The sequence below is a fragment of the Micromonospora sp. NPDC047793 genome, from assembly GCF_040642635.1.
In the GTDB taxonomy this organism is placed as follows: Bacteria; Actinomycetota; Actinomycetes; order Mycobacteriales; family Micromonosporaceae; genus Micromonospora.
Genome location: NZ_JBEYSG010000011.1, coordinates 152,815 through 197,939, shown reverse-complemented (window position 1 = coordinate 197,939; position 45,125 = coordinate 152,815). Strand labels below are relative to the sequence as shown.

Below are 45,125 nucleotides of genomic sequence, written 5' to 3'. Positions count from 1 at the left end.
TGGGGGCGGGGGTGGGGGTGGGGGTGGGGGTGGGGCAGGGGGGTCAGGCTGGGGGGCGCCACTGGGCGGCTACTGCGGCGGCGCTGCCGAGCAGGCGGGGGGTGATGGTGCCGAGGGCGGCGTCGCGGGCGCGCAACGCCAGTCGGCCCCGGCTCTGGAGCACCGCCGACATGCGGCGGGTCTGCCGGACCACCGTCGCCGCGCGGGGGCGGCGTGTCCGGTCGTACGCGAGCACCGCGTCCGGCAGCGTGGACTCGCGCAGCAGGGCGGCCAGCGTGACGGCGTCCTCGAAGGCCAGGCAGGTGCCCTGCCCGAGGTGCGGCGGCATGGCGTGGGCGGCGTCGCCGAGCAGCACCACCCCGCCCGGCCCGACCGGGAAGCCGTACGACTTGGGCAGCGGACGCAGCTCGCGGATCTCCTGCTGCACCAGGTCGGCCGGGTCGGTGGCGGCCAGCAGTTCGTCGACCGGTGCGGGCCAGCCCGCGTACCAGCGTCGCAGCAGCGCCAACTGGGTCTCGGGCGGTTCTGGGCGCGGCGCCCCGGCGGCGGTCGCCATCCAGTAGATGCCGCCCCGGCTGGACCCGCCGGAGGAGCCGCGCTCGCCGAGGGAGGCGGCGGCGAAGCGGTAGCCGGCACCGAGGATCTCCCCGCCGACGGGTGCACCGCCGGTCAGGTCCGGTGCGCGGTACCACGGGATCACCGCGCGCCAGGCGGCACAGCCGGAGCTGACCACGTTCGCCTCCGGGGCGAGCTGACGGCGGATCACGCTGTCGGCGCCGTCGGCCGCGACCACCAGGTCGGCCTCGAACGTCTGCCGGCCGTCACCGACCGCCGGCCGGGCCCCCGGAGTGGCGCGTACGGTGCGTACCGTCACGCCGGTACGCAGCTCGACGCGCTCGCCCAGGCCCGCGATCAGCGCGTCGTGCAGGTCCTCCCGGTGCACCACGACGGGCATGCGCTCGACCGGGGTCTGCCGGGGCTGCACCAGCCAGTGTCCGTCCGGTCGGCGCACCCCGCCGTCCGGCAGCGGGGTGGCGATGGCGTCCAGGCCGGCACCGAGGTCCAGGGCACGCAGCGCGCGTACGCCGTTGGGCCAGAGCACCACGGCGGTCGGCTCGGGACGGATGCGGTCGGCCCGTTCCAGCAGGGTGACCTGCCATCCCGAGCGGGCGAGCGCACCGGAGACCGCCAGGCCGCCGAGCCCGCCGCCGACCACGACCGCGCTGCGCACGGGCTCAGCTGTCGCGATCGGCGGGACGTGCCGCCGCGCCCTCGGCGACGGTCGGGGTGTCCTCGTCCTCGTCGGTCGGGGTGCCGGGGTCGGCGGCGTCGGTCGGGGTGCCGGGATCAGGGTCGGTCGGGGTGCCGGGGTCGGATTCGGCGGGGTCGGTCACCTCGCCGGGGGCCTCGCCGGTCTGTCGCCAGTGCGCGAACTGTTCCTCGCTGACCACCCGGTAGCCCTCCGGCACCGCCGGCTCGCTGCTGCCGCCACGCGTCGCCGAGAGGTCGACCTGGGAGACGTCCGAACCGGCCGGTGCCGCGGTGGCGGTCGGCAGGCCGATCGGGATCAGGTACTCACGGGGCCCGCGCACCCGGAGGAAGTAGATCAACGCGCCGACGAAGACCAGCGCCGCCGTCCAGACGTTGAGGCGTACGCCGAGGATGCTGGTGGCGTCGTCGGTCCGCATCATCTCGATCCAGAACCGGCCTGCGGTGTAGCCCATCACGTAGAGGGCGAACGCACGACCCCGGCCGAGGCGCAGCTTACGGTCGAGGAAGAACACCAGTGCGGCGACGCCCACGTTCCAGAGCGCCTCGTAGGCGAAGGTCGGGTGATAGAGCCCCTCCTCCAGGATCGGCCGGCCCGCCTCGTCGCGCAGCGCCTGACCACCGTCCATCCGGTGGATCTCCAGCCCCCAGGGCAGGTCCGTCCGGCCGCCGTAGAGCTCGTTGTTGAACCAGTTGCCCAGTCGGCCGATCGCCTGCGCCAGCGGCAGGCCCGGCGCCAGCGCGTCGGCGACCACCGCGAACGGGATGCCGAGCTGCCGGGCGGCGATGTAGGCGCCGACCGCGCCACCGGCCACCGCACCCCAGATGCCCAGGCCGCCCTCGTGGATGAAGAAGACCTTGATCGGGTCACCGCCGGTGCCGAAGTACGCCGCCGGGGAGGTGATCACGTGGTAGATCCGGGCGCCGATGATGCCGGCCGGCACCGCCCAGAGGGCGATGTCGAGCACCGCGCCGGGGGCGACGCCACGCTGGCGCAACCGTCGCTCGGTGACCCAGCAGGCCACCACGATGCCGGCGATGATGCACAGCGCGTACGCCCGCAGCGGGATCGGGCCGAGATGCCATACGGCGGTGCTCGGGCTGGGCAGGGCGGCCAGGGACGTCGGCGAGGCGAGACTCACGGGTGCACACGCTACCGCTGCGGACCCCCGGAACGTCACCCCGGTCCGCCTCGTGTGCCCGGCATCCGTGGCCCGCTGGGGCTTTTGTCCTCAGGAACGTCGCACGTGTGCCCCGGGCGCGTCGCGCATACCCGGGGCACCGGCAGATCGCGTACCGGTCGACTCAGCGGGCCGGGTTGCGGACGCCCTCGGCCAGTTCCGCGCTCAGCGTCCGCAGTGCGGTCAGCCCGGCCTCCTGGTCGGGGGCGTCGAGCAGGCAGCGGATCAGCGCGCTGCCGACGATCACCGCGTCGGCGTACCCGGCGACCGTGGCGGCCTGCTCCCCGGTGCCCACGCCGAGCCCGACGCCGACCGGGATCTCGCTGATCTCCCGGACCCGCGACACCAGCACCGGCGCCGCCTCCGAGGTCTGCGCCCTGGCCCCGGTGACCCCCATGATCGCGGTGGCGTAGACGAAACCACGGCAGTGCGCGACGGTCATCGCCAGCCGGGCGTCGGTGGACGACGGGGCGACCAGGAACGTGCGGTCCAACCCGTGCGCGTCCGACGCGGCCAGCCACTCCTGGGCCTCGTCGGGGATCAGGTCGGGAGTGACCAGCCCGGTGCCGCCGGCCGCCGCGTAGTCCCGGGCGAAGGCGTCCACGCCGTACCGCTCGATCGGGTTCCAGTAGGTCATCGTCACCACCGGCGCGCCGGTGGCCGCGACCTCCTCCACGATGCGCAACGTGTCCCGGGTCCGCACGCCGCCGGCCAGGGCGATGTCGCTGGCCCGCTGGATCACCGGGCCGTCCATCACCGGATCGGAGTACGGGATCTCGACCTCGATCACGTCGACGCCCGCCGAGACCATCGCCGTCATCGCGGCGATGCTGCCCTCGACCGTCGGGAACCCGGCCGGCATGCAGCCGACCAGCAGCGCGCGGCCGTCGGCCCGAGCCTTCTCGAACGCCCCACCGATCCGGCTCATGCCGCCGCTCCGCTTCGCTCCGAGCCGTCACGAGCTACCCGGACGAGATGATTCGCTCGCTGACGCTCGCTCATGCCGCCGCTCCGCTTCGCTCCACGCCGCCATGAGACACCAGGGCGCTGCACCGACGATTCGCTCGCTGACGCTCGCTCATGCCGTCGCTCCGCTTCGCTCCGAGCCGAGGATGCCGAAGTACTCGCCGGCGGTGTGCACGTCCTTGTCGCCCCGGCCGGAAAGGTTGACCACGATCGTGGGCTCTCGACCCAGCTCGGCGCTGAGCTTCGGCGCGACGGCCAGGGTGCCGGCGAGCGCGTGCGCGCTCTCGATCGCCGGGATGATCCCCTCGGTGCGGCAGAGCAGCTCGAACGCCGCCATCGCCTCGTCGTCGGTGACCGGCAGGTAGCTGGCCCGGCCGGTGTCGTGCAGCCAGGCGTGCTCCGGACCGACGCCCGGGTAGTCCAGACCGGCCGAGATCGAGTGCGACTCGACGGTCTGGCCGTCCTCGTCCTGCAGCACGAAGGTCCGCGTACCGTGCAGCACGCCGGTGGAACCGCCGGTGATGCTGGCCGCGTGCCGCCCGGTGGTCACCCCGTCGCCGCCGGCCTCGAAGCCGTAGAGCCGCACCTGCGGGTCGCCGACGAAGGCGTGGAAGATGCCCAGCGCGTTGGAGCCGCCGCCGACGCAGGCGGTGACCGCGTCCGGGAGTCCACCGGTGAGCTCCTGGCACTGGGCCCGCGCCTCGTCGCCGATGCCCCGCACGAAGTCGCGCACCAGGGCCGGGAACGGGTGCGGGCCGGCAGCGGTCCCGATCAGGTAGTGCGTGTCGTCGACGTTGGCGACCCAGTCCCGCATCGCCTCGTTCATCGCGTCCTTGAGCGTGCGCGAGCCGTTCGTCACCGGCACCACCTCGGCGCCAAGCATCCGCATCCGGGCCACGTTGAGCGCCTGCCGCTCGGTGTCGACCTGGCCCATGTAGACCACGCAGTCGAGGTCGAACAGGGCGGCTGCGGTGGCGGTGGCGACGCCGTGCTGACCGGCTCCGGTCTCGGCGATCACCCGCTTCTTGCCCATCCGCCGGGTCAGCAGCGCCTGACCGAGCACGTTGCGGACCTTGTGCGCGCCGGTGTGGTTGAGGTCTTCCCGCTTGAGCAGCACCCGGGCACCGACCCGGGCGGAGAACCGACGGGCCTCGTAGAGCAGCGACGGGGTGCCGGCGTAGTCGCGCAGCAGACCGGCGAACTCCGCTCGGAACGACTCGTCGGCCATCGCCGCGCGGTGTGCCGCGTCCAGTTCGTCCAGGGCGGCGACCAGCGCCTCCGGCACGAACCGACCACCGAACCGACCGAAATGTCCGGCCGAGTCCGGGAAAGACGCCTGCTCGCTCACGCTGACACTCCGCTCCGCTGCGTGCCCCCGCGAGGCACCACCGCACCGATGATTCGCTCGACAGGCTCGCTCATGCCGGCACTCCGCTCCGCTGCGCGCCGCCACCAGTCACCGCGTGGATGATTCGCTCGACAGGCTCGCTCATGTCAGATCCCCTCGCCACGACGGCGTCAGCGCGCCGGGCGGGGCGTGGCAGGATGGTTGCCGGCGTTGACCAGTTCGGCCACCGCCTCCCGCGGACTCTTCTGGGTGACCAGGCCCTCGCCGACCAGCACCGCGTCGGCCCCGGCCGAGGCGTACCGGATCAGGTCGTGCGGACCGCGTACGCCCGACTCGGCGATCTTGACGACGTTGCTCGGCAGACCGGGTGCGATCCGCTCGAACACCGACCGGTCGACCTGCAGCGTACGCAGATCGCGGGCGTTGACCCCGATCACCTGCGCACCGGCCTCCAGAGCCCGGTCGGCCTCTTCCTCGTCGTGCACCTCGACCAGCGCGGTCATGCCCAGCGACTCGATCCGCTCCAGCAGGCCGACCAGGACGTTCTGCTCCAGCGCGGCGACGATCAGCAGCACCAGGTCGGCGCCGTGCGCGCGGGCCTCGTGCACCTGATAGCTGGAGACCACGAAGTCCTTGCGCAGCACCGGGATGCTGACCGCCGCCCGGACCGCGGCGAGGTCCTCCAGCGAACCACCGAACCAGCGACCCTCGGTCAGCACGCTGATCGCCCGTGCGCCACCGGCCGCGTAGCCACCGGCGAGCTCCGCCGGATCGGCGATGTCGGCGATCTTGCCCTTGGACGGTGAGGAACGCTTCACCTCGGCGATCACCGCGACGCCGGGCTGGCGCAACGCGGCGTACGCGTCCAGCGGTGGCGGGGCGGCAGCGGCGAGTTCGCGGATCCGCTCCATCGGGACCTGCTCCTGCCGCCGGGCCACGTCCTCGCGGACGCCGGCCAGGATCTCGTCGAGCACGCTGACGGACGCTGCCGGGCCGGCCTCGTTCCCTTCCGCGTGCGGATGCTCAGCAGTCACCAACGGACTCCCCTCTCCGGGTGTCATGGGCCGATGCTAGGTGCCACCACCTGGCACCGACCGGTGGGGGTATGGCGCGCCTCACGAAATGGGCTGCGGCATAATGACCGACCTGCGCGAACAGGGCGTGACTCTCCGTCACCCCCTTATCGACGCCCACCCATATCGACGGCAGTCTTGACCTTACCGGTCACCCCCCGTCGAGGCCGGTCGATGCTGTGAGCAAGCTCAAGGCCGAACGGCCCTTTGCCTGCTCAGGGCCCCTGCCGCAGTGTTGATGTCGTAGTCATCACCGCGAAACGTGAAACGTGCAGCATCAGACTCGGGCACACTCGATGACGCGCCTGCCCCATCGCCACGACGATCTCTCCCCGGGGTGATCATGAATTCCTCCGCGCCGCAGCAGACCATCGGACTCACCACCATCTCGCGTACCGTCGCTTCGCTCGCCGTCGGTGTCGTCCACACGCTGGAACGCGCCGTCGTCGGGCCGACCCGGATCCGGACCGCGCGCGGCAACGCCTGGGAGGCCATCTGCGCCGACCGGGCCCGGGCCGACCAGCGGGCCGCGCTGGACCAGCTGGTCGCCGAACTCGCCGCCAGCCGCGCCCGGGACCGGCAGCCGGTCGGCTGACCGGCCGGGCCGCTCAGCGCTCGGTCGGGTCCTCGCCCCGGTCGAGCGCGTCCCACGCCTCGACGGTGCCGGCCCCGTGGATCGGTCCCGCCGCCGGTGCCGACTGCCGGGACCGGCGCTCGTAACGGGCACCCATCGCCGGCCAGTCCCGCCCACGCAACGCCGTCAGCAGCCCACCGGCTGCCGCCAGCACGCCGCCGAGCAGGGTGAGCGCCGGCCACTGCCGGGCCACCTCGTCGCCGATCTCGGCGACCAGCCCGTACCCGCCGCCGGCGGCCATCATCAGACCGAGCAGCGCCAGCAACCCGCCGAGCACCTGCCGCAGCCGGCCACGGGTGGCCAGCACCGCGCCGCCGCCGGCCAGGCCCACCAGGGCGAGCGCCGGCAGCCAGGGCAGCAGTTGCGTGCCGGTCCGCCCCTCCTCCAGCAACGGCGTCGGTACGCCCACCACGTCGGTGTCCAGCGCCCAGGTGCGGGTCACGGCCCAGAGCGCCAACCCCGCACCGGCCAGGCAGAGCAGCACGGCGTACGCCAACCCGCGCCGGCCCGACGCGGACCGAACCTGCCCACTCATCGGGCGGGCCTTTCGCTCGCGACTGCGGGACTCCGCTGCGCTACATTCCTCGCGCTCACCGAGCCCGCCCTTCGCTCGCGACTGCGGGACTCCGCTGCGCTACATTCCTCGCGCTCACCGAGCGGGCCTCAGTGTCTCGGCGGCGGCGATGGCGGCGAGCACCGCGGCGGCCTTGTTCCGGGTCTCCTGGTCCTCGGCGGCCGGATCGGAGTCGGCCACCACCCCGGCACCGGCCTGCACGTACGCCCGCCCGGCCCGCATGAGCGCGGTGCGGATGGCGATGGCCATGTCGAGGTCGCCACCGAAGCCGAAGTAGCCGACGGTGCCGCCGTACAGGCCCCGGCGTACCGGCTCCAGCTCCTCGATGATCTCCATGGCCCGCACCTTCGGCGCTCCGGAGAGGGTGCCCGCCGGGAACGTCGCGGCCAGCGCGTCGAAGGCGGTGCGGTCGGCGCGCAGCGTCCCGATCACGGTGGAGACGATGTGCATGACGTGGCTGTACCGCTCGATGGTGGCGAACTCCGGCACCTCGACGGTGCCCGGTCGGCAGACCCGGCCCAGGTCGTTGCGGCCCAGGTCGACGAGCATCACGTGCTCGGCGCGTTCCTTCGGGTCGGCGAGCAGTTCGGCGGCGAGCCGGGCGTCGGCCTCCGGGGTCGCCCCGCGCGGACGGGTGCCCGCGATCGGGTGCAGCAACGCGCGCCGCGCGCCGTCGACCTCGCCGGTCACCTTGAGGTGTGCCTCCGGCGACGAGCCGACGATGTCGAAGTCGTCGAAGCGCAGCAGATACATGTACGGGCTCGGGTTGGTGGTGCGCAGCACCCGGTAGACGTCCAGCGGGTCGGCGTCGGTGTCGCGTTCGAACCGCTGGGCGAGCACGATCTGGAAGCACTCGCCGGCCCGGATCGCCTCCTTGGCCGCCTCGACCGCCTTGGGGTAGCCGCCCTCGGGGGTACGGCTGCGGACCTCACCGGCGCGGGGACGGCGGACCGTGGAGACCATCGGCGGGATCGGTCGGGACAGTGCGGTGGTCATCGCGTCCAGCCGGCCCACCGCGTGGTGGTAGGCGGCGGCCACCTGCGTCTCGCGGCCCGGGTCGTCGAGCGGGGGCAGGACCGCGTTGGCGACCAGGATGGCCGAGCCGTCGAAGTGGTCCAGCACCACCAGGTCGGTGGCGAGCATCATGCCCAGCTCGGGTACGCGCAGGTCGTCCTCGGTGAGCGAGGGCAGCCGTTCGAAGCGGCGGATCAGGTCGTAGCCGAGGTAACCGACCATGCCCCCGGTCAGCGGGGGCATCGTCCCGTCCGACTCGCCGGGCGGGCCGGCCATCGCCGCCACCGTGGCCCGCAGCACCTCGACCGGGTCGCCCGTGGTGGGCAGCCCGGCGGGCGGCTCACCGAGCCAGGCCGCCGAGCCGTCCTGTTCGACCAGGGTGGCGCTGCTGCGGACGCCGACGAAGGAGTATCGGGACCAGGCCAGTCCCGACGAGCCGACGCCCTGCTCGGCGGACTCCAGCAGGAACGTGCCGGGCCCACCGGCGAGCTTGCGGTAGACCCCGACCGGTGTCTCCGCGTCGGCGAGCAGCCGCCGGGTGACCGGCACCACCCGCCAGCGGGCGGCCAGGTCGGTGAAGGTGGCCAGATCGGGGCTGACCGTGCCGTCGGTCATGCCGACGCTCCGGTATGCCCGGATCGCGCGTACCGCCCGCTCACGAGGTCACCTCGCCGGAGGCGACCGGGAGTTCGGTGAAGAAGCAGGTGCGCTGGCCGGTGTGGCAGGCCGCGCCGACCTGGTCGACGCTGACCAGCACCGCGTCACCGTCGCAGTCCAGGGCCACGGACCGGACGTACTGGTGGTGGCCGGAGGTGGCGCCCTTGACCCAGTACTCGCGGCGGCTGCGCGACCAGTAGGTGGCCCGGCCGGTGGTCAGGGTGCGGTGCAGGGCCTCGTCGTCCATCCAAGCCACCATCAGCACCTCACCGCTGTCGTGCTGGCGGACCACGGCGGCCACCAGGCCGTCGGGGGTGCGGCGTAGCTGTGCGGCGATCTCCGGATCGAGTCGCGACGGCCGGTCCGGGCCGCCCGGCGGCTCCGGCGGGGAGAGGTGGGCGCCGCTCGTCGGCGCGTCAGGTACGGGCACAGTGACCCATTGTCCCGCACGCGGCGCCGGAACCTGAGAGGGCTCCCGGCTGGCGGACGGCGCGGGACCGACGGGCTGGCGCAACTGGGTGACGTACCGGTCCAGGCGCCCGTCGAGCAGGGCGTCGGCGAAGTCGGCGCCGGCCACCTCGGCCACCTCGGCGGCGTACGGGCGGATCAGCGGCAGGGTGCCGGCGACCAGCCGGACCGCCGCCGCCCAGAGTTGCCCGGTCGATCCGGGCAGCAGGCCGAGGCAGCGCAGCATGTCCTGGCGGTAGCCGGGCGGCGCCACCGGCAGGTCGAGCGCGGCGGCGAAGGCCGAGCGACGGGACACCACCCGCACCGAGGGGTTCGCCAGCCGCAGCACCGAGGGGCAGAGCCGGGCCAGGTCGGCGGCGGCCAGCCGGACGCCGAGCGGGTCGTCGGCGTCGCGCGCGGCGGCCACCTTGCCGAGCGTGGCGATCAGGTCCTCCAGCCGAGGTTCGTCGGCCGGCTGGCAGAGCACGGTCAGGTTGATCCGGTCCCGCCAGTGCGGGTCGGCCCAGAGCAGCCGCGCCGGGGCCGTCACCGGCAGCCCGAACGCCCAGTCGGCCGGCTCGCCCAGGCGCGTCACCCAGGACCGGATGTCGCGGGCGGCGACCGAGACGTGGGTCAGGCGCCCGGAGTGCTCTGCGAGGTAGGCCCGGCGCTCGGCGTACGGGGCTCCACCGACCAGGACGTCGACGTCGACGTCGCTGTGCGGGGTGGCGGCTCGACGGGCGTGGCTTCCGCGCAGCAGGATGCCGACCACGGGCCGGTCGGCGGTCGCCCGCAGCCGCGCGGCCCAGTCGTCGAAGAACCCACTGTCCGGTGACGGAGCGTGATCCACTGCGCCATCGTGCCGCAGGTCCGATCCGGGCGCAATGCCCCACAACGGACATGGTGTCCGATACGGAGGCTAAAGCCCGTGCTATGGCGAAATCGGGGCCTGGCCCGTCCGAAAGAATTCAACTACCGTTGATTTCAACAGCCGATGAATTTTGGAGGTGGGCGATGGTGGACGCGATCGCCGTCCGGGGCCTGGTCGTGGACCGGGGCGGACGGCGGGTACTGCACGGGATCGACGCCGGGGTGCCGCGTGGCGCGGTCACCGGGCTGCTCGGCCCCAGCGGCAGCGGCAAGACCACACTGATGCGCGCCGTCGTCGGGGTGCAGGTGGTCACCGCCGGCACGGTGACCGTGCTGGGCCACCCGGCCGGTGCGCCGGAGCTGCGCCACCGGGTCGGCTACCTCACCCAGGCGCCGAGCGTCTACGCGGACCTGACGGTGCGGGAGAACGCCCGCTACTTCGCCGCCCTGCACGGCCGGGGCCGGGCCGAGGCGGACCGGGCGGTGGCCGACGTCGGGCTGGCGCCGGCGGCGGGACAGATCGTCGGCACCCTCTCCGGCGGGCAACGCAGCCGTGCGTCGCTGGCCTGCGCGCTGGTCGGCGAGCCGGAGCTGATCGTGCTCGACGAACCCACCGTCGGGCAGGACCCGGTCCTGCGGGCCGAGCTCTGGGCGAGGTTCCACGCACTCGCGGCGGCCGGCACCACCCTGCTGGTCTCCAGTCACGTGATGGACGAGGCGGCCCGATGCGACCGGCTGCTGCTGATCCGCGCGGGACGGCTGATCGCCGACGACACCCCGGCCGCGATCCGGGCCGCCGCCGGGGTCGACGACCTCGACGAGGCGTTCCTGCGGCTGATCCGGGCCGGCGAGGCCGGCACCGGCACCACGACCGCCGAGGAGGCGTGATGAACCCGCGCATCCTGGCCGCCACGGTCGGCCGCATCCTGCGGCAACTGCGCCACGACCGACGGACGGTGGCGCTGCTGGTGCTCGTGCCCACCGCGCTTCTCACCCTGGTCTATTACATGTACGCCGACCAGCCCACGCCGCCCGGCCAGCCGTCCACGTTCGACCGGATCGCGCTGGTGATGCTCGGCTTCTTCCCGTTCATCATCATGTTCCTGGTGACCAGCATCGCCATGCTGCGCGAACGGACCAGTGGCACGCTGGAACGGCTGCTCACCACCCCGCTGGCCCGCACCGATTTGCTCTTCGGGTACGGCATCGCGTTCGGGCTGGCTGGCGCGGTGCAGGCCACCATCGCCTCGGCCGTGGCGTACGGGGTCTTCGGCCTCGAGACCGCCGGCAGCAGTGCGCTGGTGATCCTGATCGCGGCGCTGAACGCCGTGCTCGCCGTCGCGCTCGGGCTGCTGTGCAGCGCCTTCGCCCGCACCGAGTTCCAGGCCGTACAGTTCATGCCGGTCGTGGTCGCCCCTCAACTGCTGCTCTGCGGGCTCTTCGTGCCTCGCGACGAGATGGCCGGCTGGTTGCAGGCGATCAGCGACGTGCTCCCCCTGTCGTACGCCGTCGAGGCCCTTCAGGAGGTCGGCGCGAACGCCGAGCCGACCGCGACGATGTGGCGGGACGTGGCGGTGGTCGCCGGTGCGGCGGTGTTGGCGCTGGTGCTCGCCTCGGCCACGCTGCGACGGCGCAGCGGCTGACGGACCACCGAGCGGGAAGAGAGGGCGATGGCACGGCGCAGCGGACGGCGACCCGGCAACCCGGCGACCCGGGACGCCATCCTGGCGGCGGCCCGCACCGCCTTCGCGGAACGGGGTTTCGACGCCGCCACCATCCGGGCCGTCGCCGCCGCCGCCGAGGTCGATCCGGCGCTGGTGCACCACTACTTCGGCAGCAAGGAGCAACTGTTCCTGGCCGCCGTGCAGGCGCCGGTCGACCCTCGGGAACTGTTGCCGGCGGTGCTCGACGGCGACCGCGACGGGATCGGGGAACGACTGGTCCGGACGTTCGTCGCGATGTGGGACTCCCCGGCCGGCGCCGCCGGGGTGGCCCTGCTGCGCTCCGCGGTCGGCAACGAGTGGACCGCCCGGCTGGTCCGGGAGTTCCTGACCACCCAGGTGCTGCGCCGGATCCTCGACCACCTCGACGTCGACCCGGCCCACCGGCCGTTGCGCGGCGGGCTGGTGGCGAGCCAGTTGATCGGGCTCGCGCTCATGCGGCACGTGGTCCGGCTGGAGCCGGTCGCCTCCGCCGAGCCGGAGACCCTGGTCGCCACCGTCGGGCCGACCGTGCAGCGTTACCTCACCGGCGAACTCGTCGGCTGAGCCCGGCTCAGCCGCCGGCCGCCGGGTGCAGCATCTCGTCGAACAGCCGGGGCAGTTCGTCGTGCCCGGCCACCGGGCGCGTGAAGGCGAGCCGGGTCCGGTGCCGGGCGCCGGTGTGCCCGAACGAGACCAGCATGCCGTACCTGTCGATCCGCTCCACCCGGGGCGCCCCGTCGACACCGGCCAGCCCCAGCCGGCGGCACAGGTAGGCGGTCAGCCGGTCGGCGTACCGGTCGGCGAGGTCGGCCAGCAGCACCGCCTCGACCGGGTGCAGCGGGTCCGGCTCCGCCTCCGCGTACGCCATCGGGTCGATCCGGCGACGCGTGCCGGCGCGGTCCCACTGGGCCTGCTCCACCTCGAACCGGCACAACCGGAACCGGGTGCCGACGTCGAGCAGGTCCCCGGTGGCGTCCACCTCGGCGAAGTCCAGCGCGGCGGCACGTTCCTCGGCGCCGGCCAACTGGCGCACCCAGCCGGAGACCAGCGCGCGGCCCAGCGACGGCGCGCCCGCGGCGGGCGGCAGGTCCAGCACGTCCAGCGCCACGGCCAGCGGGCGGTCCGGACCGGTGGTCCGCACGGCGGCGGTGAGGTCGCTGACCACCGGCACCAGCAGCAGCACCCGGCCGTCGCGGTCGGTGACGTGACGGACGTGGTGCAGACCGGGCCGGCAGGCCACGTGGACGAGACCGGCCAACCGGCCCGCGACGAGGGTACGGACGATCTCGGCAGGGCTCGGCCGCATGGCACGACCTCCTTCTAAGGTTAGGCTTACCTAACCCGAAGACTAGGGCATCGTCCGGGCCACGTCCACCGGATCCGCCCACCGCCGTCATCGCGTCCGCCCGACCGATCGACCGCCGTCGCGCCGCCCCCACCGGCCACTACCGCGTCTGCTCCAGCCACGAGGCGTAGAGCAGGCCGTAGACCGAGTCCGGGTCCCGGATCAGCTCCTCGTGCGGCCCGCGCTGCACGATCCGACCCCGGTCCACCACGATCACCTCGTCGGCGCCCTGCGCGGTGGAGAGCCGGTGCGCGATCGCCAACGTGGTCCGCCCCCGGGTCACCGCGTCCAGGGTCCGTTGCAGGCGCACCTCGGTGGCCGGGTCGACCGCGCTGGTCGCCTCGTCCAGCACCAGCAGATCCGGATCGGCCACGTACGCCCGGGCCAGCGCCACCAACTGCCGCTCCCCCACGCTCAACGCCTCACCGCGCTCCCCCACCCGGGTCGCCAGCCCGGCCGGCAACCCGTCCAGCCAGTCGGCCAGCCCCAGATCACTGAAGGCCGTGGTGAGCTGCTCGTCGGTCAACGCGGGACGGCCGAACCGCACGTTGTCCGCCACCGACGCGTCGAACAGGAAGCCGTCCTGCGGCACCATCACCACCCGGGACCGCAACGAGTCGAAACGCACGTCGGTCAACGCCACCCCGGACAGCAGCACCGCGCCCGCCGTCGGGTCCATCAACCGGGTGAGCAGCTTGGCGAAGGTGGTCTTGCCACTGCCCGTCTCGCCCACCACCGCGACCCGGCTCTTCGCCGGGATCTCCACGCTCACGTCGTGCAACACCGTCGGCCCGTCCGGATAGGCGTACCGCACCTGCGCGAAGCGGATGTCCAGCGGCCCGGCGGGCAGCTCCCGCCCCTGCGGACCCGGGTCGGCCACGTCCGGCGAGACGTCCAGCACGTCCAGCACCCGCCGCCACCCGGCGATCGCGTTCTGCGCCTCGTTGAGCACCTCCGTGGCGATCTGCACCGGCTGGATGAAGAGCGTCACCAGGAACAGGAACGCGGTGATCGCACCGATGCTCAACGTCTGGTCGGCGCCGAGGACCACGCCGAGCACCACCACCCCGGCCAGCGCCACCCCGGCCGCCAGTTCCCCCACCGAACTGCCGAGGATGCTGATCCGGATCGCCTTGCGCTGCGCCTGCTGCTGGCTGTCGATCGCCTCGTCCAGCCGCCGCGCCGTCCGACCGGCGATGCCGTACGCCCGGATCACCGGCGCGCCGACCACGCTCTCACCGACCGCCGCCAGCAACGTGCCGGTCCGCTGCCGCACCACCCCGTACGCGGCGGCGAGCCGACGCTGGAGCAGCCGGATCACCAGCACCGCCGGCACGAACGCCGCGTAGACCACCAGGGTCAGTTGCCACGAGTACGCCAGCATCACCACCGTCGTCACCGCCAACTGACCCAGGTTCACCAGCAGGATCACGCCGCCCCACTGGAGGAACTGGGTGATCTGGTCGACGTCGCTGGTGACCCGGGAGACCAGCGATCCCCGCCGCTCGGACTGCTGGTGCAGCATCGACAGGTCGTGCACGTGCCGGAACGCCCGCACCCGGACCCCGGCCAACGCCGTCTCACTGACCGTGAACAGCCGCCGCATCATCAGGTAACCGCAGGCGGTGGTCACCACCAGCACGGCGGCCGTGACCGCCACGACGACGAACAACGCGTTCAGGTCGAGTCCGTCGGCGATGCCCCGGTCGATGCCCTGCTGCACCGCCACCGGCACGGCCACCCGGCCGACCATGTAGACCAGCGCCAGACCGAGGGTCCTGGCCAGACCGACCCGCAACTCCGGCGACAGCGCCAACCCCCGGCGCAGCGTCCGCCAGGTCGACTCCGCCGGCTCCGGCACCTCCGTCGTCACACTCGCGCTCACCGGTGCCATCCTTCGTTCACGACTGCGGGACTCCGCTGCGCTGCGTTCCTCGCGCTCATCCGGGCCCACTCTTCGTTCGCGACTGCGGGACTCCGCTGCGCTGCGTTCCTCGCGCTCACCGGTCCACCTCCAGGCCGGAGGTCATCGGGGTGACCTCGTCGTACGTCGGTTGCCGTTCGTGGTCGACCTCGGCCTGCTCGTACGCGGTGACCAGGTTGGCGTAGCCGGGCACGGTGGCCAGCAGCGTGGCGTGGGTGCCCCGCGCGACGACCCGGCCCTGCTCCAGATAGATGACCTCGTCGGCGAGGGCGATGGTGGCCCGGCGGTACGCCACCACCAGGATCGACGCGCCGGGACCGCCCGCCGCGGAGGAGCGCAGCCCGGCCAGGATGGCGGCCTCCACACGCGGGTCGACGGCGCTGGTGGCGTCGTCGAGCACCAGCAGGCGGGGACGCCCGGCCAGGGCACGGGCCAGGGTGAGCCGCTGCCGCTGCCCGCCGGAGAGCGAGGTGCCCCGCTCGCCGACCCTGGTGTCGAGCCCGTCGGGCAGCGCGGCGACGAACCCGTCGGCCTCGGCCAGCCGCAACGCGGCCCAGACGTCCTCGTCGTCGACGCCCGCCCGGTCCAGCGAGACGTTGGCCCGGACGGTGTCGTCGAAGACGAACGGCACCTGCGCCACCAGTGCCACGGTGCCGGCCAGCGAATCGGCGGCCAGCTCGCGTACGTCCACGTCGTCGAGGCGTACGGACCCGGCGCGGGGGTCGACCAACCGCACCGCCAGCGACGCCACCGTGGACTTGCCGGAGCCGGTCGGCCCGACCAGGGCCACGGTCTTGCCGGCCGGCACGGTGAAGGTGACCTCGCCGAGCACCTCGGTGCCGGGCAGGTGCGCCTCGGCGGGTTCGTAGGCGAAGGTGACGTCGGCGAAGGAGAGCGTGGCGGGCGCCTCCGCGCGCGGGTCCAGCCGGGTGTTGCCGTACGGCATCTCGCCGGTGGCGTCGAGCACCCGGCGGACCCGGTCCCACCCGGCCACGCTGCGCGGCAGTTCGGCGAGCACCCAGCCGATGGCCCGCACCGGGAAGGCCAGCACGGTGAAGAGGAAGGCGACGCTGACCAGCTCGGCGACCGAGATGGCACCCTGCTGCAACCGGTACGCGCCGACCACCAGCACGGCGAGTGTGCCGAGGCTGGGCAACGTCTCCAGCATCGGGTCGAAGACGCCGCGCAGCCGACCGACCGAGATCAGCGCGTCGCGGAGTTGGCCGGCGCGGGCCGCGAACCGGTCGGTCTCCTGGGCCTCCCGACCCATCGTCTTGACCACCAGCGCGCCGTCGAAGCTCTCGTGCGCGATCTCGCTGACCTCGGCACGCAGCCGCTGCGCACGGGCCTGACGCGGTGCCATCCGGCGGGAGTAGGCAACGTTGAGCGCGAACAGCGCCGGGAACACGGCCAGCCCGACCAGGGCCAGCGCCCAGTCGGTGAAGAACAGCGACGCCACGGCGCCGACCAGCATCACCAGCGTGCCGACCGCGAACGGCAGCGGCGCGATCGGGTGCCAGGCGGCCTCGACGTCGGAGTTCGCGTTGGACAGCAGGGTGCCGGTGGCGTTGCGGTGGTGCCAGGCCAGCGGCAGTTCCAGATATCGGCGGGTGACCCGGCGGCGGTAGTCGGCCTGGAGGCGGTACTGCATGTATCCCGCGCCGAGCCGCCGGCCGAAGATGCCGACCACCCGCAGCACGCTGATCCCGAGCAGCGCGGCGGCGGCCAGGGCCAGCCCGCCGACGCCGACCGCACCGCGCTCGATGGCCGGCACCACCACGTCGCCGACCACCGCGCCGATCACGAACGCGCTGCCCACCACCATCACGCCGAACAGCACACTGCCGCTGACCGCCACCGCGAAGATCCTCGGCTGTTCCCGGATGGCCCGCCCCAGGACGGCCAGCCCGCGACCGAGCACCTCCCGACTAGTCCCGCTCGCCACGTATCTCCCCCGCCGTAAGCCGCCACAATCCTCCCTCATCCTTACCGCAGCACGCCGATCCCGCCGACCCGCTGCGATATGTCTGACGTCACCTCGCGAGCCGGCACGAACCGGGCGGACCGGCCGCGCTCGGCCTACGATCACCACATGCCGCGCTACGCCCGGTCGGAGCGCGAGGCGCTCACCGACCTGATGTCGACCCTGGGTCCGGACGCCCCGACGCTCAACGAGGGCTGGACCACCCGTGATCTGGCCGCGCACCTGGTGGTGCGGGAACGGCGGCCGGACGCCGCCGCCGGCATCCTGATCGGGCCGCTGCGCGACTACTCCGAGCGCGTCCGGCGCGAGATCGCCGCACTCGACTGGGCCGACCTGCTGGACCAGGTACGCCGGCCACCGGTGTGGAGCCCGGTGAGCAACCCGCTCACCGACGAGCTGGCCAACACGATGGAGTTCTTCATCCACCACGAGGACGTCCGCCGGGCCCAGCCCGAGTGGCAGCCCCGCGCGTTGCCGACCGGCCTGGAGCAGTCGTTGTGGCGGCGCGCCTCCACCCTGGCCCGGATGGCCCTGCGCCGGTTCCCGGCCCGGGTGGCCGTGCGGGCACCCGGGCACGGTGAGGTGACCGCCGGTCAGGGCGGCGAGGAACTGGGGCTGATCGGCGCGCCGGGCGAACTGGTGCTGTTCCTGAGCGGCCGGCAGCAGGCGGCGCGGGTGGAGGTCGAGGGCGGTGCCGAGTCGGCGCAACGGCTCCGCAGCGCCAACCTGGGCTTCTAACCGTCTGTGCGGAACCGGTCACGGCGATATCCGAAACGTTATTTGTCCGATCGTTCGGCCCTTCGCACTGCTCCCGTACGCTGGCCGCGCCGCCTCGTGGGGAAGCGGCGCGACAGGGAGCCCAATGCGAAGCTTTGCGGTCTCGGCCCTGCGGGAGCCCCCGTTCTCCGGCGCCCGGCATCACCACACCGAGCAGGTCGCCCAAGAGAGCACCGACTGGGCGCACCACCTGGGCCTGATCAGTAACGGGCAACGACTACGCCGGGCGGACGCGGCCGGGCTGGCCGGACGAGCCTGCCCGGAGGCGTCGCTGGACGGCCTGCGGCTGCTGGCGGACCTGATCTCCTGGCTGTTCGTGATGGACGACGCCTGCGACGAGGACGGCCTGGGCAGCGACCCGACCCGACTCGCACCGACCGTGGCCGCGCTGCTCGACGTCCTGGACCGCCAGGGCACGTCGACGGAGGCGACGTCCGGCACGGCCGGCCCCCTCGGGCTCGCGCTGGCCGACCTGTGTCGGCGCGTCCGGGCCCACCGGCGCCCGGCGGTGCTGCTGCACTTCACCGCGGCCATGCGGGGCTACCTGCTCGCCCTGTTGTGGGAGGCGGCCAACCGCGAACACGGCCGGGTGCCGCCGGTCGACGAGTACGTCCAGATGCGCCGGCACACCGGTGGCGTCTATCCCAGCATCACGCTGACCGATCTGGCCCTGGACGGTTTCCCGCCGGCCGACCAGCGGGCCGATCCCGACTGGGCCGAGTTGGACCTGCTCGCCGCCGACCTGGTCTGCTGGTGCAACGACGTCTTCTCCTACGGCAAGGAGAACCGGGACGGCCCGGACGCGCACAACCTGGTCACGGTGCTGACCGGGGAGACCGGCGACGAGTCGGCGGCACTGCGGGCCGCCGCGGAGCGTTTCAACGCCGGGCTGAGCGCGTACCTGACCGCCGAGAACGGTTTGCTGACCAGCCACGGCGACGCGGTCCGGCCGGCACTCGCGGCGCGCCGCAACTGGATCCGGGCCACCTACGACTGGTCCCGGGCCGCCGAGCGGTACGCATAGCACGACGCCGTCCGCGCCCGATGCGGGGGCGGCGATGATCGTCAGGGCTAGCCGATGCCCCGGCGCAGGCAATACCCTTCGGTAACGAACACCGACGTGACGACCGTCACGCCTCCACCCCCGAAGGCGGCTACAGCGATGGCTCTCGATGTACCGTACCGTTCCATTCCTGACATGTTCCTCAAGCGCGTGGCGGCTACCCCCGACCGCCACGCTTTCGCCCACCCCGGTCCGGACAACACGCCGGTCTGGCTGACCTGGACGCAGGTCTCCGCGCGGGCGAAGGCGGTCGCCGCCGGCCTGCACGGCCTGGGCGTCGGCCAGGAGGACCCGGTGGCGATCCTGGCGAACACCCGGCTCGACTGGGTGATCGCCGACTTCGGCATCATGTGCGCCAGCGGCGCGACGACCACGGTCTATCCGACGACCGAGCCGCAGGACGCCACCTACATCCTCGCCGACTCCGCCTCCAAGGTGCTCTTCGCCGAGGACCCGTCCCAGGCGGCCAAGATCGCCGGCGCGGACCTGCCCGCGCTGACCCACGTGGTCCTCTTCGACGGCGAGCCCGACCCGGCGGCGGCGGTGCCCCAACTGACCCTCGCCCAGTTGGAGGAGCAGGGCGCCCAGCGGCTCGCCGAGGACCCCGAGCTGGTCGACCGCATCGTGGCCGGCATCGGGCCCGAGCACCTGGCCACGCTGATCTACACCTCCGGCACCACCGGCCGCCCCAAGGGCGTCGAGCTGCTGCACGGCGGATGGTGCTGGGAGGGCGTGGCGCAGGAGGCGGTCGGCCTGCTGCGCGAGGACGACCTCCAGTACCTCTGGCTGCCGCTGTCGCACTCGTTCGGCAAGACGCTGCTCTGCGGCTCCACCCACGTCGGCATGCCGACGTACGTGGACGGGCGGGTCGACAAGCTCGTCGAACTGCTCTCGGTGGTCCGCCCGACGCTGATGTGCGGCGCGCCCCGGGTCTTCGAGAAGGTCTACAACAAGTCGGTGACCACCGCGCAGAGCGCCGGCGGCGCGAAGGCGAAGATCTTCGCCTGGGCGGTCGGCGTCGGCAAGGAGAAGGTCGCCCTCGACCAGGCCGGCAAGCCGGTGCCGGGTGGGTTGAAGCTCAAGTACGCGGTGGCCGAGAAGCTGGTCTTCAGCAAGCTCCAGGCTCGCCTCGGCGGGCGGATCCGGGTGCTGGTCTCCGGCGCCGCCCCGCTCAGCCCGGAGATCGCCACGTTCTTCGCCGCGGCGAACCTGCCGATCAGCGAGGGGTACGGGCTGACCGAGAGCAGCGCCGGCAACTTCGTCAACCCGCCCGGCGCGTTCCGGATCGGCACGGTCGGCAAGGCCATGGGCGACCTGGAGTGCCGCATCGACAGCGACGGCGAGATCCTGATTAAGGGTCGGCCGGTCATGCGCGGCTACCACAACCTGCCGGAGGAGACCGCCGCCGTCTTCACCGAGGACGGCTTCTTCCGGACCGGTGACATCGGCAGCCTCGACGCCGACGGCTACCTGCGCATCACCGACCGGAAGAAGGACCTGGTCAAGACGTCCGGCGGCAAGTACATCGCGCCGTCGCACATCGAGGGCATGTTCAAGGCCACCTGCCCGTACACCTCGCAGGCGGTGGTCATCGCGCAGGCCCGCAACTTCTGCACGCTGCTGGTCACGCTGGACCCGGACGCCATCGCCGGCTGGGCCGCGGGCACCCCGCTCCAGGGCCGCCCGTACGCCGAGATCGTCTCCTCGCCCGAGGCGAAGGCCATGGTCGAGCAGTACGTGGCCGAGCTCAACACCAAGCTCAACCGCTGGGAGACGATCAAGAAGGTCACCATCCTGCCGCGCGATCTGACCATCGAGGACGGCGAGATCACCCCGTCACTCAAGATCAAGCGGCGGGGCGTGGAGAGCAACTTCTCCACCGAGATCGACAAGATGTACGCGGGCACGGTCGCCGAGATCTGACGGTCGTCGACACCGGCGTACACGACATCGGCCCCGCGCCCGTTCCCGGACGCGGGGCCGAGGCGTACCCGCTCACAGGTGGCGTCCCCGCCAGGTGGTCTGCTCGGCCTCGGCGGCGAGTTGCTCGGCCATCGCCACCTCCCGGACCTGGCGGCGCAGCGGCGCGTCGGTCAGCGTCTGCACCACCGTCATCGCCAGCACGACCACGGTGAGCAACGTCAGAGTGACCAGTTCCGGCACCTGGGCGGCGACCGGCAGCAGCAGCACCAGCAGGCACACGCCGCCGACGGTCGGCCACCGCAGCGTGCGCAGGACCCGCCAGCCCAGCGCCACCAGCGTCACCAGATAGAGCGCCACGCCACCGTGCAGCACCAGCAACTCACCAGCGGGCAACAGGCTCCCGGCCGAGGTGGCCGGCTCGGCGGCACCGGTGAGCACCCGCTTGAGCCCGAGCGCGAACAGGATCGGGCCGGCGACCAGCGGCAGGTGCAGGTAGGTGTAGGCGTCGCGGGCCAACGCCGAGCGGGCCCGTGGATCCCGGGTGCGGTGCAGCACCTGTTCCAGTGCCAGCGCCAACGTGTCGAAGTACGACCACCAGAGCGCGGCGACCACCGCCACCGCGAGCATCCCCGAGAGGATCACCAGCCAGGTCAGTGGCGTATCGACGACGAAGTGGGCGCCGAGCCCCAACGCGATGATCGTCTCGCCGAGCGCCACCAGCACGATCAGGGCGTGCCGCTCGGCCCAGTGCCCGGCCGAGAGCAGCGTCCAGTTGCTGCTGCCCAGCGCCACCGCCGCCCCGTACTCGACGACGATCGCCGCGATCCAGAACAGCAGCCGCAGCCCGATCTCGCCCGCCTCGTCGGCCAGTCGCTGGGGCAGCAGCGCGGCGGCCAGCACCAGCGTGCCGACCACTGCCGCCCGTCCCATCGCGGCCAGGAAGCGGCGACGCAGCTCGGGGTCGCCCCGGGCCAGCCAGCCCAGGACACCCACCTGGACGACCCGGACCAGGAAGTAGCAGATCGCGAAGACCAACGGCCCGGACAGCCCGCCGGCCGTGCTGCTGAACGCCTGCGGCATGGCGAGCGCGAAGACCAGGGCCCCGCCCATGGTGGCGAACGCCACGAAGGGCAGCACCCCCTGGTCGGTACGGACCAGGTTGCCGATCACCGCGAAGCCGGTCCAGGCCCACCAGAGCAGCACCAGCACGACCACGCACTGGAGCAGGCCGCGCGGCGTGAAGTTGTCGGCGGTGAGCGTGGTGACCTGGATGAAGGCGAAGACGAAGACCAGGTCGTAGAAGAGTTCCAGGCGGGTGGCGCGCGACCCGGGTGCACCCGGTCGCACCCCACGCGACCACCGCACCCCCCGGAGTCCGTCCACCCCGGCAAGTCTGCCCGCCGTCGACCGGCGGGCGAGGTGGATCAGCCGGATCGGCTCCGGCGCGACCCCGGTCAGGCGATGACGCTCGGCTCCCGCCACCGGGGCAGCCCGGTCCGGTCCAGGTCGTAGCGGACCGCGGCGATCCGACCCACCGCCTCGACCAGGTCGCCGGCGGGCAGGGTGAAGGGCAGCCGCAGGAAGCGTTCCAACGTGCCGTCCAGGCCGAACCGGGGTCCGGGCGCCAGGCGTACGCCGACCTCCTCGGTCGCCCGCGCCAGCGCGCTGGAGATCGGGCCGTCCAGCTCGGCCCAGAGCGTCACGCCGCCGCGCGGCACGGTGACCCGCCACTCCGGCAGCCGGTCGGCCAGCGCACCGAGCAACGCGTCCCGTTGCACCGCCAGTTGCGTACGCCGGGCGGCGACGATGCCCGGCGCGGCGGCCAGCAGGTGCACGGCGACGAGTTGGTCGAGCACCGGGCTGGACATGTCGACGCCGACCCGGGCTGCGGCCAGCCGCTGCACCTGCGGCGCGGAGGCCCGGATCCAGCCGATCCGCAGACCGCCCCAGAAGGGCTTGCTCATGCCGCCAATGCTGACCACCCGGGAGTGCCGGTCGAAGCTCGCGGTCGGCGGCGGCAGCACGGTGCCGTCCAGCGGCAGGTCCACGAAGGACTCGTCGATCACCAGGTCGGTGCCGACGGCGTGGGCGGTGGAGACCAGACGCTCGCGCAGGTCCGCCTCCATCAGATGCCCGGTCGGGTTCTGGAAGTCCGGGATCAGGTAGGCCACCCGGGGGCGTACCTGCCGCAGCGAGCCGAGCATCAGGTCGGCGTCCCAGCCGGTGGCGTCGGCGGCCAGTCCGTGGGTGGTGATCCGGGCCCGTCGGGCGGCCAGTGCGGCCAGCGCGTTGGGGTAGCTCGGTGACTCGACCAGCACCCCGCTGCCCGGCGCCAGGGCCAGCCGGAGCACCAGGTCCAGGGCGTGCTGGGTGCCGTTGGTGACCATGATCTGGTCGGGTGAGGTGGGCAGCCCCCGGTCGGTGTAACCCTGGGCCACCGCCTCCCGCAGCTCGATGATGCCGGTCGGGTGGTAGCCGGCCCCGCCGAGGTAGCGGGGCAGGTCCTCGGTCGCGGCCTGGGCTGCCGGCAGCAGCTCCGGCGGGGCGGCCAGCGCCGCCACCCCCAGGTCGATCATGTCCCGGTCGTCGAGCGGGGTCCAGAGACCGTTCGGCGCCACCCGGTGTGTGCCAGGCAGCCGGGTCCAGCTTCCCGCACCCCGGCGGCTGGACAGGTGCCCGCTGTCACGCAGTTCGCGGTACGCGGCGGTGACGGTGGTCCGGCTGATCCGCAGCGCCTCGGCCAGGTCCCGTTCCGCCGGCAGGCGTACGCCCAGTGGCAGCCGCCCGTCAGCGAGCAGGCCACGTACCGCGCCGGCCAGCGCGGCGTAGTCGGGACTGCGCCGCCGACCGGGCAGCGCATGCCACTGGCCGAGCAGTCGGGCCAATTGCGCTCCACGCACCTGACTCGCCATGGCCACTCCCCGAAAATTGGCTCTATGCGCGCCCAGATTGGCCCCTAGAGTGGCACGCGTGACCCTGATTGGCAACCTCCGCCACCGGCCGGTCCGGCGACTGACCCAACTGCACGTCGGCCTCGTCCTCTACGGCTTCAGCATGGCGCTGATGATCCGTTCCGAGCTGGGCCTGAACCCCTGGGACGTGTTCCACCAGGGCCTCTCCCGGCTGACCGGGCTGACCATGGGCACCACGGTCATCCTGGTGGGCGCCCTGGTGCTGCTGACCTGGATCCCGCTGCGGCAGCGCCCCGGCATCGGCACCGTGGCCAACGTGGTGGTGATCGGCCTGGCCGTCGACGCGACGCTGGCCCTGCTGCCCACCGGTGGGCCGCTGCCGGTGCGCGTCGCGCTGCTGGTGGCCGGCATCGTCGGCAACGGCATCGCCACCGCCCTCTACCTCGGTGCCCGGCTCGGCCCCGGCCCCCGCGACGGGCTGATGACGGGTCTCGCCGCCCGCCGGCCCGGCTGGTCGCTACGCCTGGTCCGCACCGCCATCGAGATCGCCGTACTCGCCGTGGGCTGGCTGCTCGGCGGGACGGTCGGTCTCGGCACCGTCGCGTACGCGCTGACCATCGGGCCCCTCGCGCAGTTCTTCCTGCCGGTCTTCGACACCCCCGAGCCGGGCCCCGCCCCGGTCGGGACCGCGCCCGCCACCTGACGACGTCGCCGCGCCACCCCGCGTACCGGCCGCTCCGGCGACCCGCCCGCGACATCAACCCTCGGCAATCGACAGGTGACTCAGAGTCGCAGTGGGTCGGGTGGTGTTTCCTTCCCGCCGCGCTGACGGCAGAATCTCCACATGGGGGAGAACGCCTGGCGACGGACCGACGCGTGGATCTTCGTCTCGTTGGTGATCGCCAGCGGCGCGGGGAGGCACCGGCGTTCCCCGACAACCCGCAGGCCCGAGGGCGTACGCCTGGCCGACGTGATCTCCACCGCCGACCACCTCGACCGGACGCTCCCCGAGCGACACGACATCGAGGGAGCGATCCGCCGGCTGCTCGGCGCCGGCCTGGTGGAGGTCGCCGACGGCTGGTTCCGGATCACCGCCGACGGGGAGCGGCTCTGGCGTACCCGGCCCAGCGCCGGGCTGGCCACCACCGTCGACACCGTCCAGGGCGTGCTCAGTCGACGGCACCCGCCCGGCACCGCGGACTGGCACCTCGACGAGGCCGAGCACACCGCCGCCGTCCAGGAATATCTGGTCCGCTCCGTCCCGATGCCCCGCCGCTCGCCCGAGGGCCACTCCGGCCGGGGCTGAGTACCCAGGTCAGCGGACGGGGTGACCCGCCCCGCGCAGCGCGTCCTTGACCTCGGTGACGGTCAGTTCCCCGAAGTGGAAGACGCTCGCCGCGAGGACCGCGTCGGCACCCGCGCCGATCGCCGGGGGGAAGTGCGCCACCTCGCCCGCGCCACCGCTGGCCACCACCGGCACGTCGACCACCCGGCGTACCGCGGCGATGAGTTCGAGGTCGAAGCCGGCCTTGGTGCCGTCGGCGTCCATCGAGTTCAGCAGGATCTCCCCGGCGCCGAGTTCGGCGCCGCGCGCGGCCCACGCCACCGCGTCCAGCCCGGTCCCCCGCCGGCCGCCGTGCGTGGTCACCTCGAAACCGCTGTCGGTGGTGCCCGCCGGTGCCCGCCGCACGTCGAGCGAGAGCACCAGCACCTGGCGGCCGAACCGGTCCGCGATCTCGGCGATCAGCTCCGGCCGGGCGATGGCCGCGGTGTTCACCCCGACCTTGTCGGCACCGGCACGCAGCAGCGTGTCCACGTCCGCCACGGCACGCACGCCCCCGCCGACGGTCAGCGGGATGAAGACCGACTCGGCGGTACGCCGGACCACGTCGAGCATCGTGCCCCGGTCGCTGGACGAGGCGGTCACGTCCAGGAAGGTCAACTCGTCCGCGCCCGCCCGGTCGTACGCCGCCGCCAACTCGACCGGGTCACCGGCGTCCCGCAGGTCGAGGAAGTTGACCCCCTTGACCACCCGACCGGCGTCCACGTCGAGACAGGGGATCACGCGCACCGCCACCGTCATGCCGGAAAGCCTATCGCCCGGTGCCGGTGCGCTGACCGGCCGTACCCGGGCCCCCGGCCGGCTCACGTGTTAGCAGGGGACCCTTCCTCTACCGCAGGCGGTAACAAGGTGCCCTTCCTTACCGCTCGGCGAGGGTCTCCAGGGCCTGGGCGACGGTGAACGCGCCGGCGTAGAGCGCCTTGCCGGCGATCACACCCTCCACCCCGATCGGCTCCAGCGTCGCCAGCGCCCGCAGGTCGTCCAGGGTCGAGACACCCCCGGAGGCGATCACCGGGGCGTCGGTGCGGCCGCACACCGCCCGCAGCAGGTCCAGGTTCGGGCCACGCATGGTGCCGTCCTTGGTGATGTCGGTGACCACGTACCGCGACGCGCCGGCCTTGTCCAGCCGCTCCAGCACCTCGTACAGGTCACCGCCGTCGCGGGTCCAGCCGCGCGCCGCCAGGGTCCGGCCCCGCACGTCCAGACCGATCGCGACGCGGTCGCCGTACTCGCCGCAGATCCGGTCGCACCACTCCGGGTCCTCCAACGCCGCGGTGCCGATGTTCACCCGCTCGGCGCCGGTGGCCAGCGCGGCCCGCAGCGAGGCGTCGTCGCGGATGCCGCCGGAGAGTTCGACGCGTACGTCGAGCCGGCGCACCACCTCGGCGAGCAGCGCCGCGTTCGAGCCCCGGCCGAACGCGGCGTCGAGGTCGACCAGGTGGATCCACTCGGCGCCGTCCTGCTGCCAGGCCAACGCGGCCTCCAGCGGATCGCCGTAGGTGGTCTCGCTACCCGCGGCGCCCTGCACGAGTCGGACGGCCTGGCCGTCGGCGACGTCCACGGCAGGCAACAGGGTGAGGCTCACGAATCTTGGTCCTTCCAGATCAGGAACGGCGGTTCAGGGCGATCACCACGATCACCGGCAGAACGAGCAACAACAACACGATCAACAACAGCCGCAGCCCCAGGTCGGGCACGAGCAGCCAGATCAGGACGACCGCCGCCAGGGTCAGCGCCACGATCGCGGCACGCTCACCCCGGGAGTACCGGAGCAACCGGCCGGTGCGCCCCCGGCGGACGGTGGGCACGAACCGGCGGACCAGCGCGCGACGCCGGGCCCGGCGGGCCATCGCCCGTTCCCGGACCACCTGACGTCGGGCGGCCTCCGCCTCGCGGACCGCGCGACGACGGGCCCGTTCCTTGCTCACCGGCGCCCCCGCGTACGCCCGGTCGTCGCCGACCGCCGGGCGCTGCCCCGGTCAGCCACCGACGGGCACCGTGGCCAGCCAGTTGCGCAGCAGGGCCGCACCGGTGTCGGCGGACTTCTCCGGGTGGAACTGGGCGGCCGAGAGCGCACCCCGTTCCACCGCCGCGACGAAGTCACGGTCGTGGTGGGCGGTGGTCACCCGGACGCCGGCCTCGGTCAGCGCGGCCACGTCACCGGCCGCGTACGAGTGGACGAAGTAGAAACGGCTGTCGGCCGGCAGGCCGGCGAAGAGCACCGAACCGACCGGCGCCTGCACGGTGTTCCAGCCCATGTGGGGCAACCGGGCGGCGGGAAGCCGGCTGACGCCACCCGGCAGCAGACCCAGCCCCTTGGTGACCACCCCGTGCTCGTCGCCGGACTCGAAGAGGATCTGCATACCCACGCAGATGCCCAGCACCGGCCGACCGGCGGCGACCCGCTCGGCGATCACCGGGCCCGCGCCGACCTCGTCGATGCCGGCCATGCACGCGGCGAAGGCACCCACCCCGGGCACCACCAGACCGTCGGCGTCGGCGGCGGCGGCCAGGTCTCCGGTGACCACCACGTCGGCACCGGCGGCAGCCAGCGCGCGTTCCGCCGAGCGCAGGTTGCCCGACCCGTAGTCGAGCACCACGACCCGGCGACGCGCGTCCTCGGCACCGGCAGGGCGACTGCTCACGTCGGCCACTATCCCTCCCCCGGCAGCAGCCACAGCACACCGGCGATGCTGGCCAGCAGCGCCAGCAGACCGCAGACCACCACCGCGCCGCGCGGCGCGCCCTGCCGGTGCAGGGAGAGCGTTCCGCCCACCAGCACCCCGGCGAAGATCAGCAGCAGCGTCGGCAGCACCGCGCCCATCAGCGGCACCCCCGCCCGGTGACGTCCCGGCCGGTCACAGCGCGCCCTTGGTGCTCGGGATCGCCCCGGCCGCGCGCGGGTCCAGCGCGGTCGCCTCACGCAGCGCCCGGGAGACCGCCTTGAACTGCGCCTCCACCACGTGGTGGGCGTCCGGGTGCCCGCCGGGGCGAGCCGCCCGCAGGACGTCCACGTGCAGCGTGATCCGGGCCGCCTGACCGAACGACTCCCAGATGTGCCGGGTCATGCTGGTCGGGTAGACCGGGCCGATGTACGGCGCCAGCGCCGGCTCGTCGTGCACCACGTACGGCCGACCGGACAGGTCGACGGCGGCCCGGACCAGCACCTCGTCCATCGGCACGACGGCCGAGCCGTAGCGCCGGATGCCGGCCTTGTCGCCCAGCGCCTGGTCGAACGCGGCGCCCAGCGCCAACGCGGTGTCCTCCATCGTGTGGTGCGCGTCGATCTCCAGGTCACCCACGGTCCGCACGGTCAGGTCGAAACCTCCGTGCCGGGCGATCTGGTGCAGCATGTGGTCGTAGAAACCGACCCCGGTGCTGATCTCGACCGCTCCGGTGCCGTCGAGGTCGATCTCCACCAGGACCTTGGTCTCCTTGGTGATCCGCTCCACCCGGGCGGTCCGGCTCATGATGGGGTGCCTTTCGGTCGCGGCGGGGCCTGGCCCTCGCGCTGGGTCTCGTCCACGGCGGCAAGGAAGGCGTCGGTCTCGGCCGGGGTGCCGGCGGTGACCCGCAGCCAGCCCGGCAGGCCGACGTCGCGTACCAGCACCCCCTGCGCCAGCATCGCGCGCCACGCCACGCCCTGGTCGCCGCCCACCTCGTAGAGCACGAAGTTGGCGTCGCTGTCGGCCACCCGCAGACCACGGTCGCGCAGCGCGGCGACGATCCGGTCCCGCTGGCGCATGATCTCCGTGACGGTGCCGAGCAGCGTCTCGCGGTGCGCCAGCGCCGCCCGCGCGGCGGCCTGGGTGAGCGCCGAGAGGTGGTACGGCAGGCGCACGAGCTGCACCGCCGCCACCACGGCCGGGTCGGCTGCCAGGTAGCCCAGCCGCCCGCCGGCGAACCCGAACGCCTTGCTCATCGTCCGGGTCACCACCAGCCGAGGGTGCCCGGGCAGCACCGCCAGGGCGCTGACCGTCCCCGGCCGGGCGAACTCCGCGTACGCCTCGTCGACCACCACCATGCCCGGTGCCGCGTCCAGCACGGCGGTGACCACCGCCGGGTCGAGCGCGGTGCCGGTGGGGTTGTTCGGCGAGCAGAGGAAGACCACGTCGGGCCGGTGCTCACGGATCTGGGCCACCGCCTCGTCGGCGGTCAACCCGAAGTCGACGCCGCGCCGGGCCGGCACCCACCGGGTGCCGGTGCCCAACGCCAGCAGCGGATGCATCGAGTACGCCGGCGTGAAGCCGAGCGCGGTCCGCCCCGGTCCACCGAACGCCTGGAGGAGTTGCTGCTGGATCTCGTTGGAGCCGTTGGCCGCCCACACCCCGTCGCCGGTGAGCCCGTGGCCGACGTACTCGGCCAGGTCGGCGCGGAGCGCCACCGCGTCGCGGTCCGGGTACCGGTTGAGGTCCCGCAGCTCGGCGGCGACGGCCTTGCCGATCGCCTCCACCACCGGCTCCGGCACCGGGTAGGAGTTCTCGTTGGTGTTCAGCCGCACCGGCACGTCGAGCTGCGGCGCGCCGTACGGCGACAGCCCGCGCAGGTCGTCCCGGATCGGCAGGTCGGACAGCTCGGTCATGAGGGTTCCTGACGGAATCGGGCGGAGACCGCCTCGCCGTGCGCGGGCAGGTCCTCCGCGGTGGCCAGCGCCACCACGTGCGGTGCCACCTCCCGCAGCGCCTCCTCGGTGTACTCCACCAGGTGGATGCCGCGCAGGAAGGACTGCACCGAGAGCCCGGACGAGTGCCGGGCGCAGCCGCCGGTGGGGAGTACGTGGTTGGAACCGGCGCAGTAGTCACCCAGCGACACCGGCGAGTACGCGCCCACGAAGATCGCCCCGGCGTTGCGTACCCGCATCGCCCACTCGCGGGCGTCGACGGTCTGGATCTCCAGGTGCTCCGCCGCGTACGCGTCGACCACCCGCAGCCCGGCGGCCAGGTCGTCGACGAGCACGACGCCGCTCTGCTCCCCGCCCAGCGCGGTGCCGACCCGGTCGGCGTGCTTGGTCGCCGGCACCTGCCGGGCAAGTTCGCGGTCCACCGCGTCGGCCAGCGCCACCGAGGGGGTGACCAGCACGCTCGCCGCCAGCGGGTCGTGCTCGGCCTGGCTGATCAGGTCGGCGGCGACGTGCGCCGGGTCGGCGGTGTCGTCGGCGAGGATGGCGATCTCGGTCGGGCCGGCCTCGGCGTCGATGCCCACCACGCCGCGCAGCAGCCGCTTGGCGGCGGTGACGAAGATGTTGCCGGGCCCGGTGATCATGTCGACCGGAGCGCAGTGCGCACTGCCGGCGGCGTCCACCGCGCAGCCGTACGCCAGCATGGCCACCGCCTGCGCCCCACCGACGGCGTAGACCTCGTCGACGCCGAGCAGCGCACAGGCGGCCAGCACCCGGGCGTCCGGCAGCCCGCCGTTCTCCTTCTGCGGCGGCGAGACCACCACCAGCGACCGGACTCCGGCCGCCTGCGCGGGCACCACGTTCATCACCACGGTCGACGGGTACATCGCCAGACCGCCGGGAACGTAGAGACCGACCCGGTCGACCGGCACCCAGCGCTCGGTGACCGTGCCGCCCGGCACCACGTGGGTGGTGTGATCGGTGCGCCGCTGGTCGTCGTGAACCGTGCGGGTCCGGCGGATGGACTCCAGCAGCGCGGCGCGGACCTGCGGGTCGAGGGTCTGCTCCGCCGCGGCGATCGCCTCGACCGGCACCCGGAGCACCTCCGGGGAGATCCCGTCGAACCGCTCACTGGCCTCGCGGACCGCCTGGTAGCCATGCTCACGGACCGCCGTCACGATCGGGCGGATGCGCTCGACGGCCACCGACACGTCGAGTTGGGCACGGGGCAGCAGGTGGCGCGGGTCGGGCTCGCCACCGCGCAGGTCGATCCGGTTCAACACCCCTGCGAGTCTAGGCGGCCCGCCACCGGGCCGACCGACGCCGCCCGCTGTCCGGGACGGTGAGCCGGGACACGCCGGTGGCGGCGAGTCGGGCTAGGCTCGATCACGTGACCGCACGGCTGCCGCTGTTCCCGCTCACCACGGTGCTCTTCCCCGGGCTGGTGCTGCCGCTGCACATCTTCGAGGAGCGCTACCGCGCGCTGGTCCGCCACCTGGTCGACCTGCCGCCGGATACGCCCCGGGAGTTCGGTGTGGTGGCGATCCGCAGCGGCTGGGAGGTCGCTCCCGGACCCGACCGGATCACCCCGGGCACCGGCGAGGTGACCCTGCACGAGGTGGGGTGCACCGCCGACCTGCGGGAGGTCGCCGAGTTGACCGACGGCGGATTCGACATCGTCACGGTGGGCCGGCGACGGTTCCGGGTCATCGAGATCGACTCCACCTCCGCGCCGTACCTGACCGCCGAGGTGCAGTGGCTACCCGAGCCGAGCGGCCCGGACGAGGCAGCCGCGCAGCTCGCGGCCCGGGTCACCGCCGTGTTCCGGCAGTACCTCGGCCTGATGCGGGCCGAGCCCGAGCAGCTCAGCGAGCAACTGCCCGAGGATCCGACGGTGCTCTCCCACCTGGTGGCCGCGACCGCCGCGCTGACCGTGGCCGACCGGCAGCGGCTGCTGGCGATCGACGACACCGCCGCCCGGCTCCGCGCCGAACTGCGGCTACTCAACCGCGAGGCGGCTCTGCTGCGCCAGGTGCGGGCGGTGCCGGTGCCGCTGGCGGAGCTGGCCACGGCGCCGCCGGCTCCGAACTGACCGGCGGCGGCGCGGCACCCTCCGGGTAGCCGACCGGCGACGCCACGGTCCCGCCCGGGTGGTCGAGCGGCGGCCGTGCGGTGCCGTCCGGGTAGCCGGTCGGCGGGACGAACCAGGCCGGGTCGGGCTCCGGCTCGGGGCGCAGCGACGGCCACCGGGACCAGCCGGCCAGCAGGGTGTACGCCACCGCGGCCCCGAACGCCGGCAGCAGCAGATTGCCGTGCGGCACCGGCAGCACCCCGAGCACCATCTCGATGCCGCCGGCCCGCAGGTCGGCGGGTTTGGCCAGCCGGGTGCCGTCCGGCGCGCTGTCCAGCAGTCGCTCGTAGCCGCTCAGCCCGATGCGCCGCCCCACCTGCCAGGCGACCAGGGCGGCGGCGAGGCCACCGGCCACCACGACGACCAGGCCGACGGGTCCCCGGTAGCGCCGCAGCACCAGCCAGACGACGAGCGCGGCGAGCACCCCGAAACCGAGACCGAGCAGGCTGAACCAGCCGTCGGCGGCGATCGGCTGCTCCGGCTGCGCCTGGCCGTAGACGGCCTGGGTGGGGCCGCTCTTGATCACCGGGGTGGCCGGTGCGAGCACCGCCCAGAGCAGCCCCAGCGGGGCGCCCAGCAGACCCATCACGAGCACCGTCAGGGCACCGACCCGCAGCGTACGGGCAGGATGGCGCGGCGGTCCGGTCGGCGGCTGCGGGACGACCGGCGGTGCCGGTGCGGGCGGTTCGGCGGCGGGGGTCTCCGGGCTCACCCGATGATCCTCGCAGTTGCCGCCGGACGCCGCGCACAGTGTCGCCACTCCGCCACCACCGTCGGTGGTGAGCTGCCCGGACGCGTCAACGGCCGAAGGGCTCCAGCATCGCCGCCGCCGCCCGCAGCCACGCCTGCCGGGTCTCGCCCTGGAGTTGGTGGTACTCGATCGAGGAGCCGGTCTCCAGCGCCGGGTCGTACGGCACCACGGTCACCGCCCGGGTCCGGGTCGCAAAGTGCCGCTCCAGGTCGCCCTGCAACGGCAGCCGGCCCGGCGTCGGGCAGGAGATCAGCGTGACCGCGTTGTCGGCCAGCTCCCCCATCCCCTCCTCGTGCAGCAGGTCGAGCATCCAGTCGGCGCTGAACGCGGCGTCCTCGCGCGGCACGGTGGTGACCACGAGCTGGTCGGCGGCCTGCATGACGGTGCGCCAGTTCGGACTCTCCACGTTGTTGCCGGTGTCCACGCAGATCACGTCATGGGTGCGACGCAGCAGTTCGAGCACCCGCTTGACGGTGAACTGGTCCAGTCGTTGGGCGAACCGGGGGCTCTCCTCACCGGCCAGGACGTCGTACGAGCCGTCGGAGGCGTGCCGCAGGTAGTCGTCGAGGATCTCCAGCAGCTCCGGGCCCTCGCGGATCTCGATCTGCACCAGGTCGGAGACCAGATGCCGGATCGTCCGGGCGTGCCGGGCGCTGCCGGCGCGCAGCCCGAGGGTGCCCCGCAACTCGTTGTCGTCCCAGGCCAGCACACCCCGCCCGCGTACGCTGCCGACGGTGGCCGCGGCCAGCACGGTCGCGGTGGTCTTGTGCACGCCGCCCTTGGGGTTGGCGAAGGCGACCACCCGGGGGGTGCCCAGGTCCCGCCGGAGCACGGCGGCGGCCCGTTCCAGGTCACCGCCGGAGTTCTGCGCCCGCCACTCGAAACGTCCCGGACGGCCGCCGACCGCCCCCGGAGGCGCCTGCGCCGGCGGGCCGGGCGGTGCCATCGGCGGCGCGGGGGCCGGCGGCGCGGGAGGCGTGGGCGGCTGGTAGCCACCGTTGTCCAGCAGCGCGTACCGCGACTCCACCGGCGGTGCGGCGTGCCGGTAGCCGTTGTCCAGCAACGTGTACCGCGACTCGCCCGGATCGGCACCCCGCTGGTCGGGACGGCGCGGATCGGCACCCCGCTGGTCCGGACGGCGCGGTTCGGGACGGCGCTGGTCGGGGCGACGCTGGTCGGGCGGCGGCGGATACCCCGGATCGCCCGGATAGCCGGGTTCGACCGGAGGGCCGGACTGTCCCGGGTACGTCGGCGCGGGACGCGGCGGCTCGACCCGGTAGCTCGCCTCGGCCCGGTAACCGGGCTCGCCACCGTACGGCTGCCGGTTCGGCGGCGGAGGGCCGACCGGCGGTGGCCCCATCGGCGGGGGGCCGACCGGCGGGGGGCCGACCGGCGCGACCCGCCCGGAGTAGCCGGGACCGGGACCGCGACGCGGCAACGGCTCGGTCGAAGGTGGTGGTGGTTCCTCGTCGGTGTGTCGCTCGGCGGCCTGGTCACTGCCGCGACCGCCCAGGCGGGCTCGATCCAGCAGCGCCCGCCAACGCGGTGCCGGTTCGGCGGGACGTCCCCAACCGGTCTCGCTGCCGTCCACGGCTCGCCCTCCCCGCGCTTTGGTTTCCGTCTGACAGGCTACGAACGAAACCTTATTCAGGCCACACCGGGCGACGTACCGATGTGTCCGCAACCGTCACGGTGTCGGGCTCGCTTCGCTCTCCTCGGCGCTGTCCACCGAGGTGGAGGGCGTCTCGCGGGGGATGACGGGCGGTGCCGACGAGGAAACCGCCGGTGATGGTGACGAATCCGTCACCTGCGGCGAAGCCGACGGGTCGCGCTCCGGAGTCGAGGGCGGCACGGGCGAGCCCGTCGCGGCGGTCGGCATCGGGGAGGCGGTGTGACCGTGGTCGATCGGCGGGCGGACCACGTCCTGCTGCTCGGGCAGCGGCGGGGTGAAGACGGTGCGCTCCAACCGCCGTACCTCCGGGGCCGGGTCGACCACCCGCACACCCAGCCGGGTCGCCACGCCGCGCAACTGCGCCGGTGCGGCCCGCACCACCAGGGCGTAGAGGCAGGCGCAGCCGGACCGGTACGCGGTGGCCTCCGCCGCCGCCACCTGCGCGCCGCTCTCGTAGAGCTCGCGCAACTCGCGCTGCTGCGGACCACCGCCACCGAGCGCGGCGGCCCGGGTGCGGTAGTCGGTCGCCTCCCGCTCCTTGCGCTCGGCCAGCCGGGTCATCCCGGCGGTCACGTCCTCCGGCAGCCGTTGGGCGGGGATCCGGACGATCTCGGTCTGTCGGTCCGGCAACGGCACCCGGCCGAAGACCACCGCCACGCCGATGTCACCGACGACCGCCGCGAGCGACTCCGGGGTGCGGTACTCGGTCAACGAGACCAGCGCGTACGTGCCGTCGGCGAGGGACGTGCCGGCCAGCGCGGCCAGGTCCGCGGCGGCGGTGCGCTCGTATCCGGGGATGGAGTCGCCGTCGGAGACCCCCACCCGGGTCACCTCGCCGACGGTGCGGTCCGGCACCGGCGGCCCGTTGGTGGCGAGCACGGCGGTGGTCAGCACGGCGGCGCAGGACAGCACCGCCACCCATCCGAGCAGCGGGACCCGGGTCGGTCCCTGGCCGAGTCGGGTCACCGCGGCGGCGAGACGGGGCAGCAGCCGCTGGTCCAACTGCCGCAGCAGGTCGCCGGCACGCACGGGCAGCCCCCTCGTCGGATCGGTCGGGACGGGTGGGGCGCGTCAGTCGCGGAGGATTTCCAGCGCACGTCCCAGGTCGTCAGGGTAGTCGCTGACGAAGCGGACCTCGTCCCCCGTACGGGGGTGCTGGAAGCTCAACTCTCTGGCGTGCAACCACTGCCGATCCAGTTTGAGCCGGGCGGCGAGCGTCGGGTCCGCACCGTACGTCAGGTCACCCACGCAGGGGTGCCGCATGGTGGAGAAGTGCACCCGGATCTGGTGGGTGCGACCGGTCTCCAGCCGGACGTCGACCAGGCTGGCCGCGGGGAACGCCTCGATGGTGTCGTAGTGGGTGATGCTGGGCTTGCCGCCGGAGACCACCGCCCAGCGGTAGTCGTGGTGCGGGTGCCGGTCGATCGGCGCGTCCACGGTGCCGCGCAGCGGGTCCAGGTGACCCTGCACCACCGCGTGGTACCGCTTCTCCACCTCGCGGTACTTGAAGGCCCGCTTCAACACGCTGTACGCCTGCTCGCTCTTGGCCACCACCATCACGCCGGTGGTGCCGACGTCGAGCCGGTGCACCACGCCCTGGCGCTCGGCCGCGCCGCTGGTGGCGATGGTGTGCCCGATCGCGGCCAGCCCGCCGATCACCGTCGGGCCGCTCCACCCGGGGCTCGGATGCGCCGCCACGCCGACCGGCTTGTCCACCACCACGATGTCGTCGTCGGCGTGGACCACCCGCAGGCCCGGCACCGCCTGCGGCACCACCACCGGCGCGCTGGCCGGCGGCGGCAGCGTCACCTCCAGCCAGGCGCCCGCCCGCACCTTGTGCGAGTTGGGCCGCACCGCACCGTCGACCAGTGCCGCGCCGTCGTCGACCAGCGCGGCGGCGGCGGTACGGGAGAGACCGAACAGCCGGGCCACGGCCTGGTCCAGCCGCATCCCGTCGAGGCCGTCGGGGACGGGCAGACTGCGGTGGTCGCCGCCGGCGGCGAAGGTGGCCGTCATGCCCGCTCCCGCCGTCCGTCGTCGGTCGTCCCGGCACGGGGACCCGGACCGGTCTCGGCGCCGTCGCCGGTGGGCGTCGCGTCGTCGTCCCCGGGCGTCGTGGCGGGCCGTTCCTCGCCGACGGCCCGGGTGCCGTCACGCTGACGGCCGGTGAACTCCAGGCCGACCGCGAGCACGACACCGCAGACCAGGGCGCTGTCCGCGATATTGAAGATCGGAAAGACCCGGCCGTACGGGTCGAAGACGCTGATCATGTCGACCACGTGCCCGACGAACCAGCCCGGTGCGCGGAAGATCCGGTCGATCAGGTTACCGGTGACGCCGCCGACCACCAGGCCGAGCGAGATCGCCCACGGCACCGAGCGCAGCGTCCGCGCCATCCAGGCGATCCAGCCCAGGACACCGAGGGCGATCACCGGGAAGATGAAGGTGTAGTCCGAGCCCATGCTCCAGGCGGCCCCGCTGTTGCGGGTCAGCGAGAAGTACAGCGCGCCGCCGAGCAGGCGTACCGGCTCCCGGTCGCTCAGCTCCTGCAGGGCCAGGTGCTTGGTGAACAGGTCGACCGCCACCGCGAACAACGCGAGGCTGACCAGGATCGTGACCGGCCGGCGCCGCGACTTCGTGGCGGTGCCCGGCGCGGCGGTGCCGGGTCCCGCGGGCGGTGCTGCGCTCATTCGCTCCCCATCGACGATCGCGGCGGTGCTGTCGCACCGCCGCGCACCAGTGCCGGGGAGACAGCCGTCAGCGCCGCTCCTCCAGCTGCTTGCAGGTCACGCAGAGAGTGGCCGACGGGAACGCGGCGAGGCGCTCCACCGGGATGGGGTTGCCGCACCGCGCGCACCAGCCGTAACCACCCTCGTCGAGCCGCTCCAGCGCGCGCTCGACCTGCGTGATCCGTTCCAGGATGCTGTTGGCGAGGGAGATCTCCTGCTCCCGCTCGAGCGTCTTGGTCCCGGTGTCGGCCTGGTCGTCCCCGGCCGAGTCGGTCAGCCGGTCGCGCTGCAGCTCGGTGATCTCGCTCAGCGTCTGATCGTACTCGGCGCGCAACTCGTCATGACGGGCCGCCAGCGCGGCACGGATCTTCTCGGTCTCCGCGGCACTGCGGGTGGACTTCGGCGCCGGCTTACGGCCCGCGGTCCTGGTGTCGGCTGGCTTGGCCATAGTCGCTCCCTCGGCCACGGAGCCACGGGAAATCCGTGGCACCTGAACAGGGGCCGCCGACATCGGCTGCCCCAGGTACAAAACGGGCGCGCGGCGACCTGGCCGCGCACTCCGGAGGTTGGCAAGGATACGGAACGTACAGGCGTCCGACAATCTGCCGCACCGAATCGCCCTATCCGCCCCGTTTCATGCCATTACCGGGGCAGGGGGAACGCTAGCAGATCGCGACCACGTCGCCGGCCGGTTCGCCGTCCCCGTACCCCCGGATCCGGCGTCCGCGCGCGGCGGGTGCCGGTCAGCCGGGCGGGCCCACGCCGTCGCGCAACCGGGACAACCGCGACACCGGATCCGGCCCGTCGGCGGCGACCAGGAAGAGTTTGTCGCGGCTGGCCGCACCGGTCCGCAGCGACACGGCCGCCGGGCGGACACCGAGCGCCTCGGCCAACGCGCGACGCGCCGCCTCGGTGGCCCGTCCGTCCACGGCCCGGGCGTTGACGGCGATCACCAGGGCGGGACCGTGCGGACCGTCGAACCGGCCACCCACCCGGGCCCGGGACGCCCCCGGCTTCACCCGTACGGCGACGGTGAGCACCTCGGCCACGGCTCAGCGGCGGCCGGACTCGGAGAGCAGGACGGTGCCGGGGGCGCAGAGCCCACACGGCGTGAAGCCGAGTTCGGCCGCCTCGGCGGCGGGCAGCGGCTCGTGGTCGCGCCCGACCAGGTGCACGCACTCGGCAAGGTGATAGCGGGGTCGACCGTCGACCACCCGGACCTCGTCCGGGAGCCGGGCCAGCCGTGCGGCCTGCTCCGGCGTGATCTCCTGGGCGGCCGGCTCGTCGTCGTACCCGTCGACCACCGCGCCCTCGGCCGGCGCCTCCGCCTCGACCGTCACCGGCGAACCGGGTGGTTGCCGCCACCCGGAGTCGCCGGTGTCGACGGTCGGCGGGACGTGCTGCGTCGGGATGCCCGACGGGCTTTCCTGGACGGTCGGCCCGGTGGCGTCCTCCGTCGCCCGCTCACCACGGGCCGCCGCGCGGCCGGTGGCGGCCTGACGGGCGCCGGTGACCAGGGCCACGGCGGCCAGCAGGCTGGCGCCGATCGAGACGACCAGCAACGGGCTGGAGCCGCCGGCCAGACCGAGCACCAGCAGCACCACGGCGACGAGGATGAGCGCGAGACTGATGATTATCACCGCTCACCCCCGTCGCGTCGTACCGATGAGGCAGGGCGGGCGACCGCCGTGTCGACGGCGGTCACCGGCCCGATTCAGCGACCGGCCTCGAGAGCGCCGGAGCGACCGCCGCCGTAGGAACCGGCGAGCCCCGCGGCGGCCAGGCCGTTGCCGGCGGCCCGGGTGCCGTCCCCGCGGGTCATCTCGGCCTCCAGGCCCTGCCCACGACCGTCGAGGTCACGCAGCTGGCTCTCCAGGTACGCCTTGAGCCGGGTGCGGTACTCGCGCTCGAACTGCTTGAGCTCCTCGATGTGCTTCTGCAGCGCGGTGCGCTTGGCGTCCAGGCCGCCCATGGCCTCCTGGTGCCGCTGACGGGCGTCCCGCTCCAGCGCGTCGGCCTTGGCCCGCGCCTCACGGGTGACCTCCTCGGCCTTGGAACGGGCCTCGGAGAGCAGCTGGTCGGCCTCGCGGCGCGCGTCGGAGACGTGGTCGTCCGCCGTGCGCTGGGCCATCATCAGCACCCGCAGCGCCTGCTGCTCGCCGTCGCCACCCGGCACCGCACCACCGGCGGAGCGGGTCTGCTCCAGCTCGGCCTGCATCGCGCGGGCGGCCTGCTCGGCGGCGGCCTTGTCCCGCTGCACACGGTCGAGCTGCGCCTTGACGTCGTTGAGCTCGGCGGCGAGGCGGGCGTCGCCACCGGGACCGGCCGGGGCACCGCCCCGACCGCCGCGCTCCACCTGGGCGCGCAGCTCGTTGTTCTCTTCGATCAGACGGGCGAGTTCGCGCTCGACCTCGTCCAGGAAGGCGTCGACCTCCTCCTCGTCGTAGCCCCGCTTGCCGATCGGCGGCTTCTTGAAGGCGACGTTATGGACGTCGGCCGGGGTCAGCGGCATCGAAACTCCTCGGGTCAGTTGCGGCCGCGATAGCGCGTCGGTCATCAGGCGGTCCTGATGATCGCCGGCTCTAACACAAACCTCATCAGCACGAACAGGATAACCAGGAGCACAAGGGAGGCCAGGTCGATGCTCACGGTACCAATTCGCAGCGGAGGGATCACACGCCTCAACGCCCAGAGCGGGGGATCAGTGACGCTCCACACGGATTCCAGTCCGGCCGATGCTCCGCGACCAGGTTGCCAACGCCGCCCGTACTGCAGGACGGCGCTCAACACGAAACGGGCCAAAAGAACGATCAGAAAGACATACGTGATCAGGTAGAGAACCTGTAGCAAGATCGACAACACGGCTTGTGGCGTCCCTCGGGTCGGGCGGGTCAACTCAGGCTGAAGAACCCACCCTCAGCGATCTTGGCCTTGTCCTCCGCGGTGACCTGGACGTTGGCCGGCGAGAGTAGGAACACCCGGTTGGTCACGCGCTCGATCGTACCGCGCAGCCCGAACGCCAACCCGGCGGCGAAGTCCACCAGACGGCGGGCATCCGCCTCGTCCATCTCGGTGAGGTTGATGATCACAGGTACGCCGTCCCGGAAGTGCTCGCCGATCGTCCGCGCCTCCCGGTAGGTGGTCGGGTGCAGCGTGGTGATCTGGTAGCGCTGTTCCTCCTCGGGCATCACCCGCTCACGCGGCTGCACCTGCGGCGCCAGAGCCAGGTTGTCCCGGGTGTGGTACGCGTTCGCGCCGGACGACTCGGCGGACGCCCGGGTGATCGACCGCACGCTGGACCGCTCGACCCGCTCCGGCCGCTCCGACTCCAGCCGCTCGGAGTCACCGAGGCGACCTCCGGCACGCTCGCTCAGCCGCCCCCGGTCGCCGAGTCGCGGCCGGGGCGCGGGCGCCTCCTCCACCTCGTCGTCGTCATCGTCGGCGAACTCCTCGGCGTACCGGCTCTGCCGGTACCGCGACTCGCGATAGCCACCCTTGTCGTAACCACCGTCGTCGTAGGCCCGCTCCTCGTCCTCTTCGACCAGTCCGAGCCAGACCCCCGCCTTGCGCAGTGCACCCATCCCCGCGCCCTTCCCGTCCGCCGTGCGGCACACGCCCCCGCCGTGTCGCCTGTCGCGAGTGGGCCGTTCCTGCCCACTGGACCGGAACGGCAATCCTCCGACGCGCAATTCGCGTTGCACGTCACGCCCCCCGTGGCGAGGAAGGCCGTTCCCGCAAACAACACTGATGTAATTTGCTTCCCTCGCGGCCAGGCTACCGCAGCGTGGGACGCATTCCGAGCAACGCGCTCCCGACGCGGACATGTGTCGCGCCGTGGCCGATCGCCGCCTCCAGGTCGCCGCTCATGCCCGCCGAGAGCACCGTGGCACCCGGATGTGTGGCGCGCACCTCCGCGGCGAGGTCGGCCAGCCGGGCGAACGCCCGCTCCGGCTCCCAGCCCAGCGGCGCCACCGCCATCAGCCCGGACAGCCGCAGACCATCGGCGGCGGCCACCGCCTCGGTGACCGGGCCGAGCCCGAGGTCCGGGTCGGCCGAGGAGGGCACCGCACCACCCCTGGACGGGTCGCCGTCGATGCTGACCTGCACCAACACCTCCAACGGCCGGTCCCGTCCGGCGGCTGCGGCGGCCACCGTGGACGCCAGCCGTACGCTGTCGACGGACTGGACCATGTCGGCGTACCGCAGCACCGACTTGACCTTGTTGCGTTGCAGCCGCCCGACGAAGTGCCAGCGGGGCGCGGCGCCGGCCGCGGCGACCTCGGCGGCTTTCGGGGCCGCCTCCTGGTCGCGGTTCTCGCCCACGTCTGTCACGCCGAGCCCGGCCAGCGCGACCACGTCGGCGGCCGGGTACGTCTTGGTCACCGCGATCATCGTCACGTCGGCCCGGTCCCGGCCCGAGGCTGCGCACGCGTCGGCGATGCGGGCGCGTACCCGGGCCAGCCCGGCGGCGAGCTCGGCGCGCCGGTCGGGCCGCACCAGTGCGGGGCTGTCGGTCATCGGCGCCGCTCAGGACCCGTTCTTGAGGAAGTCGGGCACGTCGACGTCGTCGAACAGCACCCGACGCGGCGACTGCGGTGGTGCCGGCACGGCGGGCGACACGACCGGGGTGCTCGGCTGCGTCGGCTGGTTCTGGTTGGTCTTGCGCGTCGGCTCGGCCGCCTTGTACGCCGGAGTGCCACCGTCGAAGCCGGCGGCTATCACGGTCACCCGCACCTCGTCACCGAGGGCGTCGTCGATCACCGCACCGAAGATGATGTTGGCGTCCGGGTGCGCCGCGTCGGTGACCAGCTGAGCGGCGTCGTTGATCTCGAACAGCCCCAGGTCGGAGCCGCCCGCGATGGAGAGCAGCACGCCTCGCGCGCCGTCCATGCTCTGCTCCAGCAGCGGGCTGGAGATGGCCGCCTCGGCGGCCTCCACGGCGCGGTTCTCGCCGCGCGCGCTGCCGATGCCCATCAGCGCGCTGCCCGCGCCGCTCATCACGCTCTTGACGTCCGCGAAGTCCAGGTTGATCAGACCCGGCGTGGTGATCAGGTCGGTGATGCCCTGGACACCGGAGAGCAGCACCTGGTCGGCGGTGCGGAACGCGTCCATCATGCTGATGTTGCGGTCGCCGAGGGCCAGCAGCCGGTCGTTGGGGATGACGATCAGGGTGTCGCACTGGTTGCGCAGCTCGTCGATGCCGGCCTCGGCCTGCACCTGACGGCGCTTGCCCTCGAAGGAGAACGGGCGCGTCACCACGCCGATGGTCAGCGCGCCCAGCTTACGGGCGATGTTCGCCACCACCGGCGCGCCACCGGTGCCGGTGCCGCCGCCCTCGCCGCAGGTGACGAAGACCATGTCGGCGCCCTTGAGCACCTCCTCGATCTCGTCGCGGTGGTCCTCGGCGGCGTTCTTGCCGACGTCCGGGTTGGCCCCGGCGCCGAGGCCCCGGGTCAGTTCGCGACCGACGTCGAGCTTCACGTCGGCGTCGCTCATCAGCAACGCCTGCGCGTCCGTGTTGATCGCGATGAACTCGACGCCCTTGAGCCCAACCTCGATCATCCGGTTGACGGCGTTGACGCCGCCGCCCCCGATGCCGACGACCTTGATGACCGCCAGGTAGTTGTGCGGAGGTGTCATCTCCGGTCCTTTCCCCTCGAGATTGGCTGCTCCCCGACCGGCTTCGGCGTGGCCAGACCTGCGGTCGACTCGGCTGTCACCAGCGAGGTCGCGAGGCAAACCCTCACCCTCTACTAGAGGGTTACAGTTATGTCAACCACTGATCCTCTTCCGGGCAACGTAAGCGCAGCCGAGCGATGTGCCAAGGACCGTTCCGGCGTGTCGCCCGTGGAGCGGGACGCTTCACAGCCTGACCGGCCACTCACCGGAAGGTGACCACGTCCGGCGCGCTGACGTCGATCCGGTCGGCCTCCTCGCGTAGGAGCGCGGTGGCGACCCGGGCCTTGTCCGCCCCGCGTGTCGCGTCACCCCAGAACACCGTGCGGTCGTCACGCAGCAGAACACTGATCCGGGCCAGCCCCTCCACCCGGACCTCGGTCAGCTCACCACGCAACTCTGGGGTGAGCTCGCCGAGCACCGTCAGCCCCGCCCGGGTGTCCGGATCGTCCGGCCCGGCGGCGGCCAGGCGCAGCAGCGGCAGGCCGTCCGGGCGCTGCGGCACCGTCCGGAACGCCACCCCGGCCGCGTCGATCACGTCGAACTGCTGCCCGCGCGGCACCACCGCCACACCGGTCCGTTCCGTCAGCCGCACCACCAGCCCGTCCGGCCAGTCCCGGTGCACGGTGACCCGCTCCACCGGCGGCAGCGTGCCGATCCGCGCCGCCAGCTCGGTCAGGTCCACCCGGGCCAGCGGCGCGCCGTCGGGCACCGCGGCCGCGTCCCGCACCTGCACGGAGGTGACCAGCTCGGCGCCCTCCACCCGCATCTCGCGTACTCCGAACAGGCCGGTGCCGAGCAGCGTCCAGGCGACCAGACCGGCGAGGGCCAGCACGCCACCGGCCACCGCCCAGGGCAGCGCGGCCCGCATCCGCCGACGCCGGGCCCGGGCCATGAACCGCCGGGTGGAGGCGGGTACCGCGTCCCGGCCGGCCCGGACCAGCTGCCACCGTCGGGTGGGACGGCGACCTCCGCCGCCGTCCACACCGGTGCCGCGCCCGCGCGCCGGGCCGGGACTCATTCCGCCGTACGGTCCACGCCGACAACCGCGCCACCACCGGCCGCCACCTGCGGACCGGCGGCCCGCGCGGTCAACACGACCAGCAGCTCGTCGCCCATCAGCGAGATCGGCGGGGCGCCCATCGTCACCACCACGTCACCGGGGCGGGCCCGCCGGGCCACCTCCACCGGCGCGTCCTCCCACGAGTCGACGAAGACCTTCTGCCCCGACGGCAGCGCCACCGCCTCGATCAGCGCCGCCGACCCCTCGCCCGGGCCGCGCAGCTCCCCCGGGCCGAAGACCTCCAGCAGCACCAGCTCGTCGGCGATCGCGAGCGCCTCGGCGATCTCCGCCTGCAGATCACGGGTGCGGTAGAGCCGGTAGGGCTGGAAGACGACGATCAGCCGCCCCTCGCCGGCCACCTCCCGCAACGTCTGCAGAGCCAACGTCATCGAGGTGGGGTGGTAGGCGTACTCGTCGTAGACGAGCACCCCGTCCACCACGCCCTTGCGCTCGAACCGTCGGCGTACGCCGGGGAAGGCCGCCAGCGCCGCCTCGGCCGCCGTCAACGGCAGCTCCAGCAGGTACGTCGCCAGCACCGCCGAGGCGCTGTTGAGCCCCATGTGCCGACCCGGCACCGGCAGCCGGAACTCGCCCAGCGACCGACCGTCGATGTGCGCCCGGTAGCGCACCCCCTGGGCCGACGACGCGATGTCGCTCAGCCGCAGGTCGGCGTCGTCGGCCTCGCCGTAGGTGTACACCCGACGCCCCTCGGCGCGCAGCGTGTCCGCCAGCCGCCGACCACCCGGGTCGTCGGCACACGTGATGACGAAGCCCGCCGGGTCGGTGAGCCGGGCGAACTCGGCGAAGGCCGCCTCCAGGGTGGCCAGGTCGCCGTAGGTGTTCAGGTGGTCGGCCTCGACGTTCGTGATGATCGAGACGAACGGCCGGTAGATGAGGAACGAGCGGTCGCTCTCGTCCGCCTCGACCACGAAGTACTCGCCGGTGCCGTGGTGCGCGCCGGAGCCGCCCTCGGAGATCTCCCCACCGATCACGAAGGACGGATCGGTGCCGGCCCGCTGCAACACCATGGTGACCATGGAGGTGGTGGTGGTCTTGCCGTGCGTACCCGCCACCGCCACCGTGCGCCGGCCCGTCATCGCCGCCGCGAGCGCCTCCGACCGGTGCAGCACCCGCAGCCCGCGCTCCCGTGCCTCGACCATCTCCAGATGGTCGGCGGGGATCGCCGAGGAGTACACGACGGTGTCCACACCGTCCAGGTTGGTCGCCTCGTGGGTCATGTGGATCGTCCCGCCGAGCGCCCGCAGGCCCGCCAGGGACGGCCACTCCCGCAGCTCGCTTCCGGAGACCGGCAGACCCCGGGTCAGGAAGAGCCGGGCCAGACCGCTCATCCCGACGCCACCCACCCCGATCAGGTGGATGTGGCCCAGGTCCTCGGCGGTCAGCGTGCCGGCCGGGCTGAACGTGGTCATCTGCGCCAACCTTTCGTTCGCGACTCCGGGGCTCGCAACCCCGGCTCAC

The 45,125-nt window shown here is 73.2% G+C and carries 46 protein-coding genes and 1 pseudogene; 10 read left to right on the top strand and 37 right to left on the bottom strand.

Annotation, left to right across the window (positions count from 1 at the left end; translation table 11 throughout):
- Positions 1-43: 43 nt before the first annotated feature.
- The 5 genes from ABZ738_RS22105 to trpC form a co-directional block, all read right to left on the bottom strand.
- A complete protein-coding gene (locus tag ABZ738_RS22105; RefSeq protein WP_357215866.1) occupies positions 44-1,231 on the bottom strand; it encodes an NAD(P)/FAD-dependent oxidoreductase in 1,188 nt (395 codons plus the stop codon).
- Positions 1,232-1,235: 4 nt separating this feature from the next.
- Positions 1,236-2,411: a prolipoprotein diacylglyceryl transferase gene (gene lgt / locus ABZ738_RS22100; protein ID WP_357215863.1), complete on the bottom strand. Its 1,176-nt coding sequence runs from the start codon at positions 2,409-2,411 to the stop codon at positions 1,236-1,238.
- A 163-nt stretch (positions 2,412-2,574) separates the two neighbouring features.
- Complete coding sequence (gene trpA, locus ABZ738_RS22095) at positions 2,575-3,378, bottom strand: tryptophan synthase subunit alpha (RefSeq protein ID WP_131055559.1); 804 nt, start codon at positions 3,376-3,378, stop codon at positions 2,575-2,577.
- Positions 3,379-3,528: 150 nt separating this feature from the next.
- Positions 3,529-4,764: a tryptophan synthase subunit beta gene (gene trpB, locus ABZ738_RS22090; protein WP_131055561.1), complete on the bottom strand. Its 1,236-nt coding sequence runs from the start codon at positions 4,762-4,764 to the stop codon at positions 3,529-3,531.
- A gap of 170 nt (positions 4,765-4,934) precedes the next feature.
- Entirely contained in the window at positions 4,935-5,738 is an 804-nt protein-coding gene (gene trpC, locus ABZ738_RS22085) for an indole-3-glycerol phosphate synthase TrpC (RefSeq protein ID WP_176095944.1), read from the bottom strand.
- 442 nt (positions 5,739-6,180) lie between these two features.
- On the opposite strand from trpC, the gene ABZ738_RS22080 reads away from it, so the two are divergent.
- On the top strand, positions 6,181-6,432 hold the full coding sequence (locus ABZ738_RS22080; protein WP_176094859.1) for a hypothetical protein: 252 nt from the start codon (positions 6,181-6,183) through the stop codon (positions 6,430-6,432).
- 13 nt (positions 6,433-6,445) lie between these two features.
- Here the strand turns inward: ABZ738_RS22080 and ABZ738_RS22075 are convergent, their stop codons facing one another.
- The 4 genes and pseudogenes from ABZ738_RS22075 to ABZ738_RS22060 form a co-directional block, all read right to left on the bottom strand.
- Positions 6,446-7,006: a Trp biosynthesis-associated membrane protein gene (locus ABZ738_RS22075; RefSeq protein WP_131057377.1), complete on the bottom strand. Its 561-nt coding sequence runs from the start codon at positions 7,004-7,006 to the stop codon at positions 6,446-6,448.
- A gap of 114 nt (positions 7,007-7,120) precedes the next feature.
- On the bottom strand, positions 7,121-8,674 hold the full coding sequence (locus ABZ738_RS22070; protein WP_131057375.1) for an anthranilate synthase component I: 1,554 nt from the start codon (positions 8,672-8,674) through the stop codon (positions 7,121-7,123).
- A 40-nt stretch (positions 8,675-8,714) separates the two neighbouring features.
- Positions 8,715-9,146: a phosphoribosyl-AMP cyclohydrolase gene (gene hisI, locus ABZ738_RS22065; protein ID WP_131057379.1), complete on the bottom strand. Its 432-nt coding sequence runs from the start codon at positions 9,144-9,146 to the stop codon at positions 8,715-8,717.
- 180 nt (positions 9,147-9,326) lie between these two features.
- Positions 9,327-9,650: pseudogene (locus ABZ738_RS22060) on the bottom strand (phosphoribosyl-AMP cyclohydrolase); the annotation flags it as partial.
- Positions 9,651-10,177: 527 nt separating this feature from the next.
- Between ABZ738_RS22060 and ABZ738_RS22055 the strand changes: the two are divergent.
- From ABZ738_RS22055 to ABZ738_RS22045, 3 genes are read left to right on the top strand one after another with little or no spacing between them, the layout of a single operon-like run.
- A complete protein-coding gene (locus ABZ738_RS22055; protein ID WP_176094861.1) occupies positions 10,178-10,921 on the top strand; it encodes an ABC transporter ATP-binding protein in 744 nt (247 codons plus the stop codon).
- On the top strand, positions 10,921-11,676 hold the full coding sequence (locus ABZ738_RS22050; protein WP_131057712.1) for an ABC transporter permease: 756 nt from the start codon (positions 10,921-10,923) through the stop codon (positions 11,674-11,676). Before ABZ738_RS22055 ends, ABZ738_RS22050 begins: the two co-directional genes overlap by 1 nt.
- A 27-nt stretch (positions 11,677-11,703) precedes the next feature.
- Positions 11,704-12,300 carry a TetR family transcriptional regulator gene (locus ABZ738_RS22045; protein ID WP_131057713.1) on the top strand — a complete coding sequence of 199 codons (597 nt, stop codon included), beginning with the start codon at positions 11,704-11,706 and terminating at the stop codon, positions 12,298-12,300.
- 7 nt (positions 12,301-12,307) lie between these two features.
- Here ABZ738_RS22045 and ABZ738_RS22040 read toward each other — a convergent pair whose 3' ends face one another.
- The 3 genes from ABZ738_RS22040 to ABZ738_RS22030 all read right to left on the bottom strand — a co-directional run bounded on the left by ABZ738_RS22040 (position 12,308) and on the right by ABZ738_RS22030 (position 16,950).
- Positions 12,308-13,042: a DUF2470 domain-containing protein gene (locus ABZ738_RS22040; RefSeq protein WP_357215855.1), complete on the bottom strand. Its 735-nt coding sequence runs from the start codon at positions 13,040-13,042 to the stop codon at positions 12,308-12,310.
- Between the two features lie 139 nt (positions 13,043-13,181).
- Positions 13,182-14,966: an ABC transporter ATP-binding protein gene (locus ABZ738_RS22035; RefSeq protein ID WP_357215853.1), complete on the bottom strand. Its 1,785-nt coding sequence runs from the start codon at positions 14,964-14,966 to the stop codon at positions 13,182-13,184.
- 115 nt (positions 14,967-15,081) lie between these two features.
- Complete coding sequence (locus ABZ738_RS22030) at positions 15,082-16,950, bottom strand: ABC transporter ATP-binding protein (protein WP_236145689.1); 1,869 nt, start codon at positions 16,948-16,950, stop codon at positions 15,082-15,084.
- Positions 16,951-17,097: 147 nt separating this feature from the next.
- Between ABZ738_RS22030 and ABZ738_RS22025 the strand changes: the two genes are divergently transcribed.
- From ABZ738_RS22025 to ABZ738_RS22015, 3 genes are all read left to right on the top strand, one after another.
- Positions 17,098-17,727 carry a TIGR03085 family metal-binding protein gene (locus ABZ738_RS22025; RefSeq protein WP_131052754.1) on the top strand — a complete coding sequence of 210 codons (630 nt, stop codon included), beginning with the start codon at positions 17,098-17,100 and terminating at the stop codon, positions 17,725-17,727.
- 124 nt (positions 17,728-17,851) lie between these two features.
- Positions 17,852-18,790: a terpene synthase gene (locus ABZ738_RS22020; RefSeq protein WP_131052753.1), complete on the top strand. Its 939-nt coding sequence runs from the start codon at positions 17,852-17,854 to the stop codon at positions 18,788-18,790.
- A gap of 138 nt (positions 18,791-18,928) precedes the next feature.
- Complete coding sequence (locus ABZ738_RS22015; RefSeq protein ID WP_131052752.1) at positions 18,929-20,752, top strand: long-chain fatty acid--CoA ligase; 1,824 nt, start codon at positions 18,929-18,931, stop codon at positions 20,750-20,752.
- Between the two features lie 72 nt (positions 20,753-20,824).
- On the opposite strand, the gene ABZ738_RS22010 is transcribed toward ABZ738_RS22015, so the two are convergent.
- Together ABZ738_RS22010 and ABZ738_RS22005 are read right to left on the bottom strand one after the other, a co-directional pair.
- A complete protein-coding gene (locus ABZ738_RS22010) occupies positions 20,825-22,135 on the bottom strand; it encodes a low temperature requirement protein A (protein ID WP_343232765.1) in 1,311 nt (436 codons plus the stop codon).
- Positions 22,136-22,206: 71 nt separating this feature from the next.
- On the bottom strand, positions 22,207-23,664 hold the full coding sequence (locus tag ABZ738_RS22005; protein WP_131052751.1) for a PLP-dependent aminotransferase family protein: 1,458 nt from the start codon (positions 23,662-23,664) through the stop codon (positions 22,207-22,209).
- 58 nt (positions 23,665-23,722) lie between these two features.
- Between ABZ738_RS22005 and ABZ738_RS22000 the strand changes: the two genes are divergently transcribed.
- Both ABZ738_RS22000 and ABZ738_RS21995 read left to right on the top strand, forming a co-directional pair.
- A complete protein-coding gene (locus tag ABZ738_RS22000) occupies positions 23,723-24,367 on the top strand; it encodes a hypothetical protein (RefSeq protein ID WP_131052750.1) in 645 nt (214 codons plus the stop codon).
- 141 nt (positions 24,368-24,508) lie between these two features.
- A complete protein-coding gene (locus tag ABZ738_RS21995) occupies positions 24,509-24,970 on the top strand; it encodes a hypothetical protein (RefSeq protein ID WP_131052749.1) in 462 nt (153 codons plus the stop codon).
- 9 nt (positions 24,971-24,979) lie between these two features.
- Here the strand turns inward: ABZ738_RS21995 and hisF are convergent, their stop codons facing one another.
- The 8 genes from hisF to hisD form a co-directional block, all read right to left on the bottom strand.
- The gene (gene hisF / locus ABZ738_RS21990; RefSeq protein ID WP_131052748.1) at positions 24,980-25,747 is read right to left on the bottom strand and encodes an imidazole glycerol phosphate synthase subunit HisF; all 768 of its coding nucleotides are present in this window, start codon (positions 25,745-25,747) and stop codon (positions 24,980-24,982) included.
- Positions 25,748-25,865: 118 nt separating this feature from the next.
- Positions 25,866-26,591, bottom strand: a complete 726-nt coding sequence (gene priA, locus ABZ738_RS21985; RefSeq protein ID WP_131052747.1) for a bifunctional 1-(5-phosphoribosyl)-5-((5-phosphoribosylamino)methylideneamino)imidazole-4-carboxamide isomerase/phosphoribosylanthranilate isomerase PriA — start codon at positions 26,589-26,591, stop codon at positions 25,866-25,868.
- A gap of 19 nt (positions 26,592-26,610) precedes the next feature.
- On the bottom strand, positions 26,611-26,934 hold the full coding sequence (locus ABZ738_RS21980) for a hypothetical protein (protein ID WP_131052746.1): 324 nt from the start codon (positions 26,932-26,934) through the stop codon (positions 26,611-26,613).
- 51 nt (positions 26,935-26,985) lie between these two features.
- Complete coding sequence (gene hisH, locus ABZ738_RS21975; RefSeq protein ID WP_236145687.1) at positions 26,986-27,651, bottom strand: imidazole glycerol phosphate synthase subunit HisH; 666 nt, start codon at positions 27,649-27,651, stop codon at positions 26,986-26,988.
- Between the two features lie 8 nt (positions 27,652-27,659).
- Positions 27,660-27,830 (bottom strand): hypothetical protein, encoded by a 171-nt coding sequence (locus tag ABZ738_RS21970; protein ID WP_162854348.1) that lies wholly within the window; start codon positions 27,828-27,830, stop codon positions 27,660-27,662.
- 34 nt (positions 27,831-27,864) lie between these two features.
- Positions 27,865-28,476, bottom strand: coding sequence for an imidazoleglycerol-phosphate dehydratase HisB (gene hisB / locus ABZ738_RS21965; protein ID WP_131052745.1), 612 nt, complete (start codon positions 28,474-28,476; stop codon positions 27,865-27,867).
- Entirely contained in the window at positions 28,473-29,588 is a 1,116-nt protein-coding gene (locus ABZ738_RS21960) for a histidinol-phosphate transaminase (RefSeq protein WP_131052744.1), read from the bottom strand. Before ABZ738_RS21960 ends, hisB begins: the two co-directional genes overlap by 4 nt.
- Entirely contained in the window at positions 29,585-30,907 is a 1,323-nt protein-coding gene (hisD, locus tag ABZ738_RS21955) for a histidinol dehydrogenase (protein ID WP_357215842.1), read from the bottom strand. Before hisD ends, ABZ738_RS21960 begins: the two co-directional genes overlap by 4 nt.
- Before the next feature lie 107 nt (positions 30,908-31,014).
- On the opposite strand from hisD, the gene ABZ738_RS21950 reads away from it, so the two are divergent.
- Entirely contained in the window at positions 31,015-31,716 is a 702-nt protein-coding gene (locus ABZ738_RS21950; RefSeq protein ID WP_357215839.1) for an LON peptidase substrate-binding domain-containing protein, read from the top strand.
- Here ABZ738_RS21950 and ABZ738_RS21945 read toward each other — a convergent pair.
- From ABZ738_RS21945 to murC, 15 genes are all read right to left on the bottom strand, one after another.
- A complete protein-coding gene (locus tag ABZ738_RS21945) occupies positions 31,628-32,467 on the bottom strand; it encodes a DUF2567 domain-containing protein (RefSeq protein ID WP_357215836.1) in 840 nt (279 codons plus the stop codon). The genes ABZ738_RS21950 and ABZ738_RS21945 overlap by 89 nt on opposite strands.
- An 85-nt stretch (positions 32,468-32,552) precedes the next feature.
- The gene (locus tag ABZ738_RS21940; RefSeq protein WP_357215833.1) at positions 32,553-34,097 is read right to left on the bottom strand and encodes an AAA family ATPase; all 1,545 of its coding nucleotides are present in this window, start codon (positions 34,095-34,097) and stop codon (positions 32,553-32,555) included.
- 96 nt (positions 34,098-34,193) lie between these two features.
- The gene (locus ABZ738_RS21935) at positions 34,194-35,207 is read right to left on the bottom strand and encodes a hypothetical protein (RefSeq protein ID WP_176094872.1); all 1,014 of its coding nucleotides are present in this window, start codon (positions 35,205-35,207) and stop codon (positions 34,194-34,196) included.
- Positions 35,208-35,249: 42 nt separating this feature from the next.
- Complete coding sequence (locus ABZ738_RS21930) at positions 35,250-36,194, bottom strand: RluA family pseudouridine synthase (RefSeq protein ID WP_131054381.1); 945 nt, start codon at positions 36,192-36,194, stop codon at positions 35,250-35,252.
- On the bottom strand, positions 36,191-36,868 hold the full coding sequence (gene lspA, locus ABZ738_RS21925; protein WP_131054382.1) for a signal peptidase II: 678 nt from the start codon (positions 36,866-36,868) through the stop codon (positions 36,191-36,193). Before lspA ends, ABZ738_RS21930 begins: the two co-directional genes overlap by 4 nt.
- Positions 36,869-36,935: 67 nt before the next feature.
- Positions 36,936-37,355 (bottom strand): TraR/DksA C4-type zinc finger protein, encoded by a 420-nt coding sequence (locus ABZ738_RS21920; RefSeq protein WP_117227075.1) that lies wholly within the window; start codon positions 37,353-37,355, stop codon positions 36,936-36,938.
- A 295-nt stretch (positions 37,356-37,650) separates the two neighbouring features.
- Positions 37,651-37,956 carry a DUF167 domain-containing protein gene (locus ABZ738_RS21915; protein WP_131054383.1) on the bottom strand — a complete coding sequence of 102 codons (306 nt, stop codon included), beginning with the start codon at positions 37,954-37,956 and terminating at the stop codon, positions 37,651-37,653.
- Between the two features lie 3 nt (positions 37,957-37,959).
- Positions 37,960-38,547 carry a hypothetical protein gene (locus tag ABZ738_RS21910; protein WP_357215827.1) on the bottom strand — a complete coding sequence of 196 codons (588 nt, stop codon included), beginning with the start codon at positions 38,545-38,547 and terminating at the stop codon, positions 37,960-37,962.
- Positions 38,548-38,621: 74 nt separating this feature from the next.
- Positions 38,622-39,419: a DivIVA domain-containing protein gene (locus ABZ738_RS21905; RefSeq protein ID WP_117227072.1), complete on the bottom strand. Its 798-nt coding sequence runs from the start codon at positions 39,417-39,419 to the stop codon at positions 38,622-38,624.
- A gap of 44 nt (positions 39,420-39,463) precedes the next feature.
- Positions 39,464-39,769, bottom strand: a complete 306-nt coding sequence (locus tag ABZ738_RS21900) for a YggT family protein (RefSeq protein ID WP_111212523.1) — start codon at positions 39,767-39,769, stop codon at positions 39,464-39,466.
- Positions 39,770-39,798: 29 nt separating this feature from the next.
- Positions 39,799-40,488 carry a cell division protein SepF gene (locus ABZ738_RS21895; protein ID WP_131054385.1) on the bottom strand — a complete coding sequence of 230 codons (690 nt, stop codon included), beginning with the start codon at positions 40,486-40,488 and terminating at the stop codon, positions 39,799-39,801.
- 193 nt (positions 40,489-40,681) lie between these two features.
- On the bottom strand, positions 40,682-41,425 hold the full coding sequence (locus tag ABZ738_RS21890; RefSeq protein ID WP_131054386.1) for a YggS family pyridoxal phosphate-dependent enzyme: 744 nt from the start codon (positions 41,423-41,425) through the stop codon (positions 40,682-40,684).
- Positions 41,426-41,434: 9 nt separating this feature from the next.
- Positions 41,435-42,547: a cell division protein FtsZ gene (gene ftsZ / locus ABZ738_RS21885; protein ID WP_131054387.1), complete on the bottom strand. Its 1,113-nt coding sequence runs from the start codon at positions 42,545-42,547 to the stop codon at positions 41,435-41,437.
- A gap of 241 nt (positions 42,548-42,788) precedes the next feature.
- Entirely contained in the window at positions 42,789-43,568 is a 780-nt protein-coding gene (locus tag ABZ738_RS21880; protein ID WP_176095947.1) for an FtsQ-type POTRA domain-containing protein, read from the bottom strand.
- A gap of 32 nt (positions 43,569-43,600) precedes the next feature.
- Positions 43,601-45,076: a UDP-N-acetylmuramate--L-alanine ligase gene (gene murC / locus ABZ738_RS21875; protein ID WP_131057402.1), complete on the bottom strand. Its 1,476-nt coding sequence runs from the start codon at positions 45,074-45,076 to the stop codon at positions 43,601-43,603.
- Positions 45,077-45,125: the final 49 nt, after the last annotated feature.

Excerpts from the sequence above, each read along its gene's own strand:
- trpA (WP_131055559.1), bottom strand. The coding sequence starts at position 3,378 with ATGAGCCGGATCGGTGGGGCGTTCGAGAAGGCTCGGGCCGACGGCCGC.
- ABZ738_RS22080 (WP_176094859.1), top strand. The coding sequence starts at position 6,181 with ATGAATTCCTCCGCGCCGCAGCAGACCATCGGACTCACCACCATCTCG.
- ABZ738_RS22075 (WP_131057377.1), bottom strand. The coding sequence starts at position 7,006 with ATGAGTGGGCAGGTTCGGTCCGCGTCGGGCCGGCGCGGGTTGGCGTAC.
- ABZ738_RS22070 (WP_131057375.1), bottom strand. The coding sequence starts at position 8,674 with ATGACCGACGGCACGGTCAGCCCCGATCTGGCCACCTTCACCGACCTG.
- ABZ738_RS22055 (WP_176094861.1), top strand. The coding sequence starts at position 10,178 with ATGGTGGACGCGATCGCCGTCCGGGGCCTGGTCGTGGACCGGGGCGGA.
- ABZ738_RS22050 (WP_131057712.1), top strand. The coding sequence starts at position 10,921 with ATGAACCCGCGCATCCTGGCCGCCACGGTCGGCCGCATCCTGCGGCAA.
- ABZ738_RS22045 (WP_131057713.1), top strand. The coding sequence starts at position 11,704 with ATGGCACGGCGCAGCGGACGGCGACCCGGCAACCCGGCGACCCGGGAC.
- ABZ738_RS22040 (WP_357215855.1), bottom strand. The coding sequence starts at position 13,042 with ATGCGGCCGAGCCCTGCCGAGATCGTCCGTACCCTCGTCGCGGGCCGG.
- ABZ738_RS22025 (WP_131052754.1), top strand. The coding sequence starts at position 17,098 with ATGCCGCGCTACGCCCGGTCGGAGCGCGAGGCGCTCACCGACCTGATG.
- ABZ738_RS22020 (WP_131052753.1), top strand. The coding sequence starts at position 17,852 with ATGCGAAGCTTTGCGGTCTCGGCCCTGCGGGAGCCCCCGTTCTCCGGC.
- ABZ738_RS22015 (WP_131052752.1), top strand. The coding sequence starts at position 18,929 with ATGGCTCTCGATGTACCGTACCGTTCCATTCCTGACATGTTCCTCAAG.
- ABZ738_RS22005 (WP_131052751.1), bottom strand. The coding sequence starts at position 23,664 with ATGGCGAGTCAGGTGCGTGGAGCGCAATTGGCCCGACTGCTCGGCCAG.
- ABZ738_RS21995 (WP_131052749.1), top strand. The coding sequence starts at position 24,509 with ATGGGGGAGAACGCCTGGCGACGGACCGACGCGTGGATCTTCGTCTCG.
- hisF (WP_131052748.1), bottom strand. The coding sequence starts at position 25,747 with ATGACGGTGGCGGTGCGCGTGATCCCCTGTCTCGACGTGGACGCCGGT.
- ABZ738_RS21970 (WP_162854348.1), bottom strand. The coding sequence starts at position 27,830 with ATGGGCGCGGTGCTGCCGACGCTGCTGCTGATCTTCGCCGGGGTGCTG.
- hisB (WP_131052745.1), bottom strand. The coding sequence starts at position 28,476 with ATGAGCCGGACCGCCCGGGTGGAGCGGATCACCAAGGAGACCAAGGTC.
- ABZ738_RS21960 (WP_131052744.1), bottom strand. The coding sequence starts at position 29,588 with ATGACCGAGCTGTCCGACCTGCCGATCCGGGACGACCTGCGCGGGCTG.
- ABZ738_RS21930 (WP_131054381.1), bottom strand. The coding sequence starts at position 36,194 with ATGACGGCCACCTTCGCCGCCGGCGGCGACCACCGCAGTCTGCCCGTC.
- lspA (WP_131054382.1), bottom strand. The coding sequence starts at position 36,868 with ATGAGCGCAGCACCGCCCGCGGGACCCGGCACCGCCGCGCCGGGCACC.
- ABZ738_RS21920 (WP_117227075.1), bottom strand. The coding sequence starts at position 37,355 with ATGGCCAAGCCAGCCGACACCAGGACCGCGGGCCGTAAGCCGGCGCCG.
- ABZ738_RS21905 (WP_117227072.1), bottom strand. The coding sequence starts at position 39,419 with ATGCCGCTGACCCCGGCCGACGTCCATAACGTCGCCTTCAAGAAGCCG.
- ABZ738_RS21895 (WP_131054385.1), bottom strand. The coding sequence starts at position 40,488 with ATGGGTGCACTGCGCAAGGCGGGGGTCTGGCTCGGACTGGTCGAAGAG.
- ABZ738_RS21890 (WP_131054386.1), bottom strand. The coding sequence starts at position 41,425 with ATGACCGACAGCCCCGCACTGGTGCGGCCCGACCGGCGCGCCGAGCTC.
- ftsZ (WP_131054387.1), bottom strand. The coding sequence starts at position 42,547 with ATGACACCTCCGCACAACTACCTGGCGGTCATCAAGGTCGTCGGCATC.
- murC (WP_131057402.1), bottom strand. The coding sequence starts at position 45,076 with ATGACCACGTTCAGCCCGGCCGGCACGCTGACCGCCGAGGACCTGGGC.